Below are 56,096 nucleotides of genomic sequence, written 5' to 3'. Positions count from 1 at the left end.
GCGGGCTCGTGCGCGCGTCCGTCGCGCCAGAAAGACCGCCACGAGTGGAACAGGCCGGAAAACGGTCCCTGCCTGAGCGCGCGCAGCGTCTCAGGAATGTCGAAAGGCACGGTACTCATTGCGTCAGCTAAGCACGTATCCCATGGCCCGCACGGTCTTGAGCAAGGGCTGGGCAAAATCCTTGTCGATCTTGGAGCGCAGCTTCGAGACGTGGACGTCGATCAGGTTGGTCTGCGGATCGAACTGCAGGCCCCACACCTTTTCGAGCAGCATGCCCCGCGGCACGGTCTGGCCGGCGTGTTCGGCCAATGTGCGCAGCAGCAGGAATTCCTTGTCGGTCAGGCTGATGTCTCGGCCCGAGCGCGTCACCTTGCGGCGCAGGAGGTCGATCTGCAGATCCTGGACGCACAGGCGCGCGGTATTGCTGGGCGTGGCGTCATGGCGCTGCACCAGCAGCTCCATGCGGACCAGCAGTTCCAGGAAGTCGAAGGGCTTGCCGATGTGGTCCTGCGCGCCGGCGCGCAGGCCTTCGACGCGGTCCGACGCCTGGTCCACAGCGGACAGGATGATGACGGGCGGGTGCGGACGGCCCTGCAGCCGCCGCAGCACCTCGATGCCGTCGATGCCCGGCAGCATGCGGTCCAGCACGGCGATGTCGAACACCTGCCGGTCCAGCGCTTCGAGGGCCAGCTCGCCGGAATCGACGGGCACGCAATGATGACCGCTAGCCTGGAACTTGCTGGCCAGCCAGTAGCTCACTTTGCTGTCGTCCTCGATTAGCAGTATCCGCATGCATTCCCTCGCTCGCGTGTCACTTCATTCCGCCAGCGTTTGTCGCCGAACCCATCATGTCGCATGCACCAGAAATTCATCCCGAGAAACCGTCTGGATTGCGTCCAGGCCAGGTATTTATGGGATCACGTTTCGTATGGCAACAGCAACGGGCTAAAACTTAACAAGATTTAATCTTATTGTAAATAAGAATGATTGTTATTCTTGTAGAATTCGCTTCGATCTTCAGACCAGAGGGCCAGGCGGCTGCGGCGCGCCCAGCCTCCATTTACCGCCATGTCCTCTTTCCCGTTTCGAAGCGGCCGCTGGTTGGCCGCGGCCTTGCTGCTGCCCTGCGCCACGAGCCTTGCCGCCGATGTCTACGTGTCGTTCGACGACCAGGGCATGGCGCACTTCGCGCCCACGGCGGTCGACGACAGCTACCGGCTGCTGTTTCGCGACATGTCGGCGGGCGGCCGGGGCGCGCGCCGCGCCGCCGAGCCCTCCCCTGAAATACGCAAGGCGCTGGAACAGGCGGCGCAGCGCCACGGGCTGGAATATGGCTTGCTGCACGCCGTCGCCCAGGCGGAGTCGGGCTTCGATACGCAGGCGGTGTCGCCCAAGGGCGCCGTCGGACTGATGCAGCTGATGCCGGCCACGGCAAGCCAATACGGCGTGCCGGGCGCGGACGACACGCTGCAGGCCAACCTCAGGCGGCTGGACCTGAACGTCGATGCGGGCAGCCGCTATCTGCGCGCGCTGCTGAACCGTTACGACGGCAACCTGGAGCTTGCGCTGGCGGCCTACAACGCCGGCGAAGGGGCCGTGCAGCGCGCCGGGAACCGCATTCCCGACTATGAAGAAACGCGCAATTACGTGAGCCGCATCATGGCGGCCTATCAACCTGGAAAAGCGCCGGCGCCGGCGGTGGCCAGCCAGGGCCCCGCAGCGTCGATGTGGACGTTCCAGGGCGATGCCCGGGAAGTCCGGCAATTCGAGCAGGGATTCATGGTGGTGCCGCCCAGGAAGCGCTAAGGCGCAGGCCGCATCTCAACGGCCGGGTTGCGATGCCGCCCGGATGACCTGGCCGAGCCACTGCACGGCCGGATCGTTGTCGCGGCTTTGATGCGTGACCATGGCGACCTGGTTCGCCGCCAGCGCTATCGGATGTTCCAGCACCGCCAGGCCGTGCTCGTTGCGCCACGAGTCGGCCAGCACCTTGGGCACGGTGGCGACCGCCGGCATCGCCTTCAGCACTGGAGGCACGGAGGCGAAGCCGGGCACGGTGCAGACGATCCGCCGCTGCAGGCCGCGCTGCGCCAGTGCCTCATCGACGATGCCGCGGGCGGCGCCGCGGTAAGTGACCATCACATGGGGCAGCGCCACGAATTGCTTCAGGGTCAGTTTCGAGGCCTTGCCGATCACGTCGGGCCGCGCGACGCAGCTGTAGGGCACCGTGGCCAGGGCTTCCGTGCGCTGCCAGGCTGGTCCCGCGGAAAACGGCCCGATCGCAAGATCGATGTCCTCACGCTGCAGCATGTCGGCGACGCGGAAGCGATCCGTCGCCACCACGGCCACGCTGACGTGGGGCGCTTGCGCGGCAAGCCGGGCCAGCAGGCCGGGCAGCAGCCAGGCGTTGACCCAATCCATCACGCCCAGGGTGAATCGCCGTTCGCTGGTCGCCGCGTCGAACAGGGGCCTTTGCAGCACCACCGACTGCATCTCGGTCACCAGCGGCAGCAATTGCGACTGCAGTTCCAGGCCGCGCGGCGTCGGCCGCATGCCGCCGGGGGCGCGGACCAGCAGGTCGTCCCGGAACAGTTCGCGCAGACGGGCCAGCGCGCCGCTGACCGCGGGCTGGCCCAGGTGCAGGCATTCGGCGGCCTTGGAAACGCTGCGTTCCCGCAGCAGCACCAGCAGCGTCACCAGGAGATTCAGGTCGACCCCGCGTAAATCACGTTCCCTGATATTGCCGATCATTTCATTCGATTTGCGTGATGAGACGGCCTATTGAATCATGGGAACCCGTTGAATCAGACCCTCAAGAAGCCCCTCATGAAACTCCGTTCCCTTTCCCGCCAGGCCGCGCTGGCGATCGCGCTGGCTGCCGCCGGCGCCGCGCTTCCCCTGTCCGTCCAGGCGGCCGCGCCGATGGTGAAAACCCAGGCGCCCGGGTTCTACCGCATGATGCTTGGCGCCTACGAAATCACGGCGCTGAGCGACGGCACCGTCGATCTGCCCGCCGAGGCGCTGCTGCATGGGCCGGCCGGCGACGTCGCCCGGCACCTGCGCGCCCATCGCCAGACGAGTCCCGTCGAAACGTCCGTCAATGCCTATCTGGTCAACACCGGAGACAAGCTCGTGCTGATCGACACCGGAACCGGGAGCCTCATGGGTCCCGAGCTGGGCAAGCTGCAAGCCAGCCTGCGTGCCGCGGGCTACCAGCCGGAGCAGGTGGACGAGATCCTGCTGACCCATGCGCATCCCGACCACGTCGGCGGGCTGGCGGCGGGCGGCAAGCGGGCGTTCGCGAACGCCGTCATCCGCGTCGAGGAAGGCGAAGCCAGCTATTGGATGTCGCCGCAGCGGATGGGCAAGGCGCAGGGCATGGCGCGCGAATTCTTCGAAGGGGCCAACGCATCGCTCAAGCCGTACGCGGATGCAGGCAGGATCGCGCCTTTCCGTCCCGGCGCTGAACTGGTTCCCGGCATCAGCGCCGTCACGGCGCATGGCCACACCGTGGGCCATACCGTCTACGCCGTGCAAAGCCAGGGCCAGCGCCTGCTTGTGATCGGCGACATGATCCACGTCGGGGCCGTCCAGCTTGCGAATCCGCAAGTGACGATCGCGTTCGACACCGACGAGAAGGCGGCCGCCGCGACCCGCATCAAGTTTTTCAGCGACGCGGCGCGCAGCGGCGAATTGATCGCGGCCGCGCACCTGTCATTTCCTGGAATAGGCCGCCTGGCCCAGACCGGCAAGTCCTTCCGCTGGGAGCCGGTCAGCTACACCACCCGGTTCCCGTCGCCCGCGCCCTGAGCGGCATTCGGGCCGGGATCGCATGAGGCCGGCAGGCGGGCGCGTCTGGCGTAAATGCGTGAAATACGCGCATCAAGCGTGTATTTCACGCATCTGCAGTCGCGACGTGAGCAGGGGATAAATCTTAAGACATTGATTTCGTTGCGTTTTTTTCGCCGCCCTCAATCTGGCACGGTGTTTGCGTTGATGACAAGGCCACGGTCCGCGTGGCCTTGTTTCACCTCACCAGAGTCAGACAGATGCGCTCCTTGAGAATTATTTGTCCGAATGGACACCTGGGCTTCGCGCCCTTGCGTACCGAGAGTTTCCAGGCCGGCGTGCGCGCGCAGCCCGATTACATCGCCGCCGATTCGGGCAGCGACGACGTGGGCCCCGTGCCGCTGGGTTCCGACACCTCCACCAGCCCCGAAGCCTGGCAACGCCACGACCTGGAGCAGATGCTGCTGGCCGCGCGCGCGCAGGGCGTGCCGATGATCATCGGGTCCGCGGGCGACACCGGCTCGAACAGCCGCGTCGACCTGTATGTCCGCATCATCAAGGAACTGGCCAGGCAGCATGGCCTTGCGCCGTTCAAGATCGGCTACTTCTATTCCGAGGTCGACCCTGCGCTCGTGCGCGGCAGGATGCGCGCGGGCGCCACCATCGCGGGCCTGGACGGCTACGCGGATCTGGTGGAGTCCGAACTGGACGCGACTGACCGCATCGTGGCGGTGGCCGGGGTGCAGCCCTACCTGAAGCTGCTGGAAGCCGGCGCCGACGTGATCATCGGCGGCCGCAGTTCGGACGCGGCGGTCTTCGCCGCGCCGGCGCTGCATCATGGGTTCGCGGCGGACCAGGCCTACTACCTGGGCAAGGTGCTGGAATGCGCGTCGTTCTGCGCCGAGCCCTACGGCGGCAAGGAAACCGTGCTGGGCGAGATCAGCCACGAGGACGTGCAGGTCACGGCCATGCATCCGGACCAGCGCTGCACCATCGCGTCGGTGGCCGGCCACGCCATGTACGAGCGTTCCAACCCCTACGATGAGTTCTTCGCCGGCGGCAGGCTCGATATGCGCGAATGCCATTACGAGCAGCTCAGCGAGAAGACCACGCGCATCACCGGTTCGCGCTTCGTGCCCTCGGAAAAGATCACCGTGAAGCTCGAAGGCTCGGGCAAGGTGGGCGAACGCTACATCGGCCTGTGCGGCATCCGCGACCCCTACACCATCGCCAACGTGGACCGCGTGATCGCCTGGGCGCGCGACAAGGTGCGCGAACGCTTCGGCGATGACGGCTACGAGCTGCATTACAAGGTCTATGGGCGCGATGGCGTCATGGGCGACCTTGAACCGCTGCGGAACCAGCCGGGCCACGAGCTGTGCGTGATGGTGCAGGGCGTGGCGCCCACGGTCGAGATGGCGGAGGAACTGACCCTCACCGGCCTGCGCCAGATGTTCTACGCGCGCCTGCCCGACGTGAAGGGCACGGCCGGTTCGGTGGCGTTCCCGCTGGACGAAGTCGTGCGCGCCAGCGCGGCGTACCGCTGGACCCTGAACCACACCATCGCCGTGGACGACGTGTTCGAACTGTTCCAAACCCACATCACCGAGGCCTGAGAGCATGAGCACCCGCAAACTGAGCGAACTCGCCAAGACCATACGCAGCAAGAACGCCGGCGTGAACAAGATCACGTTCGACATCATCTTCCGCGACCGCGACACCTATGAGGCCGTGCGGCGTTCGCGCGCCCTGACGCGCGGCGCGATGGCCGAGCTGTACGGCATCGGCCAGGAGCGCATTTCGGATTTTGTGGAATACGATCCGGGCCTGGCCATCAAGTTCACGATCTATCGCCTGCGGCCCAGCGGCTCGGCCGGCGACGGCGACATCTTCGGCGCGCAGCAGTATGCGCCGCTGCTGGACCTGCCCGTGACGCTTTGAGCCGACCAGCCGGCCGCCGTCCGCAACGGCGGCCGGCCACCAAGACAAGGGGAATACACATGAAAAAAATGATTCTCGGCGCGGCGATGCTGGCGTGCGTCCTGGCCGGACCGGCCGCCGCGCAGAACGCGGTGCCCAAGCAGATCAAGATCGTGGTGCCGTTTTCCGCCGGCGCCAGCAACGATGCGATCGCGCGCGCCATCGCGCCGCAGCTGGCGGAACGGCTCAAGACCATCGTCATCGTCGAGAACCGCGTGGGCGCGGCGGGCGTGATCGGTTCGGAGTACGTGGCCAAGTCCGCCAAGGACGGCGCCACGCTGCTGCTGACCTCGTCCTCCTTCCTGACGTCGGCCGCGACGCAGCCGCGCATGCCCTACGATCCGGTCAAGAGCTTTGCGCCGGTCGCGATGGTGGGTCAGGGCCCGCTGGTGCTGGCGGTGTCCGGCGCCAAGCCGTACGCGGACCTGCCCGCGCTGCTGGACGCCGCGCGCGCCAGGCCCGACGCGCTGAACTACGGCACGGCGGGCATCGGTTCGCTGGCGCACCTGGCCACGGTGATGATGAACGAATCGGCCAAGGTCGCGATGACGCACGTGCCCTACAAGGGCGCGGCCAACGCGGCATCGGACCTGGCCGGCGGCCAGATTGACCTGATGCTGGCCAACTACAGCTCGCTTGCGCCGCTGGTGCAGGGCGGCAAGGTGAAGCTGGTCGCCACGACCGCGCCGGGCGCCCATGCGGCCTTCCCGCAGCTGCCGCCCGCGGCCAGCGTGCTGCCCGGCTACGCGGTCGAGATCTGGGTAGGCGTGTTTGCGCCGGCCGGCACCCCGCCGGATCTGATCGCGCTGTACAACGACGCCATCAATCGCATCGCGACGTCCAAGGAGACCACGGCGCTGCTGGACATGGACGGGACGGCGCCGGCGGCGCTGAGCAGCGCGGACTTCGGGCGCCGCGTGGCCGACGACCTGGCGCAATGGCGCCAGGTGGCGCAGAGCCATCACATCAGCGTGGAATAGGCGGCTGCCCGCCTTGCGCGGCCGGGCGCTTCAGTCCTGGCCGTCGTCCTGGAGCAGGCCGAGCTTGGCCATCTGGTGCCGCAGCGCGTGGCGCGACAGCCCCAGCGCCTGGGCGGCGCGGCCCGCATTGCCGCCGGCCGCGGCCAGCGCGGTTTCTCTCATGCCGCGCTGGTAGCGGCGGGTGCGCTCGGCATAGCCGCCCGCCTCCGCCGCGGGCGCGCCGCGCCCGATGCGCGCGGGCAGGTGTTCCAGGCCCACCGTGTCGCCGGATTCGAGGATGCAGATGCGCTCGAGCAGGTTGCCCAGTTCGCGCACGTTGCCGGGCCAGGCGTAGCGCCGGAAGGCCTGTTCCACCGCGGGATCGATGCGCGTGAAGCTGCTGGCGTGGGTGCGGTTGAAGCGCGCCAGGAAGCGCTCGGCCAGCACGAAGACATCGTCGCCGCGTTCGCGCAGCGGCGGCAGGTTGATCGAGACCACCTGCAGCCGGTAGTACAGATCGTCGCGGAACCGGCCGGCGTTGACTTCGCCCAGCAGGATCTTGTTGGTGGCGGCGATGAAGCGCACGTCCGTCGACAGCTCGCGCACGGCGCCGATGCGCCGGAAGCGCCGGCTGTCCAGCAGCGTGAGGATCTTGGCCTGCATCATGGGTTCGAGTTCGCGCACCTCGTCCAGGAACACGCTGCCGCCGTGCGCGATCTCGAGCAGCCCTTCCTTGCGCGCGACCGCGCCGGTGAAGGCGCCGCGTTCGTGGCCGAACAGTTCCGATTCCAGCAGGTTGCCGGGGATGGCGGCGCAGTTGATCTCGGTGAAGCCTTTGTCGGCCCGGCTGGAGTGGTCGTGCAGGGCCCGCGCCACCAGCCCCTTGCCGGTGCCGGTTTCGCCGTAGATCAGGACGGAGCTGGCCCGGCTGCGCGCCACGCGCAGCACGAGGTCGCGCAGGGCGACGATGGCGGGATGGTCGCCGACGATGGTTTCGGCTAGCGGGGAGGTCATTTCCGGCATACGTTCAGGCGGCCCGTTCAGTGGGCGCCGGTTTCCTGCAGCAGCAGGCCGTGGATGTATTTGCCGGCCTCGGCGATGTCGTCGCGGATGGCCTGCGCCACGCCGGGGGCGTCGCGCGCCGCCAGCGCCTGGACCGCGGCGGCGTGGTGGTCGGTCGCCTTCAGGTGCGGGACGTATTCGGGCAGCACCATGTTCAACACCGGCCCGCAGCGCAGCCACAGGGTTTCGATGCTGTCCTGGATGACGTCCAGGCCGCTCATGGCGTACAGGTGGAAATGAAAGCGCCGGTGCACGTCCAGGTAGCCCTGGCGCGGCTCCGCGTCGATCAGCTGCGCCATCCTGGCATGCAGCCCGCGCAGGGTCTGCACGTCGGCGTCCGTGGCGTGCGCCACCGCTTCGAAGGCGGCGCGCGATTCGATCTCGGCGCGCATGATCGCCAACTGCTGGAAGACGCTGGCGTCCAGATGCGGCACGGTCGCGCCGCCGCCCTGGCCGCCGGTGCCGCGTTCAAGCACGCGTTCCGCGATCAGGCGGTTCACGGCGTCGCGCACCGGCGTGAGGCTGATGCCCAGTTCGGCCGCCACTTCCCGCAGCACGATCCGGTGCCCGGGCGCGTAGCGTCCGTTCAGCAGTGCTTCCCGCAGCGCAGCATAGGCGCGGTCCCAGAGGGTCTCGCGTTCCAGCGGGCGCAGGATGGCCGGGCGGGCGTCGGAAGGGGCACCGGGCGAACCGGAAAAAACGGGCACAGAACATCCTTTTCAGATAGGTCGGCTGACTGCGCATTCTCGCATTTGCGCGTCGCGGTGTAGGCCAAAAAAGCCATTGTTATTCGTTATAACGAATGATAGAGTACCGCAAAATTTCCTAAAAACGGCCCTGAGAGGCGGTTGTCGAAGCGTCCTCAAGGCGAATTTCGGAGGAGACCGAAATGTCCGTACTGTCCAAGCTCATCCTGGGCGCCGCCGCCCTGGCCTGCAGCATCCCGCTGGCGCATGCCGCGGACAAGACGTACCCCGCCCGGGAAATCCGGTTCATCGTTCCCTGGAACGCGGGCGGCTCCAACGACATCGCCGCGCGGATGCTGCAGCAGCTGATCAGCGAACAGGGCGTGAACGTGGTGGTCGAGAACGCGCCGGGCGCCACCGGCGCCATCGGCATGACGAAGGTCGCCAACGCGGAACGGGACGGCTACGTGGTCGGCATGGGCACCAGTTCGACGCTGGCGCAGATCGCGCAGAACATCACCCCGCTGCGCAACGACCAGTTTTCGCACATTGCGCGCGTGTCGACCGATCCGCTGATGCTGCTGGTTCCCGCCGACGGGCCGGACACGCTGGAGGCCTTTCTGGCCAGCATGAAGAAGAACCCGGGCAAGGTGTCGATCGGCACGCCCGGCAACAACAACCTCAATCACATCTTTGCCGAGATGACCGCGCGCGCCGCGGGAACGGAATACGTCAACGTGCCTTATCCCGGCGGCTCGCGGGTCATCGCCGACCTGTCGGGCAAGCAGATCAGCGCGGGCGTGCTCAAGCCTTCCGAGAGCAAGGCCCAGATCGACGCCAAGTACGTCAAGCCGATTGCCGTCTTCGCCAATGAACGCCTGTCGCTGTACCCCGACGTGCCGACCTTCAAGGAAAAGGGCTATGACGTCTTCCCGTACGGTCCGCTGGTGCAGATGGCCTACGTGGTGGCGCCGGCCGGCATCCCCGACGACGTGCGCAAGCGCCTCATCCAGATTTTCGAAACCGCCATCCGCAGCGACAAGTTCAAGTCGTTCGCGGAGCAGAACGGTTTCCTGGTGGACGACCTGACCGGCCAGGCGCTGGACAAGGAAGTCACGAACGTCCAGGCCACCCTGAACGACGTCGCGAAGAAAGTCTTCGTGACCGCCAAGTAATCCGCATCCAAGGAGCATTACGTTGAGCCAGATAAAGAAAGTCACCTGCCACGTCGTCAGCGCGCCGGTCGAGCGTCCCTTCACCTCATCGCGAGGCTGGCTGTACAAGCAGCGCGGCTCGTGCATCGTCGAAATCGAAACCGCCGACGGCGTGGTGGGCTGGGGCGAATGCTACGGCCCGTCGCAGGTGGCGCGCGCCTATATCGAATCGCAGTACGCGCCGCGCATCGTGGGCCGCGACCCGTTCGACGTGGAGGTCATCTGGGAAGACCTCTACAACCGGATCAAGGACTACGGCAACAAAGGCATGGCCATCTCGGCGCTGAGCGGGATCGACATCGCGCTGTGGGACATCATCGGCAAGACCTGCGGCAAGCCGATACACAAGCTGATCGGGGGCGCCCACCGCACCGAAGTGCAGTCGTACGCCACCGGCCTGTATTTCATCGACATGGACAGGCTGATCGAAGAGGCGGTCGAGGAAGCCCAGGGCTACGTGGCCGAAGGCTTCACCGCGATCAAGATGAAGATCGGCCTGGGCTCGCCGAAGCTGGACCTGGAGCGGGTGCGCGCGGTGCGCGAGGCGGTGGGCGGCGACGTGCGCCTGATGGTGGACGCGAACCACTGCTTCACCGTGCCCGCGGCCATCCGGCTGGGCCGGGAACTCGAAAAGCTGGACGTGGAGTGGTTCGAGGAACCCATTTCGCCGGAAGACCTGGACGGCTACGTCGAGGTGACCCGCGCGCTGGACATGGCGGTGGCGGGCGGCGAAAACGAGTTCACGCGCTGGGGCTTTCGCGACATCGTGGCGCGCAAGGCCATGGATATCGTGCAGCCCGACGTCTGCGCGGCGGGCGGCATCAGCGAGTGCCGCAAGATCGCGACGCTGGCGGCGGCCCACGGCGTGGAGTGCGTGCCGCACGCCTGGGGCTCCGCCATTGGTCTGGCGGCCACCCTGCACTTCCTGGCCGCCCTGCCCGATCAACCGCCCAGCTTCCGGCCCATGCCGCCCCTGCTGGAATTCGAGCAGTGCGAGAACCCCTTCCGTGACCTGCTGACGGTCGAGCCCATCGTGCAGCATCGCGGCGTGGTCCGGATTCCGACGGGCGCGGGGCTGGGCATCGAGATCAAGCGCGACGTGCTCGATCGCTACCGGGTTGCCTGAACCATGCGCTTCGTCACATTCCAGGCCAACGACGGCCAGCTGCGTCCGGGTTTCCTGTCGGCGGATGGCCTCGAAGTCGTGGATGCGCGCCATGCCGACGCGCCCGAGTGGGCCAGGCGCCTTCCCCCGACCTTGCTCGAATGGGTGGGGATGGACCTGCCCGCGATCGCCGAGCGGCTGGCGCGCTGCGATTATCCGCAGGCCGCGCGCATGCCCGTCGACGCGGTCCGCCTTGCCGCGCCGCTGCCGCGGCCCGGCAAGGTGGTGGGAGCGGCCTTCAATTTCCACGATGCGCTGCGTGAACGGAACATGGAGCCGCCGGTCGAGCCGGTGCTGTTCATCAAGTCGGGGCACACCGTCATCGGGCCCGGCGAGGCCGTGCGCCTGCACCCCGAAGCCGGCAACGTCACCTACGAGGCGGAACTGGGCGTGGTGATCGGCCGCACGGCGCTGCGCGTGGCGCGCGAAGACGCCATGCGCCATGTGGCGGGCTACGTCATCGTCAACGACGTGAGCGCCACGGACATGGTGCGGGCCGACAAGGGATTCGTGCGCGGGAAGAACCAGCCCACGTTTTGCCCGCTGGGCCCGTGGCTGGTCACCCCCGATGAGCTGCCGGACCCCCACGCCACGCCGATCACGCTGCATCTGGACGGCGTGCTGCGCCAGCAGGGCACCACCGCCGACCTGGTGTTCGACATTCCGGCCCTGATCGCGCATGCGTCGCGCCAGATGCCGCTGGATCCGGGCGACATCATCGCCACCGGCACCCCGGCGGGCGTGGCCGTCTCGCACGACCCGCCCGCCTGGCTGCGGCCCGGCGCGCGGATGCGCGTGGCGCTGCCCGGCCTGGGAACCCTCGATACCCCCGTGATAAAGGATTGCTGAACGATGTCCGCCCAGCCTGTCGTTGCCCTGACTTCTCCGATCCATCCCGACGCCCATGCCAGACTGGCCGCCGCCTGCGAAGTCCGCGTGGCGCCGGATGCCAGCGCCGACGCCCTGCGCGCGGTGGTGCGCGACGCGCAGGGCCTGATCGTGCGCAACCACCTGCCCGAGGACATCTTCGACGATGCGCCACGGCTGCGGGCCGTGGTGCGCCACGGCGTGGGGCTGGACATGATCCCGGTGGAGCGGGCCACCGAACGCGGCATCGCCGTGGCCAACCTGCCGGGGTCCAACACCACCGCGGTGGTCGAGTATTGCCTGGGCGCCATGCTGCACCTGCGGCGCGGGCTGGCCGACATGGATGCGGCGCTTCGGGCGCGGGGCTGGGCGCCGGCGCGGGCGATGGCGGACGGCGGCACCGAACTGCGCGGCACCACCTGCGGCATCGTGGGCGTGGGCACCATCGGCGCGCGGCTGGCCGGGCTGGCCCAGGCGCTGGGAATGCGCACGCTGGGGCTGACGCGCCGCCCGGAAACGCTGCCCGCCGGCGTGCAGGCGGTGGACAAGGCCGCCCTGATGCGCGAGTCCGACGTGATCGTGCTGTGCTGCCCGCTGACGCCGCAGACCCGCGGCCTGATCGACGCCGACGCGCTCGCCCTGGCCAAGCCCACCGCCATCCTGATCAACGTCGCGCGCGGGCCGGTGGTGGACGCCGCGGCCCTGGCCGATGCGCTGGCGCGCGAGGCGCTGGGCGGCGCGGCGCTGGACGTGCACGACGTCCAGCCGCTGCCCGCCGAGGCCGCCATCCGGCGGGCGCCGCGCGTGCTGCTGACCCCGCACGTCGCCGGCAGCACCGCCACCAGCATGCGCAGGATGAGCGCGGGCGCGGTGGACGACATGCTGCGCATGCTGGGCGGCCAGGCCCCCTCGCATCCCGTCAACACTTTCTGAAATCCTCTTCTGGAGCTGCCATGCAGATCGTAGATATCAAGGCTGTCCCCGTCTCGTTCCCCGTTCCCGAGAACCGGTCGGTGCGGCTGGGCATCGGCCGCAGCGTCAAGCGCGACGCGGTGCTGGTGCGAGTGACCACGGATGAAGGCGTGTCCGGCTGGGGCGAGGCGCATCACGGCCGCTGCCCGGGCGCCATCGCGCGGCTGATCGACACCACGCTGCGCGAACTGGTGGTGGGCATGGACGCGCTGGACAACGTGGGCGTGACGGCGCGCGTGCTCAAGATGCAGTTCGCCAGCCATGGCATGGGCGCCGCGGCCGCGCTGGCCCTGAGCGGCCTGGACCTGGCGCTGTGGGACATCCGCTCGCAGGTGACGCAATGGCCGCTATACCGCCTGCTGGGCGGCGCCAGCAAGCCCATCAAGGCCTATGCGGGCGGCATCGCGCTGGGCTGGCAGCCGCCGGAACAATTGGTGGACGAGGCGCGCGGGCTGGTCGAACAGGGGTTCAAGGCGCTGAAGTTGCGCGTGGGCGACGGGCCGCGCAGGGATATCGCGCGGGTCGAGGCGGTGCGCAAGGCGTTGGGCGACGAGATCGACATCCTGACGGACGCCAACACCGGCTACAGCCTGGATGACGTGCGCCGCGTGATGCCCGCCTTCGAGGCGCTGGGCGTGGGCTGGCTGGAAGAGCCGTTTCCGGCGCACGACCATGACGCCTATGCGCGGGCGGCGCGGCTGGGCCGCGTGCCGCTGGCGGCAGGCGAAAACCACTACACGCGCTATGAGTTCGGGCCGCTGCTGCAGGCCGGAAACGTGACGTTCATACAGCCGGACCTGTCCAAGACGGGCGGGGTGACCGAAGCGATGCGGATCGCGGGCATGGCGGCGGCGCTGAAGCTGAGCATCAATCCGCACACCTCGGCCACCGCCATCAACATGGCGACCAGCATTCATTACCTGTGCGGCATCGACAACCCCGGCTATTTCGAGGCCGACGTCACCGTGCTGAACCCGTTCCGGGATGAACTGGCGGACCGGCTGCCCTACACGCTGGACGCGGACGGCTGCGTGCGCCCGCTGGATGGCGCGGGCATCGGGCTGAAGATCGACGAAAAATTCATCGCCGCCCATCCGCTGATCGAAGGGCCTTGCTACGTCTAGCCGCCCGCTTCCCGCTTGCGGTGCGCAAAGTTCAGCGTCACGATCAGGCCCGCCACCACGGAGAACAGGTGCTTGATCGTATGGCCGCTCAGGTACTCGATGTGCTGGAAGATCTGGTAATCCAGCAATTCAGAGGCCTTGGCCAGCACGTAGCAGCCGATGGCCGCCGCGAAATACAGCCGCTCGCGCAAGGGCGTGCCGTTGCGCCACTGCAGCAGCGGCACCAGCACGAGCGGCATGAACTGCACGAACAGATAGGGGCGCAGGTCGCCCGTGGCGTAGTTGTCGGTGTACCACCACCAGGCCACGCTGGCCACCGCCAGCACGGTCCAGAAGATGTCGACCCAGCGGCCGTCTCCGACCGTTTCCCGCCAGACGGCCGACAGGATGCCGGCGCAGAGCAGCGCGATGGGCAGGCGGTCCCAGATCAGGCGGGCATTGTCGGGCACCAGGTGATACCAGCCTGACCCGAACGCCGTCAGCAGCAGGGCGAAGAAGAACACCGTGTAGCCGGGGCGGATGGCGTCCAGGGCGCGGTTGTGGCGCGAGTGCAGCACCAGCGCCAGGCCGTACCAGCCGACCACCGCGAACCCGGCGTTGGAGAGGACGTCGCCCGCGTTGGGGATGCCCAGCCAGGCGCGTTTGTCCGCGAAGTCGTGGTAATGCTCGAGCTGGGCAATTGGCCCGTACAGCACGAGCCCCAGCGCCACCAACACCATTACCGTCCAGGGCAGCACGCGGCGCGAGCCCGGGCTGGCGGTCTTTTCCGCGGATGAAGAGCTCATGTGGGCACTCCCCGGCATAGGCGGTGCCGGCTAGCAGTGATAGTAAAGGGCGCGCTGCACGGCCTCCACTGCTTTGCCGGGTTTTTCCGGCTTTTTTATGTCCTTGTGTATCCGGCCCGGCGGCGCGTACACGCCGACACCCAGGGCCGGCCGGTTTGCGCCACAGTCCGCTCCAGCAGTCACGTCCCCTTGAACACGACCTTTTGGAGCATCAACATGACGGATCCGGTAAACATCCAGCGCCGCCGCCTGCTGGGAACGACTTCCTCGCTGGCGGGCGCCAGCCTGCTTGGCCTGGCGCTGGGCGGCAACGCCCTTGCTCAGTCCGCGTCCCCGGCCGCCCGGGGAGCGGCACCCACGTTCGGCGACGTGCGGCAGATCCGGGCGGGAACCCTGGATATGGGCTATGTGGATGCCGGTCCCGCCGATGGGCCGGTCGCGATACTGCTGCACGGCTGGCCCTACGATATCCACAGCTTCATCGACGTCGTCCCCCGGCTGACTGCCGCTGGCTATCGCGTGATCGTGCCCCACCTGCGCGGCTACGGTTCCACCCGGTTCGTGTCGGCCGACACGCCGCGCAATGGCCAGCAGGCCGTCGTGGCCGTGGACATGATCGCGCTGATGGACGCGCTGAAGATCGGCAAGGCAGTGATCGCCGGCTTCGACTGGGGCGCGCGCACGGCCTGCATCATGGCTGCCCTGTGGCCCGAGCGCTGCGAGGCGTTGGTGTCTGTCAGCGGGTACCTGATCGGCAGCCAGGAAGGCAACCGCAAACCGCTGCCGCCGCAGGCGGAATTCCAGTGGTGGTATCAGTTCTATTTCGCCACGGAACGCGGCGCGGCGGGGTATGCCGCCAACGTCGACAGCTTCAACAAGCTGATCTGGCAGCTCGCGTCGCCGCAATGGCGCTTCGACGACGCGACCTTCCAGCGCTCGGCGCGCGCTTTCGACAACCCCGATCACGTCGCGGTGGTGGTGCACAACTATCGCTGGCGGCTGGGGCTGGCGCAAGGCGAGGTGCAGTACGACGCGCTCGAGGCGCGGCTGGCGCAGGCGCCCAAGATCGGCATTCCGACCATCACGATGGAGGGCGACGCCAATGGCGCGCCGCACCCGCCCGCCGCGGCCTACGCCGGCCAGTTCACCGGCAAATACCAGCACATCGAGGTCGGTTCCGGCATCGGGCACAACCTGCCGCAGGAGGCGCCCAAGGCCTTCGCCGACGCGGTGATCCGCGTGACCCGGCTGTAGCGCCGGGGGGCGCTGCGCTCAGGCGGCGCCGGACAGCCAGCCCGAGACGGTCTCGAGCACTTTCTCGGGCGATTCGCGATGCGGGACGTGGCCGCAATCGGCAAAGATGACCGGCTGCGCGCCCGCCAGCCGGGCGATCCGCCGGGCATGCTCGGTGGAGCCGTATTCGTCGTTGTCGCCATGCAGCGCGAGGGCCGGGCAGCGCACCTGGGCCAGCTGCGCATCCAGCGTCCAGTCCGCAAATCCCGGCGACAGCCAGGTGTCGATCCACGCGGAAAGCACCCACGCCGCCTTGTCGCCGTGATACTTCTTCAGGCGGTCCAGCTGCCCCGGCTGCGCGAACGACACCTTGGCCTGCCGGATCCCTTCCAGCGTGCGTTCTTCGGCGTACACCTGCGCCGATTCGGTGATCAACGCCTGGCAGGCGTCGTGATGGGCCGCGGCGCAGGCGATGGCCATGCCGCCGCCGACGCTGTGGCCGAAGACCGCGTACCGGTCCAGGCCCAATGCGTCGCGCACGGCGCAAAACCCTTCCTGCGCCTCGCGGGCGACGAAGTCCAGGCCCAGCGTGCCTTCGTGCGGATCCGAGCGGCCGAAACCCAGGCGGTCGTAGGCAATGACGGTGCGCCCGGTGGCGCGGGCGAGCTGCACGGGAAAGTCGCGCCAGAGGTCGACGCATCCCAGCGAGTCATGGAGCAGCACGATGGGCACGCCGGACGTGTCCACGCCGGACGTATCCACGCCGGACGTATCCGGAGTCCAGCGCCTGGCGAAAAGCCGGCCGCTTTCGGTGGGAACGAAAACATCTAGTGACTCGACGGACGACATCGCGGGATCTCACAAAATGGGATGACACGGAACCCAGGGGGCACAGGGCCGGCCCTTTCGGCATGCGGCTCCGGGGACAGACCGGAATAGTAGCGTAGGGGCCGATGCGCCGGCCACGCGTGCGCGCCCTCGCGGTAACCCGCTCGTATCAGACAGGTGACGTTACGAATTCAATTGCTACGGCCGCCGGGCGGACGGACGCGCGCGCACATGATTTGTCGCATTGAGCCGGCCGCCACGCGCGTGTTCCGCCCCGCCGCGCCGCTACGATGGCCGCAGTCATTCACCGCACCAGGAGCAAGTCATGAAAATCCACGTCCGCCTCGTCGCCAGCGCCGCGGCGCTTATCGCCGCGCAGTGTTTCTCGGTAGCCGCGCACGCGCAGCTGCTGGACGCCGTGAAGGGCCAGATGGGCGGCGCGAGCCAGGGCAGTTCTTCGTCCGGCGGCGTCATGCAGAGCCTGGGAGGCAGCCTGCCGCTGTCGTCGCTGAGCCCGGCGTCGGCCGGCAACGCGGCGGGCGTGCTGGAGTTCTGCATGAAGAACAACTACCTCGCCGGCGGCGACGCGCAGGCCATGAAGGACAAGCTGCTGGGCAAGATCGGCGGCGGCTCGACCCAGGAGGCCAAGTCCGACTCGGGATACCCGGCCGGCGTGCAGGGCATGCTCAACGGCAGCGACGGCAAGTCGGTCGACCTGAGCGGCGGCGGGTTGAAGGAAGAGATCACCCGCAAGGCGTGCGATCAGGTGCTGAAACACGCCAAGTCGTTCCTGTAGGGCCGCAGTCCGCGGCCGCCTGCCTGCGCCGGCGGCCGTCTATCCATCCGGGGCGCCTCACACGGGGCGGCCAGCCCCCGCCCGGGGCCGCCGCCGCCCATCCCGCCTCCCTTGCTTCGCCCCGATACGTCCGGGCGCGCGCTGAATTCTCAACATGTGAAACGACGCATGGCCCCGGCCGGCGCAGAACGCCCGTGCGCGCTTATGGTGAATGGGCCTGCAGCGCCCTCGGCGTTTGCAGCCCATCGGCCAGTCGACCCGGGAGAACGCCATCGTGCCCGCCCTGCCAGTTTCCGCCCTGCATACGACCTTTGCGGTGCAGGTTCATGCCGCCATCGCCGACATCGTCGATGATCCGGACGCGATCCGCCAGCTCAAGGACCTGTGGCGACGGTCTCCGGTCATGATCTTTCGCCGCCAGGCGCTCGACGAGGCCGAGCTGGTCCGGTTCACCGAGCATTTCGGCGCCTGCGACGCTTCCTTCCGCAAGGACATCCAGTCCCCGTATCACGAGCAGGTCATCTACTTCAGCACGCTGAAGTACGCGGACGGGCGCCACGTGGGCGGCTTTGCCGGCGGCGAGGACGTGGCCTGGCACTCCGACCAGACCTATCAGGTCCGGCCGGCGACCGGGGCCATGCTTTACGGCGTGGAGGTGCCCATCGAGGGCGGCGATATCTACTGGGCGGACCAGTACGGCGCCTGGGAGCGCCTGCCGCATGAGGTGCGGGCGCTCGTCGACGGGCGCGCCGGCACCTTCCGCTACGCCAAGCGCCATGCCGCCCTGAACACCCTGGAACTGAAGGACGCGGCCAAGGCGAACGCCATGCTCAGCCTGCCCGACGCGCGTCACCCCGTGGTGCTGACCCATCCGAGAACGGGCCGCAAGGCGCTGTATGCGGATCCGACCACGCTGGTGTCCATCGATGGGCTGACACAGGAAGAAAACGCGCGTGTGCTGCCGCTGCTGTTCGATGCGGGCGGGCACGCCAGCCTGACCTACCGCCACCAGGTGCGCAACGGCGACGTGATGCTGTGGGACAACGGCTGCACCATGCATCGCCGCGACCCGATGCGGCTGGACCAGCCGCGCCTCATGAAACGCACCACGTTCCGCCTGGCCGCCGCCGACTACTGTGTACCGCAAGCCTGAAAGGGAGAGGCAACGCTCATGAACCAGTCCAAGGTATTCCTGAAGGTCAATCGCGTCGACGCCGCCATCGTGGCGCGCGCGCAGGGCGTCACGGTGGCCGACGTGCACGAGGCCATGGGCGTGGCCGGCCGCCCGGCCCTGCTCGGCGCCCGCATGCGGCCCCTGCGCGAAGGGCAGCCTGCCATCGCCGGTCCCGCCGTGACCGCGTACTGCTGGCCTGGGGACAACCTGATGATGCATCGGGCGCTGTATCTGGCGCGCCCGGGCGATGTGCTGGTCGTTGTCTGCCAGGCGGAGCTGTCGGGCGCGCAGTGGGGCGACCTGGCCACCCGCTACGCGCTGGAAAAGGGCCTGGCGGGCGTGGTGGTGCAGGGATGCGTGCGCGACGTGGACCAGGTGCGCGCGCTAGGGCTGCCCGTGTGGTCCACGCATATCTGGCCCATGCATCCCGACAAGAACGGCCACGGGGCCGTCAACGCGCCCGTCGTCTGCGAAGGCGTCGAGATCCGGCCCGGGGACCTGATCGTGGCGGACGGCGACGGCGTGGTCCGCGTGCCGCGCGACGAGGCGCCGCGGATCGTCGACGCCGCCATCGCCAAAATGCAGAAGGAAGAAGAGGTGGCCGGTCGCGTGAAGGCGGGCGCGTCCGTATGGGAGCTGAGCGGCGCATCGGCCGCGTATGCGCGATTGCAGATAGAAGAAACAGACGCCGCCTTCGACGACTGATCGCAGGGCGCAACGAGGAGACAGCCATGCAAATGAATCGCCGCAGGATACTGCTGGCGCCGCTGGCGTGCGCGCTGGCAACGGCCCTGCCCGCACGCGTGGGGGCGCAGGCCGCCCCGGCCGCCAGGGCCTATCCGGCGCGTCCGGTCAAGCTGATCGTCGCCGCCGCCGCGGGCAGCAGTCCGGACGCGATGAGCAGGCAGATCGCCAGCGCGCTCGGCGCGGCGTGGCGCCAACCCGTGGTCATCGAGAACGCGGTCGGCCTGGGCGGCGTCATCGGCACGGAACGGGCCGCCAAGCAGGCGCCGGACGGCTACACGCTGCTGGTCAGCACCAGCGGCGCGATGTCGGTGGGCGGAAGCCTGATGCGCCTGCCCTACGACCCGGTCAAGGACTTCCAGCCGCTGACCATGATGATGTACATGCCGAACCTGCTGGTCGTGCATCCCTCGGTTCCCGCCAGGACGCTTGGCGAACTGATTGCGTATGGCAAGCAGAATCCGGGAAAGCTGCGCTACGGCCATCCGGGCGTGGGCACCACGCCGCACCTGTCGGCCGAACTGCTGAAGGACATGACCGGCCTGCGGATGGAGGCCATTCCGTACAAGTCCAGCGCGCAGATGGCGTCGGACCTGCTGGCGGGGCATTACGAGGTGCTCTTCCACAACAGCTCGGTCATGCTGCCCTATGTGCAGGCCGGCGGCGCGCGCGCTTTGGGCGTGACCAGCGCCCAGCGCCTGCCCGCCCTGCCCGACGTGCCCGCGGTGGGCGAGGCCGAGGGGCTCGGCGGCTTCGAGGTGACCGCCTGGTGGGGCATCTACGCGCCGGCAGGCATGTCCGCGGACCTGGCGGAACAGCTCACCGCCGATATCGATGCGGTCCTGAAGCAGGCCGCGCTGGTGGCCTGGATCAAGGACCAGGGCGGTGCGGTCGGCGGCGGATCGCAACAGCAGCTGCGCGACTACCAGGGCGCGGAGACGCGCAAGTGGCGCGAGCTGATCGCAAAGGCCAACATCCGCGCCGAATGATCCGCCGCGCGCTGCGAAGTTTCACACGCTGAACTTTCCCGCCGCGGTGCTGGCGCGCGGCGGGCGTTCGATATCTAGACTGGCCAGTCCCAACAAGCCGAGTAGACGACCACGATGAACCGAGATGCCATGGAAGCGGGCCTGCGGACCCGCAGCGAAGTGCTGGGCGCGACGCATGTCGCCACGGCGATGAACGGCGACGACTTCAGCAGGCCGCTGGAGGAGCTGGTTGCCCAATACTGCTGGAACGAAATCTGGAACCGGCCCGGCCTGGACCGCCGCCTGCGCAGCGCCATCAACGTGGCCATGCTGGCGGCCCTGAACCGGCCGCAGCAGCTCAGGCTGCACATCAAGGGGGCGATCAACAACGGCCTGTCGCGCGGCGAGGTGCAGGAGATCCTGCTGCAGACGGCGGTGTATTGCGGCGTCCCGGCCGGCATGGATGCATTCCGTGTCGCGCGCGACGCCTTCGCCGACCTGCAAACCCCTGCGTCTGAACCATAGCCCGGGAGCACGACATGCCCAGCGCACTTTCCCTGAACACCCGCCGCGCCGTGTCCGATGCCGAATGGCGGACGCGGGTCGACCTGGCAGCGGCCTATCGGCTGATGCCGCTCTTCGGCATGAGCGACCTCGTCTACAACCACATCACGGCCAGCATTCCCGGCGAAAAGGGCAAGCTGCTGATCAACCCGTTCGGCTACATGTATGAGGAGATCACCGCCTCGTCGTTGATCACGATAGACCTCGAAGGCAAGGTCCTGTTCAACCCGAACGAAGACTACGGCGTCAACCAGGCCGGGTACGTGATCCATGGCGCGGTGCATGCGGCGCGGGCCGACGTGCACTGCGTGATCCACACGCATTCGCGGGCGGGCATGGCGGTGTCGGCGCTGAAATGCGGCCTGCTGCCTTTGACGCAGACCGCGATGCGCTTTGCCAGCATCGCGTACCACGACTTCGAGGGGCCGGCCATCGACCTGGCCGAACGCCAGCGCCTGGTCCGCGACCTGGGCGTGGGCGACGCCATGGTGCTGCGCAACCACGGGCTGCTGGTTGCCAGCGCCGATATCGCCCAGGCCTTCAACACCATCTACTGGCTGGAAATGGCGTGCCGCGCGCAAGTGGACGCGATGGCCTGCAACACGGAACTGAATTTCGCGGACCCGGCCGTGGTGGAACGGACCGAACACCTGTACCGGCCCGAGGTGCGGCGGCCGCACGGCGTACTCGAATGGCCGGCCATGCGGCGCTACCTGGACCGGCGCGACCCGTCCTATCAGGAATGAACCCCCAAGGCATCAACGAAAGGAGAGACATCGATATGAACGAACCCATAGGATTCATCGGCCTGGGCAGCATGGGCGCGCCGCTGGCGTCGCGCCTGCTGGACACCGGGCACAGCCTGGTCGTCCACGACGTGCGCCCCGACGCGCTGGCGCGATTCGCCGGCCGCGACGTGACGGTGGCCGGCTCCGTGCGCGAGGTCGCCGATGCGGCGAGCATCGTCCTCGTCAGCCTGCCCACGCCGGACATCGTGCGGGCCGTCGCGACGGGACCGGACGGGCTGATCGGCGGCGACCGCATCAGGCTGTACGTGGACCTGTCGACCACCGGACCGATCGCCGCCAGGGAGATCGGCGGGGCGCTGGCCGCGCGGGGCATCGGCGTGGTCGATGCGCCGGTGTCGGGCGGCGTCGCCGGCGCGGCGGTGGGCAAGCTGGTGCTGATGGCGGCGGGCGCCGGGCCGGACGTGGCGCAGGTCCTGCCGATCCTTGCGAACCTGGGGCAGGTCGAGGTCGTGGGAGAGGCGCCAGGCATGGGGCAGAGCCTGAAACTCATCAACAACGTGCTGTCGGCCACGCACATGGCCATCGTGTCCGAGGCGATGGTGCTTGGCGTGAAGGCCGGCCTGGATCCCGAGGTGATGCTGACGGTGCTCAATAAGGGCTCGGGCCGCAACACCTCGACGGAAGAGCGCTTTCCGAAGTTCGTCCTGCCGCGCACGTTCGACAACGGGTTCTCCAACGCCCTGATGCGCAAGGACCTGAAGCTCTGCATGGAGATGGCGGAGGCGATGCAGGTGCCGATGTGGGTCGGCACCGCGGTGGACCGGTTGTGGATGCAGACCGTCCTGCAGATCGGCCCTAACGAAAACACCACCACCATCGTCAAGACGATCGAGCAGTGGGCCGGCGTCGAGGTGCGGGGCAAGTCGGCGGCGCCGCGCGCCGCGGCGGCGTGAACGGAAAACCGGGAGAGAACATGGAAGACGTGGCAAGCGCGGTCGCCGACGTGGCGGTCGAGGACGTGGAATACCTGCGGGTGGACGGGCTGTCGCTGATGGCGACGGTGTACCGGCCCGAGGGCGCGGGACCTTTCCCGATGGTGCTGGAGATCCACGGCGGCGCGTGGTGCCGTGGAAGCCGGCAGGACGAGCATGCGCTGAACCTGGCGCTGGCCGGGCAAGGCGTGGTGGTGGCGGCCCTGGACTTTCGCATGCCGCCGCAGGGCGCCTACCCGGCGTCGCTGTGCGACATCAACCTGGCGTTGCGGTTCTTCAAGGCGAACGCCGCGCGCTGGCATGCGGACGCCGCGCGGGTCGGCGTGATGGGCGTGTCCAGCGGAGGCCACCAGGCCGTGCTGGCCGCGCTGCGCGCGCACGATCGCCGCTATGGCGTCCATGTCCCGCCGGATGGCGCCGGGCAGGATGCGCGCGCGGCGTTCGTGGTCGCGTGCTGGCCCGTCATCGACCCGATCGGCCGCTACCGGTACGCGAAGGCGATGCGGGATGGCGGCAAGCCCTATCCCGCCGCGCTGGACAGGGTCATTCCCGATCACGAGAAGTTCTGGCTGACCGAGGACGCCATGCAGGAAGGCGCGCCCGCGGCGGCGCTGGAGCGCGGCGAAGTCATGGATCTGCCGCCTGTCCTCTGCATCCAGGGCGATGCCGACATCGTTCATCCCCGCGAGCACCTGGATCGCTTTGTCCAGGCCTATCGGATGGCCGGCGGGCAGGCGGCCCTGCGCCTGTACCGGGACCAGGCCGAAGGGTTCATCACCAAGCAGCCGGACGCGGCCGCCTCCGGAGAGGCGATCCGCGACATCGTGGCGTTCATCAAGCGGTCTGGCGCAGCGTGACAGGGGCGGCGCGCGGCGGCGCGGCGCTGTCCGCCGCCGCCGGCGCCGGCGGGGCCAGCAGATATCCGGCATCCAGCGCCTCGTAGCGCGCGCAGCCAAGCTGCGTCAGGACCATGTTGACCTCGTGGCGCATGATCTGCAGCGCCCGTTCCACGCCCGCCTGCCCTGCCGCCGCGACGCCATACAGCGACGGCCTGCCGAAGATGGCGGAGTCGGCGCCCAGGCAGCGGCAGATCACCAGGTCGGACCCGCGCCGCACGCCGCTGTCCACGATCAGGGTGGCATTCGGGCCCACGGCCTGGCGCATCATGGGCAGGACCTCGATGGGCGACGGCGCGGCGTCGAGCTGGCGGCCGCCGTGGTTCGATACCACGATGCCGTCCACACCCCGTTCGATCGCCAGCCGCGCATCGTCCGGATGCATCAGGCCCTTGATCATCAGCGGGCCGGGCCAGGCCTCGCGGATGCGTTCGACATGGTCCCAGCCGACCATGGGCGCGGGAGTCAGCGTGCCGAACATGTCGGCCACCGCGCCCGCGTCGGCTTGCGGCGGGGCGTAGGGTTGCCAGTTGCGCATCATGGGGACGCCGCCCGTGCGCAGGTAGCGCAGGACCCAGGCCGGATGTCCCAGCGCCTCCAGCACCACGGCCGGCGTCATCCGGAACGGCCGCGAGAAGCCGTTGCGCCGGTTGCGCTCGCGGTTCGCGTTGACCGGCACATCCACCGTCAGGACCAGCACGCGCACGCGCGCGCGGATCGCGCGCTGCACCAGGTCGGCATTGATGTGTTCATCGCGGGTGCAATACATCTGGAACCAGACGTGGTCGGGCGCGATGGCAACGGCTTCTTCCAGCGATGCGTTGCTGGAACTGGACAGCAGGAACGGCACGTTGGCCTGCCGCGCGGCGGCGGCCTGCATGAGGTCGGCGTCGGGGCGCCATAGCCCGGCAAGGCCGGTCGGCGAGATGCCGATCGGGCTGTCGTAGCGGTGCCCGAACAGCGCAACCGACTGGTCCAGCCGGCTCACGTCGCGCAGATAGCGCGGCACCAGGGCATGGCGGCCAAAGGCCTCGCGGTTGCGCGCCATGCCGCGTTCGTCGTCCGCGCCGCCGTCGATGAAGTCGAAGGCGATGCGCGGCAGTTTCCGGCGCGCCATGCGCCGCAGGTCGTCCAGATTGATGGCGGATTGGATCTTCATCGGGATACTCCAAACAGGGACGCCATACCTTAATGGCCGCCCGCCAGGCGGCGTTGGCGGCGCTCCGCGGCAATTTCACATGTTGAATATTCCGGCGTGCGCGCCAATCGTCCAGCGCAAGGTTCAGCATGTGAAACAACGCCCGGCGCGGCGGCCGATGCACGCGGGCCTTGGGGATACCATCAGCCGAACTCGTCCCGGGCACGCAAGCCTTGCGCGATGCGGCGCGTGCCTTTCCATCCCCCGAATCGAGGTGTCGGCTTCATGAAGGTTCTGGCCAGTGGTTTGAGATTTCCCGAGGGTCCGGTCGCGATGCGCGATGGATCGGTGTGCGTGGTGGAGATTGCCGCCGGACGCATCTCCCGCATCAGCCCGGATGGGCGCCTGTCGGTGCTTGCCGAGACCGGGGGCGGTCCGAACGGCATGGCGGCGGGCCCGGACGGCGCCCTGTACGTGTGCAATAACGGCGGGTTCCTGGTGCGCGAGGTGGAAGGCGAAACCCGCGTCATCCACGGCGAGCTGCCGGGCGACTACAAGACCGGCTCCATCCAGCGCGTGGATCCCGCCAGCGGCCGCGTGACGGTGCTGTACACCCACTGCGGCGACACGCCGCTCAGCGCGCCGAACGATCTGGTGTTCGATGCGCAGGGCGGCTTTTACTTCACTGATTTCGGCAAGATCCGCAAGCACAGCCGCGACATCGGCTCGGTCTACTACGCCCTGCCCGACGGCAGCCACATCCGCGAGGTCGCGCATCCGCTGGCCAATCCCAACGGCGTCGGGCTGTCGCCGGACGGACGCACGCTCTATGTCGCCGAAACCGAGACCGCGCGGCTCTGGGCCTATGACGTCCTCGAGCCCGGCAAGCTCAGCCATAGCGGGTTTCCGTCGCCCAACGGCGCGCGGCTGGTCTGCGGATTGCCGGGCTACCAGCGCTTCGACAGCCTGGCGGTGCAGGCCGACGGCAGCATCTGCGTCGGAACGCTGATCACGGCAAAGATCACCGTCATCGCGCCCGACGGCCGCGTGCTGCGCGAGGTCGGCATGCCCGACCGCTACCCGACCAACATCTGCTTCGGCGGCCCGGACATGCGCAAGGCCTACGTGACGCTGTCGCTGACGGGAAAGCTGATCGAACTGGACTGGGATGAACCGGGCCTGCCGTTGAACCACGGGGCCTGACGCCCGCCGACGCCGCAAGGCGCGGCTCAATACATGAAAAACGCGCGGAAAGAAGCGCGGCAGAAAAAGAAACCGGCGGGCCCGCGCCCGGCCGGAAAACAACGACCAAAGGAGACATCATGAGCACAACCACGGAAAAGACCGGGCGGCCCGCCTTGTGGCGCGTGTGCGTCGCCGCAGTGGTGGGATCGGCGATCGAGGGATTCGACTTCCTGGCTTACGGCACGGCTTCGGCATTGGTGTTCGGGACGGTGTTCTTTGCCAATCTCGACCCGACCATCGCCACCATCGCCTCGTTCGGCACCTTCGCCACGGGCCTGCTGGCGCGGCCATTCGGAGGCATCCTCTTCGGTCACTACGGCGACCGCATCGGGCGCAAGACCATGCTGTCGCTGAGCCTGATCCTGATGGGGCTGGCCACCGTGGGCATCGGGCTGGTGCCCAGCTACGCGGCCATCGGCGCATGGGCGCCGGTCCTGCTGGTGCTGCTGCGCATGATGCAGGGCGTGGCGTTCGGCGGCGAGTTCGGCGGGGCCATCCTGATGGCTGTGGAGCACGCGCCGCCGAAATGGAAGGGCATACTCGGCGCGCTGCCGCTCGCCGGCGTGCCGATGGGGCTGGTGCTGTCGTCGGCGTCGTTCGCGCTGGTCACGCAGCTTCCCGAACACAGCTTCCTGGAATGGGGCTGGCGCCTGCCCTTCCTGGCGAGCGTGCTGCTGGTCGTCGGGGGCTATTACATCCGCTCGTCCATCCCGGAGACGCCCGAATTCATCGAAGTGCAGCAGCGCAAGCAGGCGGCGAGCGTGCCTTCGCTGGAACTGGTGCGCGAGCACCGAAAGACCTTGCTGCTGACCATCGGCAACAAGCTGGGCGAAGTGACGCTGTACTACATCGTCACCGTCTTCATGGTGTCTTATGCGATCAAGCTTGGGTTCACCCGCAGCGACACCATACGGGCGCTGATGATCGGCGCGGTCTGCCAGGTGATCGGCATGGTGCTGGCCGGCTGGCTGTGTTCGCGCGTCGACGGGCGCAACGTGGCGCGCGTGGGCGGCATTGCGATGGCGGTGACGATATCGACGTTGTTCGCGCTGGTGGAAAGCCGCAGCCCGCTGAACCTGGACCTGGCGCTCATCGTCGCGCTGGGACTGGTGCATCCGCTGGTGTATGCGCCACAGGCCGCCTTCTACAGCGCGCAGTTTCCCGCGCACCTGCGCTACTCGGGCCTGTCCATCGGCATACAGTTCGGCGCGGCGATCGGCGGCGGTCTCGCGCCGATCCTGGCGACCGCGCTTGCCTCGCGCTACGGCGACCTGACGCCGGTTGCGTATTACGTGGGCGGCGCGGGCATCCTGGCTTCGGTCTGCGCCCACTTCATGCGCCCGACGGACCCCGCCCCAACGCCCGGGCCTGCCATCGCGCCCACCGCGCCCGGCAAGGCGACGACAGGCGGGTAGGTGCGGCCGGCTAGGTGCGGCCGGCCAGGTGCGGCCGGTCAGCCAGGCAAACCCCAATTGCTGGCCCTGAAGCGGGTGAAGTAAGCATATGCTGCGAATGGACAAGAACAGCCAGGAGACAGACTGCCATGAACCTTGCCGACCTTCCCTTTCCCATGACGCCCGGCTCCGCGGCGCCGTCCCGGGCGGGGACGCAGAGCCTTTCCCGCGGCATCAAGCTGCTGCGCATGGTGGCCACGCGTCCGCAAGTGGGCTGGCGGCTGTCCGACCTGGCCGTGGCCTGCGGACAGGACAAGGCGACCGTCCATCGGATGCTGGCCTGCCTGGTCGAGGAACGCCTGCTGGAGCAGCGCAGCAATGACCGGCACTACCTTCCGGGCCCCATGATGTATGAACTGGGCCTGGCGCTGCCCGCCCACGCGCAGTTCCAGCGGTGCGCGGAAGGCATCGTGGACGGCTTCGCGCGGCGCATGGGCGGCATCGCGCTGTTCCAGTTCCGCAGCGGCGGCGAGTTCGTCTGCAGCGTGCGCGCGGGCACGGTCAAGATGACAGGCGCGATGGTCTACCCGGGAACGCGGCGGCCCCTGTTCACGTCGGCCGGCGGCGTGGCGATCCTGCAGACCCTGCCGCCCGACACCGCGCGCGCCGTGCTGGCCGACAATGTCAATCAGGAAATCAAGCGCCACGGCACCACGCGCCTGGACGCGCTGCAGAAAATGCTGGTGAAGTCCGACGAGCACGGCTTCGGCGTCAATCTGGGCTATATCGTGCCCAATTCGTACGCCTACGGCGTGCCGGTGCGCGGGACGGGCGGCGAGGCTTTCGCGGCCCTCTGTCTGATCGGCACGCCGGAAGCCCACGGCGAAGCGCGCCTGGACGAGCTGCACGATCGTCTGCTGGAAACGGCGGCGCAGCTCGAGGCCAGCGCGCTGGAGTGCGGCATCCATTAGCCGGCGCGCCTGGGGCCGAAGATATCCTCCCGCGCCGCCCGGCTCAGCGCCACCACGGCCGGATGCTGCAGCCGCTGGTCGGTGGTGATGGCGTAGAACTGTTCCTTGACGGCGTCGGCGCTGCCGATGGCGCGCACCCGGTACTGCTTGCAGAGGTAGGCGGCGGTGGCGGTCGGCGCCACGAACAGGCCGGTGCCCGTCTGGCCGAACGAGTTCATCAGGGCGCTGTCGTCGAACTCGCCCACGATGCGCGGGCGGATGTCGTGCTCGTCGAACCATTGCAGCAGCCGGGGCCGGATCGCGGCGTCTTCGCCGGGCAGCAGGAAGGGCGCCTGGTCCAGCAGCTCGGGGAACTTGTCCGGCAGGCTGTCCAGCAAGAGCGGCGATCCAAAGAAGGTCAGTCCGCATTCCCCCAGCAGGTGGCTGTATCCCCGCACGTTCAGGTTGTTCGGCATGGGACGGTCCGCGATCACCATGTCGAACCGGTGCACGGCCAGGTCGGCCAGCAGGAAGGGAAGCCGCCCTTCGCGGCAGATCAAGCGCACGTCCTCGTCCAGATGCAGCGCGGGCTCGATCATCCGGTACACCATCGCCTTGGGCATGCCTTCGGCGACGCCCACCTTGAACTCCATGGCCCGCCGGGCGGGGCGGTCGCGCAGGTCGTCGAGCAGTTCGTCGCCCATGGTGAAGATGCGGTCCGCGTACACCAGGGCATGGCGCCCGACGTCGGTCAGTTCCAGCCCCCGGCCGGCGCGCCGGAAGAGTTCGGTGCCGAGCGTGGATTCCAGCTCCTGCAATTGGCCGCTGATGGACTGCGGCGTGCGCTGCAGCTGCTGCGCCGCGCGGGCGATGCTGCCGGCCTTGGCGACCATCCAGAAATAGCGCAGATGCTTGTAGTTGAGAGTGACCATGGCCTGATCAATCCAAAAAATCTGACTATCGGTTCATCATAGGCGAATTGTTGGAGGAATCGGCCTGCTCTAGACTGGCCTCATGCAGTTTCCGTGCATCACTGGCCATCGCGCGGCGGATCGGACGCGATGGCGGGAGGCGCCTGATGAACCGGGTCGAGACCTTTGCCACCCTGCCGATGTGGGTGGGATTCGTGGGCTTCGTGCTGGCCGTGCTGGCGGTGGACCTGTACGCGCTGGGCGGCCGCCGCGCGCACCGCGTTTCGTCGCGCGAGGCCCTTTGCTGGGTGTTTGCGTGGATGACGCTTGCCACGCTGTTCGGTGGCCTGATGTGGGGGTGGCTGGACGCCACGCTGGGCCGGGCGGTGGCGCACCAGAAGGTGATGGAGTTCTACACAGGCTACCTGATCGAACTGTCCCTGTCCGTGGACAACATGTTCGTGTTTTCGCTGATCTTCACTTACTTCGCGGTGCCGCTGGAACTGCAGCGCCGGGTGCTGCTGTACGGCGTGCTGGGCGCCATCGTGATGCGGGTCAGCATGATCCTGGCGGGCGTGTGGCTGCTGTCCAAATTCGCCTGGCTGTTCTACGTGCTGGGCGCTTTCCTGATCTTCACGGGCCTGAAGATGCTGTTCACCGCGGGCCGCCAGCCGGACATCGCGCGCAATCCGCTGGTCCGGTTCCTGCGGTCCACCATGCGGATCACCAAGGACTATCACGGGCAGTCGTTCTTCGTCCGCATCGACGGGCTGCGGTATGCGACGCCCATGTTTGTGGTGCTGCTGGTGATCGAGGCCACCGACGTGGTGTTCGCCGTGGACAGCATCCCGGCCATCTTTGCCGTCACCACCGATCCGTTTATCGTCTTCACATCGAACATTTTCGCCATCATGGGCCTGCGGGCGTTGTATTTCCTGCTGGCCGACATGGTGGCGCGGTTTCACTATCTCAAGTATGGCCTGGCGTCGGTGCTGGTCATCATCGGCGCCAAGATGCTGGCCGAGCAATGGGTCCATGTGCCGGTGCACTGGTCGCTCGGGGTGGTGGGCCTGATTCTGCTGGCGTCGGTCGGCGCCAGCTGGGTATTGCCCGGAAGGGCCGCGGAACACGCCCCGCGATCCAAGGCGGGAAAATCACGAAGCGGAGGTCTGCCATGAACACGATCATTCTTGCCACCGACGGGTCGGAATACAGCGACAAGGCGGCCCGTTACCTGGTGGAAAGCCCCCTGCTGAACCGGGATTTCGTGGTGCACGTGGTGCATTGCGAGCCCGACGTGGGCGGCGACGTGAAGTCCTTCATCGGCAAGGCGGACATCGATGCCTGGCACCACGAAGAAAGCGGCAAGGCGATGAAGTCCGTGGTGGACATCCTGAGCGCGGGCGCGGTGGGGCACGAATGCCACGAACTGGTCGGTTTCACCCCCGAGAAGATCGTCGAGTACGCGAAGCAGTCCGGCGCCGCGGCCATCGTGATCGGCTCGCATCATCACAGCGTGTTGCTGAATGCCATCCGCGGATCGGTCAGCGGGCGGATCATGGCGCATTCTCCGTGTCCGGTGCTGCTGGTCTAGGGCTGGCGCCTTGGGGCGGCGCGGGCGCGGGGATGGTATCTTCTGCGCATCTTTCCGCCCCAACGCATCCTCCATGTCCGACGCCGCCCTTCCCGCCGATACGCCGATTTCCGATGAACCCGCAGGCGTGCGCAGGCCGTTCATCCAGAATTCGGGCAGCCGGCGCACCCTGCATTTCACCCAGCAGGAGATCCAGAGCAGCATGTCGCTGCTCAATCCGGACGCGCTGGAGATCGAATACACCCGGATGATGATGGGCTTCGTGCTGTTCAAGCCGGAACCGGCCCATATCCTCATGGTGGGGCTGGGCGGTGGTTCGCTGCCCAAGTTTTGCCACCGCTACCTGGCGGGGGCCGACATTTCGGTGGTCGAGATCGACCCGGCGGTCATCGGGCTGCGCGACGCCTTCATGGTTCCGCCCGACGGCCCGCGCTTTCGCGTGATCCAGGCGGACGCGGCCGCGCATATGCGCGGCCTGTCCGGGCAGGCCGATGTGATCTTCCTGGACGGCTTCGAGGTGGGCGGCATTCCGGACGCGCTGTGCTCGGCGGATTTCTATGCCGATTGCCACCGCGCCCTGCGCGAGGACGGCATCCTGGTGATCAATTTCCACGTGAACCATCCGATGCACCATGACTACCTGGACCGGGTGCGCGAGTCCTTCGGCTCGTCGATGTTCGAGGTGGTCGACGACGACATGACCAACAGCATCGTGTTTGCCTGCAAGGGCAACCTGCTGGACGATCCGGCGGCGGCGCAGCTGACGCGGCCGGCGTCGATCCCGAAGGACGCGTGGCGCCAGCTCATGCCGACGCTGAAGGTCATCGGGGCGACGCTGGAACTCAGGTAGGCCGGGCCGGGGCTATCCCGGCTGGCTCAGCGCGAGGGCCAGCAGTTCGCGGGTGGCGCGGGACAAGGCGCCCGGCGACTGCGCGGGCACAGCCGCGCCGCCTTTCGCGGCCAGCGCATCGACCAGGGACGACACGGTTTGCGCGACCGCGCTATCCGCCAGCGCTGCCTGCGCGGGTTCCGGCTTGCCCGGCTGGCCGGGCGGCGCCGCAAGCTGCTTTCTGGCCGTCCTGAGCAGTTCCGCCACCGGGTCGGTCTTGGCGCGCGCGTTGACCCGGTCCGTCATCGCCGTCGCCAGGCTTTTGACGCCGCCCCGGGTCTTGAGGCCGCTCTGTTCGCTGGCGGCCTCCCAGACGCCGCGCTGCGCGGCGTACGCGGTAAGCAGGGCGAAGCGGTCGGCGTCGATGAGCAGGGGCGATTCCGCGACCGCGATCAGCAGCGACTGGTAGGCCGCCTGGGCCGCGGCGGCATTGTTGCCGATCAGGGCCGTGGACACGTCTTTCCACAGGTGGTGGAACGGCAGCGCCGTCGCCGCCGCGAACATGTCCGCGCCCAGCGTCGCGCGATGCTCGAACGCCACCACCAGGTAGTCCACGTCGTTCACGGGTTCGAGCTTGCCCGCCGCGCCCTGGCGATGCAGCACGCCATCCACCAGCTGCAGGCCGGCAAGCTTGTCCTGGGAGTCCGCGCCGGCCAGCACGCGGTAGCCGCTGCGGCGCAGCGCGTCGCCGTCGAACACGCCGAAGCGCACGCTGACGCCGTCCGCGCCGAACAGCTTGGCCAGCGGCTTGAGCAGGCTTTCCCCCGTCTTGACGATGGCGCCGCCGGCCGGGCCGCCCAGCATGGTGACGGCCGTCGACACGAAGTCCAGGATGCCGCGGGAAAAGCTGCTGTCGGCAAACCGGCACAGCGCCGCATACATTTCCAGCCCTTCGCTGGCGTAGGGCACGTTGCGGGCCACGTAGACGTCGCGGAACGCCACGCGGCTGGCGCCGGCTTCCGGCGCGGCGGCGCCCAGGGCCTGCTGGATCAGGTCATAGCCGACGATGTACGGAATCTCGCGCTTGGCGCCCGCCACGCCGTAGCGCAGGAAGAAGGTGCACAGCGGCAGGAATTCGCTGAGGTAGTTGCCCGCCTGGCTGAGACGCATCTCCACCACCCGGACGCTGAAGTAGCACTGGCCGGGAACGAACGAGGATCCGTCCAGGCCCGCGGCCAGCGCAGGGCCGCCGCCGGGCGGTGGTTCGATTTCGGCGTAGAAATTGCGGCCGGCGGGCACGGACGGCAGCAGGGCCGCCGCGCCGTCGCCGGTCGTCGCCTTGCCGCCGATGCCGCGCAGCATGCCGATGAGAGAGTCCATGCGTAGCTCCTTGAAAATTGCCCGTCCCGGCCGCGGGGCCGCCGCCGATGCGCTCAGTCGCGCACGATCGCCATGGCCGACGCCCAGGTGGGCAGGTCGCCGGCATCGCCCTGCGCCGCCTTGCAGGCGTAGCGATAGGCTTCGGCCAGCCCTTTGGGCTGGGCGGCGTCCAGGTACACGTCATAGAAGCGCTGGATATAGCGCGCGCACGATTCTTCCTCGACCTGCCAGCGGAACGCCAGCACGCCGGCCGCGCCCGCCCGCATGACCTCCAGCGCGGTGCGCACCGACGCGCCGCTGCACGACGACAGCACCAGCAGCTTGCATTTGCCGGCTTCCATCCACTGGCCGATGAGCCGGATCGACAGCTGCCAGGCTTCGCCGTCCGCGCCGGGCAGCACCAGCATCGTGCTTTCGCCGCTGGACACGGAGTGCCCGGCGAAGTGGAAGATGTCGTAGTTGCCCGTCTTCAGGCGTTCCTCGATGCGACGCTGCAGGTCGGCGCCCACGAGATCCGTTTCGCCCTCTTCGCGCACGTTGTCGATGAGCAGGTGGCCCGGCGCCAGCCTGGCCAGTTCATCCAGGTGCTCGCGCTCTTTCGCGATGGACTGCAGAGGGCCGAACTCCATGGCAGGCAGTGGCGGGCCGCCGTCCTCGCGCCGGAACGACACCGCGCCGAACACCGCGCTGGCGTCCATGAACAGCAGCCGCACCGGCTGCCCAGGCGTGCGGGCGTCCTGCTCCCAGCGCGGCGCGGGCGCGGCGCCGTCCAGGTGCAGGCGCCGGGCCATGGGAAGCTCCAGGCACAGATAGCGGCCGCTGTCGGCGCCGAATTCGCGGCCCATCTCGAAGGGCAGGTTGAACAGGCGCGAGACCTCCTGGCTTGCCAGGTTGAATTCAAAGCGCAGGTCCAGCCCCGCGAAAGCGCCCACGCCCGGCGACACCTCCTCGTCGCGCGCCCGCTGGATCAGCTTGGCGATGGGCGCGCCCAGGCTGTGGGTGACCATGGCGCTGAAGACGTCTTCGCCCACGCCGCTCAGGTCCTTCAGCCACTGCGGCGCCTTGGTTTCGCCGGTATAGGGACTGAAGGTCTCGATGCGCCCCACCAGGGCCGATATCCGGTCGCGCTCCTTGTAGGGCATGTCCTGCGAGGAGTATTCGTGGCGGCCCATCTGGATGCGGTACGTGATCGAGTGTTCGCCCACCCGGATGATCAGCCGCCTGCGCCGCTTGGGCGCCAGGGGCGTCAGGCAGGTCAGGACGGTGGCGACTTCCGCGCCGCCATTGACGGCGCCCTTGGCGTCGCTTGTCCACACGAAGACTTCGGGCCGCTCCAGCACGTAGCGCTGCACGAGCTCCGGCGGGTCCACCGCCAGGACGAGCAGGGGCACGTTCGATCGGCTGTGTATCCATTCGAGCAGTTCGACGGCGGCCGCGCCGGGCTTGCCGCGCTTGTTGGCGGAGCCCAGCCTGGCGTCGATGATGGCGAGCCGGGGTTCGATGCGGGGCGTGGCCTGCTCCCAGATCTCGATCTGCGTCTTGGCGCTTTCCAGGCTGGTGCGGCGGCGCAGCTCGGCGCCGACGAACGGCGCGATCGCGGGGTACTGCTGCACATACCGGTGCAGCTGGGCCAGGTTATTGGCCCAGTCGTCCTCGTGCTCGTCGTTCATGCTGGCCAGCAGGATCACGTTGGCGGCGGCGGGCTGTTCCATGATGATTCCCCAGATCCGGGCGCGCTAGCTGATCCGCAGCGGCAGGATCAGTGTGAACGACCGCCACGGCGGCGTGACCGATTCGTACGACTGCGGCGGCTGCAGCGGCGCGTCCGGCAGCGGCGGGTCGGTGACGAGCGCGCCGCCATGGTCGACCATCGTCTCCTGGATCTGCATGATGGCGATGCTGGCCCCGTCGTGCGCGGCGCGCTCGGCGTTCAGCAGGGCATCGTCCGGAACCGCGTGGACGGGCTGGTCGGTGTCCCAGTCCTGTTCTTCGCTCAAGCCGAAGCGCAGCGTGCAGCCGTCGGGCCCGGCGTCGATGTCGACAGTGACGCTGGCGTCGTCCGCGTTGCGGCGGCGCAAAAGATAGTCGAGCATGGAGCGGAAGGCCGCGCTCAGCGACTGGACGTCGCCCGACACCACCGGCCCGTCGCGCGACGCCGATTGGTTGCGCAGCACGATCCGCCGCTGGTCGCGCGCCGGCAAGGCGGCGATCACCTCGCTGATCCGCGCGCCCAGTTCGACGTCGCCATGCAGGGCGCGGGCGCGCCGCCGCGATTCGCTGGCGCCGGCCAGGCGTTCGAACGTGATGTCGGCCTTGCCGATCTCGGCGACGATGCGCTGGCTGAGGTCCTGGGCCTGGGCGGCGACGACCTCGGGCGGCGTGCCCTGCCGGGCGTCGTCGTGCAGCAGCGCCGCCTGCGACGTCAGGCTGCATGCCATCGACAACGAGGTGCGCGTCTGCCGGGCGACCTCGGCCACGGTTTCGCGCAGGTAGCGCAGGTCGCGCGCCCAGTCCAGGTCCGCGATGTCGGTGAAGAACCAGATCGACATGTCCAGGCTGGGATCCAGGTCGGTCCGGGTGGCCAGCAGCGAGCGCGGCGCGCCGGCGCTGTCCAGCAGTTCGATGCGCTCGCGCTTGACCGTAAAGCCGGACGTGAGCACGCCCAGCGTGGCCTCGTCGCCCGCGATCGCGTAGTCCGTGATCGAGGGCGATCCGGCGCCGTCCCGGGCGTCGTCGTGCACGCGCCGGGGCTCGGTGCCCAGCATGTCCGCGGCCACGCGGTTCATCTCGATGACCGCCCCTTCGCGGCCGACGAACACCACCGCCTGTTCGGTTTCGGCCATCAGGCTCTGCTTGGTCTGGCTGAGCAGGTGCTGGGCCAGGCCCGCTTCCAGCGACGCGATGATCTGGAGCAGGTCGTCGATGTCGGGCCCCTTGAAGGCATGGGACACCGAGGACTCCACGTCGAGCAGCCAGCGCACCCGCCCGTTCAGGCGCACGGGAACCGTCATGGCCGAGCGCAGCGGCCGCTTCGGGCCCGCGTAGCCATGCTGCGCGTAGGCGGGATTGCCGATGTCGTCCACCGCCAGCAGGCGGCCCAGCGAGAGCGTCGCGCCCAGCATGCCCAGGTCGGCGGGCTGCCGGTAATCAGCCGGCAGGGCATAGGCCGGCGCCAGGCTGTGCTGCGTCACCACTTCGAAGCGGTCATCCAGCCGGTTGACGCGGAACAGCGCCACGTGGTCCCACGAGAAATGCTGGGCGAGCTGGACGATGATCTCTTCGGCTGCCTGGCGCAGCGACTCGGCCGTCATCACCTTCTGCCGCAGCGAATCCGCGAACTCGGCGCGCTCGTCGTCGCGCTCCTTCTCGAAGCGCATCAGCACCGGTTCCAGGTCCAGCGCCCGCAGGGTTTCCAGGTCCCGTTCGCCGTACGATCCCGGCTGGCGCGAGCACAGGCTCAGGGCCGAGCTGTAGCCGCCTGCCCGCATGACGGGCAGCGTCACCGAGGCCTGGATGCCCAGGTCCTGGTAGCAGCGCACGACCTCGTTGCCGGGCTCGGGCATGTTTTCCTTGACGAAGGCGCCGATCTCTTCCACCCAGGTCCGGCCCGAATCCAGGAACGACCGGATCGTGGGCGGCAGGTCCATCCAGCGCGCGGGCCACAGTTCCACGCCTTCCGGCCGCACCGCGATGGCGCGGAACAGCGAGACGTCGTTGCCGTAGATGCCGAAGACGGCGTGCTCGAACGGAATCAGGCGCCGGATCTGTTCCAGGATGCGGTCCAGCTTCAGCCGCCAGCCGGGAATCGCCGGATCCAGCGCGATGCGCCGGATCTCGTCGCGCGCGGATTCCAGGGTGCGGGACTGGATGACGGCGATGACGCCCAGCAGTTCCCCGTTGGGCGCCGGGTCGGGCGTCATCACCAGCTCGAACTGGCGGTCGACGTCGTCCGGCACGGGAATGGCGATGGCCGCCGCCACCATCGCGTCGCCTTCCGTGTCGCGCGCGCAGCGCAGGATGGCGCGCTGCAGCCGCGGACCGTCGCCCGGCCGGAAGTGCGCCGCCAGCCGCGTGCCGTATAGGTCATGCCGCGCGATGCCGAGGGTGCGCGCCGCCTCCGGGTTGGCGAACCGGATGACGCCATTCAGGTCGAGCCGGAACACGGCGTAGGGCGTGCGATCGAAGCGGGTCGCCTCGGCCTGGCGAAAGGCCGCCCCGTCGTTCACCAGGACGATGAGTTCCCCGCTGTCCAGCGTGCAGAAGGGAATCAGCTGGGCAGGCGCCCGGGCGCCGTCGGCGGCCGCGTAGACGACGTCGACGGGGCCGTCGCCCATGCGCAAGGGCTGGCGCAGGCCGAATACCTGGCTGGCCTGGCGGCCGGCAATGTCTTCGTGGTCCAGGGGCAGGACGCTGCTGGCGGCGACGATTTCGCCGTCGTCGTCCAGCAGGATGCAGGGGACGCCGACCCCCGACAGGACGCGCGACACCTCGCCGGGATCGCCGAAAAGAGAGAATTCGCGCGGCGGCGCCGAGGGAGCCTTGGGCAAGGACGGCGCCGCCGGCGCCTTGGGCAAAGACGCGGCCGCTGGCACGGGCGCGCGCGGCGCGTCAGCCCTTGCCGGGATGGCTGCCGCAGGCTTGGGCGCCGGTTCCGGGGGCTCGAGATACGGTTCTGGCTGTCGCTCTGTCATGTTCAGGCCCTCCGCGACGCGTCAGCGCTTGATGAAGGCGATGACCTGCTGCTGCGTGCCCTTGTCGTTGTCGAATCCGCCGTGGGTGCTGGACGCCACGGGCGGTATCCGCGATGCGGACGACTGGCTGCCCGCGGGCGAGACGTGGACGGCGTCGCAGGGGATGCCGGCGTCCCGGAAATACCGCTCCATGCCCAGCAGCGGCGTGGTGGTGCCGCCCTCGAACGATTCGCTCACCAGGTACAGCAGCGAACGCCGGTACGGCCCGCAGGTGGGATCGTCTTCTTCCGCGCGGTCGGACAGGTGGAACTGCTGGTACCGCTTCACCCGGCTCTTGAGCTGCGGCACGACCAGGTCCTTGAAGGTCTTCATCGTCACGGCCGGCGCCATCAGGCTCAGCGACTCGAGTTCTCCGCCATCGGCCGCAAGGCGCCGCACGAAATGGCTGGCCACGATGGCGCCCGCGGAATGGCCCACGATGTGCAGGCGCACGCGGCCCCGGGCGACGTGCGCCTTGAAATGCTTGTAGAGCATGATCATGGCGGCTTTGTCGTCGCCATTCCTGGCCGGCTCGCTCATGGCTTCGGCGTTCTGCTTCATCTCGCCCCAGATCACCGTGCCGGGGCGGGCCAGCCAGCGTTCCAGGCGCTGGTTCCACCACCGCTCCAGCCGGTCGCCGATGCCGCCGGTGCTGCGGGGCACCTCGTTCGACGCGTCCTGGATGATGTTCTTGACCGTGGTGATGAAGTCGGTTTCCCACATCAGGAAAACGGGAAATATCTGGCTGTCGTAAAGCAGGGGGATCCATTCGGCGGCTGCCTCGGCGGCGGCCGCTTCGCCCACCAGGCCGCCATGCGCGTAGACGCACACGTCCATCGGCTTGTCCTTCAGGCCCCAGCGCTCGCGCGCCGCAACCATGTGCACGTCGACGATGGCGCGCAGGTCATCGGGCGTGGTGCGGAAGGCGCCGCTGTTGCTGAGTTCGCCGTTGTTGCCGACGTTGACGATGAAGGGCGTCAGTTCGCGGTCGCGCAGCACCTTGCCCGCGGCCAGCGTGACTTTGCGGCCTTCGGTGCGCAGGCTGATGCTGTTGGAGATTCTCTCGTGCTCGTGCGTGACGACGCCCAGCTGCACCACCCAGCAATCCATGGCGTTGCGCAGCCAGTCGTCGTAGGTCAGCACCGCCATGCCGTGCGTGCCCCATTCCTCGCCCCAGGAGTTCTGGATCAGGAAGCCGTCCTGGGTGTAGCCCACGATGACAAAGGCATGTCCCTGGATGGCGGTGTCCTGGCCGGTGGACGGGATGACCCAGAAGGGTTCGGTGATGGGCGTGGCCGCGGCCTCGTGCGGCGTCATGCCGTGGCCGGCGTCCCAGCCGTCGTGGCAGCCGGCGCTGGCGTAGAGGATGCCCACCTCGTTCAGCGCCGCGTGCATTTCGACGATGCTGCGCGTGTCGATGCGGTAGTAGGCGCCCAGCGGCCGCTTCACCGCGTCCAGCCACCAGTCGTCTTCGGTCCGCCTGGCAGCCGGCGGCATGTCGATGGTGGGGAACAGGGCCTGGACGCAGGCGCCGTGGCGGAACCAGCCCTTGAGCGCGCCGCGCAGGCTGGAGCCGCTGTCGTCGACGGACCCGGGAAATTCGTCGTAGCGCCTGGCCATGGAATACAGCATGAAGGGCGAGATGGCGGGCCGCGAATCGCGTTCGGATTTGCGCAGCAGGTATTCGACGACGGTCGACAGCGCAAAGCCCGTGCAGGCCGAGGTCTCGCCCTGGTGCTTCACCGTCAGTCCCATCACCGGGATCATCTCCGCCTTGGGGGTGACGGAGATGTTGGGGCGGAACAGGATGTCGCGCGCGTCGAAGGCGTCGGGCTTGGCGGAGCGCTCGAAGGGATGCGCGGGCGCGGCGTCGTCCTGCGTGCGGCGTTTACGCGCCTTGGGGCGCGGATCTTCCGGCGCGGAGTCGGCGGCGGCCGCCTTCGCCGCCCGCTTGCCCTTTTTCGCGGGGGCGGATTTGGTGGCCGTGCGCACTGCCGCTTTTCGGGTTGCCATGTCGCTCTCCCACTGTCTACGGCCTGCTAGGACGCCAGCTTGAGACTGGCGATGTAGCGGGACGCGTCCGCGCCCAGCTTGGCCTGGACATCGTCACGCAGTTGCCCGTACAGGGCGGAGTTCAGGGTCAGCCGTTGCGCGCAGGCCCAGAAGTTGACCTGGCGTGCCCCCCGCCGGACAAACAGGAAGCGCTTGCGGCTGTCGAGCGCGCGGAAGTAATAGGCGCCCAGCGCCATCGTCAGGACGCCGCTGCGTTCGCGCTGCACCGCGCCAAGCTGGAAGTTGCCGCCCGACTGGGACGAGGCGTGGAAATCGAAGAGCTGCACGGTGGCGTCTTCCTCCGCCAGCTTGCCCAGCGCGGCGACGGCCTGCTGCAGCACGGCGAGCTGATCGCGCCGCGCGACGGCCAGCAGCAGGTCTACGGCCACCTCGTCCATGCGGAACTCGCTCTCGTCCTCGTCGTAATGCGTGAACGACATCTGGCTGCTGGTCCAGCCCAGGTTGTCCAGCACTTCGACATAGGTCTGGTACCAGGACTGCGTGTTCGTGTAGCGGTCGTGGGCGGCGCTGGCGGCGCGCTGCGCGAGCTGCAGGGAATAGAGCACGTCCCCTCTTTCCGTTTCGTTCAGCCCGGCCGCGAACGACATCAGGCTGCCGGCGTTGACGTTGGCCTGCGGCGCGGCGGCCTGCCTGCCCGCGTTGGCCGGCTTGCCGGCGCGCAGCACCGCGCCCTTGGCGGGCGCGCGGCGCCTGGCCACGGGCAGCCCCGGCGGCTCCAGCGTCTGCAGCGGCAGTTCGCCCAGATAGGCGTGGATACCGACCGCGTTGACGCCATGGTCCGGCATGGTGGACAGGGGCGCGGCGGCCTTGGCTGCCCGCTTCGCGGCGGGCCGGGGCGGCGGCGCGGGCGACAGCAGCTCGCCCTCGTCGGAGAAGGTCGCGGCCAGGATGAAATCCGCTTCCGCCGCCGAATAGGCGGGGTCCCAGTGGGTATTTTCGGGGACGTGGCAATGGCCGAAATGCCCGCTGCTCGAATCCCAGGTGGCGGCATCGCGGTTATGTCCGCCAGGGTCCTTGCCGTTCCTGGCCGGCAAGGGCCGGCCCGAGGGCCATTTACGCGCGACGCCGTGCTGCTGTTCTATCCACCGGCACAGGCGCGCCAGGTTGGTGAGCGCGCGGCTGTCCTTGGGCAGGTGCGCGAATCCCACCAGCTCGATCTGCACCGCGGAATCGCGGTTGGTCTGCACGCCGCCGGGGTCGTTGCGCAGGGCCCGGGCGCCTTCCGCGGTATCGATATGCTGGTAGATCGTGCTGGCGTCGACGGTGAAATGCGGGTCGGAGCGGTTCCGGCGGAAGGCGTCCATCGCGCCCTGCGCGGTGCTGCCTTCCGTGGTGTGGTGGACGATCTTGAAGGGACCGCCCAGATGAGGTCCGGACGCGCCGGAAATGGGCCGCCAGGTCGCGAAAGGGCATCGTGCCATCGATTGTCTCCTCGGAACGGGCGGGGATGTTCTTGGCAAGACGACATGACGACGATGATGCGGCGCCCGTTGGAGGGATATATATGCGGACCTCATCCGCCTTGCTAGTAGCCGAAAGTATTAATCCTTGAATCTGCAATGGTGCTTTTGGATCATTACCCGGATTTGGCGGTCGTCCATGCGGATGAGGCGCCGCTTCAGGCCGCCTTTCGTATCCGGACGGGGATGGATTTGTAGGCCGGCGTGCCGCTGGCCTTGTCCTGGTAGTCCAGGGGGCACAGGTTGTTCGCTTCGGGGTAATAGGCGCCGACGGAGCCGGGCGCGATGTCGTAGGCGATGGCCGTCAGGCGCAGCTGGCGATGGGACTGGCCGGGCAGGCTGGTCGCGATGTCGACCACGTCGCCGTGCTCGATGCCGTGGCGTTTCAGGTCGGCGGCGTTCATGAACAGCACGTCGCGGCGCCCGAACACGCCGCGGTAGCGGTCGTCCAAGCCGTAGATGGTGGTGTTGTACTGGTCGTGGCTGCGCAGCGTGGTCAGCTTCAGGATGCCGCCGGCGGCGATGTCCGGATCTTCGCGCAGGCCGTCGAAGGGGATGAATTCCGCCTTGCCGGACGGCGTCTTCCAGACGCGCTCGGTGGGCGGCAGCGGCAGGCGAAAGCCCCCGGGCGTGCGGATGCGCGCGTTGTAGTCGCGGAAGTCCGGGTAGATCTTTTCAATCAGGTCGCGGATGCGGTCGTAGTCCTCGACCAGGTGCCGCCAATCGACGCGGCTGTGCGGCAGCGTCGCCTGCGCCATGCCCGCGATGATGGCGGGTTCCGATCGCAGGTGCGGGGACGCGGGCAACAGCCTGCCGCGCGAGGCATGCACCATCGACATCGAATCCTCGACGGTGATGGACTGTTCGCCGCCAGCCTGGATATCGCTCTCGGTGCGGCCCAGCACGGGCAGAATGATCGACTCCTTGCCGATCAGGAGGTGCGACCGGTTCAGCTTGGTGTTCAGGTGCACGGCCAGGTCGAGCTGGCGCATGCCCCGCTCGCATTGCTCGGTGTCGGACAGCGCCACCGCGAAGTTGCCGCCCAGGCAGATCAGCGCCTTCGACTCGCCCGCGACCATGGCCTGCATGGCGGCCACGGCGTCGTGGCCGTGGCGCTCCGGCGGGCGAAAGCCGAAGGTCTGCTCGACGTGGTCGAACATGGTCTTGTCGATCTTTTCCGTGATGCCGACGCTGCGGTTGCCCTGCACGTTCGAGTGCCCGCGCAGGGGGCAGATGCCGGCGCCGGGCTTGCCGAAGTTGCCTCCCATCAGCAGCAGGGCGGCGATCTGCTGCACGTTGCTTGTGCCTTTCTCGTGCTGGGTGATGCCCATGCCGTAGGTGACGATGGTGGCGTTGGACCTGGCGTAGGCGGCGGCCACCTGTTCCAGGTCCGCGCGCCGCAGGCCGCAAGCCTGTTCGATGTCGGTCCAGGGGGTGCGGTCCAGGTCTTGCACGTACGCGCCGTAGCCCTGCGTGTGCCGGGCGATGAAATCATGGTCCAGCGCGTCCTGCCCGGCCCGGTCCGCGGCGACCAGCGCCTTCATGATGCCCTTGAGCGCCGCCGCGTCGCCGCCCACCTTCACCTGGAAGTATGTGGAGGCGATGGGGGTCGATCTGAGCGACGCCATCTCGATGGGATTCTGCGGATCGGCGAAGCGCTCCAGGGCGCGTTCGCGCAAGGGGTTGAAGACGATGATGGGCACGCCGCGGCGGGCGCACTCGTGCAGCGTGCCCATCATGCGCGGATGGTTGGTGCCGGGGTTGTGCCCCATCGAGATGATCAGCTCGCAGGCGTCGAAGTCTTCCAGCGACACGGTGCCCTTGCCGATGCCGATCGCTTGCGGCAGGCCCACGCTGGTGGCCTCGTGGCACATGTTCGAGCAATCGGGAAAGTTGTTGGTGCCGTATTCGCGCGCATACAGGCTGAAGAGGAACGCCGCCTCGTTGGACGCGCGGCCGGACGTGTAGAACTCGGCCATGTCGGGGTGCGGCAGGCCGGCAAGCGCCTGGCCGATGCGGGCGAAGGCCGCGTCCCATTCAATGGGCCGGTAGGTGTCGCTGGCCGCGTCGTAGGCCATCGGGTGCGTCAGGCGGCCGGCATTCTCCAGGTCGTGGTCGCTCCAGGCCAGCAGCTCGGCGACGGTATGCGCGGCGAAGAATTCCGGCGTGACGCGCTTCTTCGTGGCTTCCCAGGTGACGGCCTTGGCGCCGTTCTCGCAGAACTGGAACGTGGACGTCGGCGACTTGTCGGGCCAGGCGCAGCCCGGGCAGTCGAATCCGTCGGGTTTGTTGGTGCGCAGGAGCAGCACAGGCGCTTCCGGGATGCGCATCTGGTCGGCGACCGCCTTGGCGGTGGCCTTCAGCGCGCCCCAGCCGCCCGCGGGCGCGTCGTAGCGATGGATGCCGGTCGGATTGGCTTTGGTCATGAAGATTTCCGTTTCAGGAGGCGCCGCGCAGGGCGCCGTCGGTGGCGTGGGCGGGATGGCCGCCCCGGGCCGCGCAAAGGCGGCTTGTGATCACGGAGCCCGCCACGGCCACGATGATGGGCACCAGGAAGGCCTGGTCCACGCGGGTGAATTCCAGGATCAGCACGATGGCCGTCAGCGGCATGCGCATGGAAGAGGCCAGGAAGGCCGCGGCGCCCACGATGGCGAACGCGGCGGGCGGCGAGTCCGGCCAGGCCAGGCTCCACAGTCCGCCCAGCACGACCGCCAGCGACGCGCCGATGGCGATGGCGGGCGTCAGCAGGCCGCCTTCCGCGCCCGCGCGCAGCGTCGCGGCCACCACCGCCACCTTCAGCACCGCGAGCGTTGCGGCCATCGCGATGGTCAGTTCGTTGCTGAAGCCGAGCTGGGCCGGCCCCTTGCCATTGCCCAGCAGCGCGGGCAGATAGATTGCCAGCAGGCCGACGAGGGTGAAGTTCAGCAGGCAGGCCACGGGCAGGCGCCAGCCGCGCGCCGCGTTGCGCCGCGCGGCGGTGGTCAGCCGCTGGAAACCGTGGGCGGCGCACCCGAACACCGGGCCGGCGATCAGGGCCCAGACCACCAGGCTGACGTTGATCTGCATGGCAGGGACGGCGTACTGGACGACATTGCCCAGTCCGGCCCAGGCGACGACGGCGCCGATGCAGCAGGTGGCCAGCGCGATGACGACAGCCGGCCAGGAGAACGTGCCCCACAGGACCTCCAGCACGAAGAGCGCGGCGCCCAGCGGCACGTTGTAGACGGCGGCCAGGCCGGCGCCGGCGCCGCAGGCCACGATCAGGCGGCGTTGTTCGGGGGCCAGGCCCAGCAGCCCGGACAGCCGGCCGCCGGCCAGCGCGCCGACTTCCCGCGGCGCGACTTCGCGTCCCAGCGGCGAGCCCAGCGCGACGGTCACGATCTGCAGGATGGCGTGCGCCAGTGTCGTGGCGGGCGGCATGGCGGTGTCGGGGGCGTCCACCGCCTTTTTGACGCCGACCAGGGGCCGGCCATAGCGGTAGAGGACCCACCAGCCGCCGCCGGCCACCAGTCCGCAAAGCACGAGCGCCAGCACGCGGCGCGATCCGCTGGCCGCCTGGACGCCTTGCAGGAAGGATTCGTGGCTGACCAGCGGCCCCGAGCCGTAGCCATAGGCCAGGTGCTGGACGGCGTGCAGCAGCATGCCCAGCAGCATGCCGCCCAGCCCGGCGACGACGCCGGTCAGGAGGGCGGCGGCCAGCAGCCTGGGACGCAGCCAGGACTGGTCATCGGGCGATATGTCGTTCATGCCGGGCTCCGTCGGATGCGCGCCGGAAATCGTCCGAACGCGCTGCGTTGACGCAGTGTAGGTGCCCCAAGGCCCGCGCCGGGCGCGGCAAGCCCGAAAACCATACCTATTGGTTAGGCGCTCATCCGTGAATTCCTTGTGAAGCGTCAAAGTAGTGATGAATCCGGCTCTATTTCAAATAGTATCCAAGTAATTCAGTCTATATAATCGCGTTTCAAATTAATGGCGACAGATGCTGCCCCCGCGCATTGGCGACCGGGGTCGGCTGGAGAAGATGATGTTGAACAAGGTCGTGAAGATCGGAGCGTTGGCATTCCTGTCGACGGTGATTGCGGGATGCGCCACCGAGCGTTCCCAGGCGCTGGCCGTGCCGGCCGTGGCGGCCGCCAGCAAGCCGTATGCGGGGGTGCGCAGCCCCATTTCGGTCGGCAAATTCGACAACCGCACCAATTACCTGCGTGGCGTGTTCTCCGACGGCGTCGACCGTCTGGGCGGCCAGGCCAAGACGATCCTGATGAGCCATCTGCAGCGCAGCGGCCGCTTCCAGGTGATGGACCGCGACAACCTGTCCGAGATCGCCCAGGAAGCCGCCTTCAACAAGAAGGCCGCCCAGATCAAGGGCGCGCGCTACGTGGTCACGGGCGACGTGACGGCCTTCGGCCGCAAGGTCACGGGCGACCAGCAGCTGTTCGGCATTCTGGGCCGCGGCAAGGAACAGGTGGCCTACGCCAAGGTGGACCTGAACGTGGTGGACGCCACCACGTCCGAAGTGGTCTATTCCGCCTCCGGCGCCGGCGAGTACAGCCTGTCCAACCGCGAAGTGATCGGTTTTGGCGGCACCGCCGGCTACGACTCCACGCTCAACGGCAAGGTCCTGGACCTGGCGATCCGCGAAGCGGTCGATCGCCTGGTCGACGGCATCGAGCAGGGCGCCTGGCAACCCGCGAAGAATTGATAGGGGAACTTCATGTCGAATCAGACCAGAAGCACCCGTCCGGCCGCGCTGGCGCGCGTGGGCCGCGGACTGGCGATCGCCGCGCTGGCCGGCCTGCTGTCGGCCTGCGTGCAGCAGCCCAAGTCCATGTATAGCTGGCAGTCCTACCAGGGCTCGGTGTATGCCTACCTCAAGGACGACGGCGCGGACTACGCGACGCAGACCCAGGCCCTGGAAAAGAACATCGAGACCGCCCGCGCCTCCAACACCGAGCTGCCGCCGGGGTTCCGCGCGCACCTGGGCATGCTGTACATGAAGATGGGCGACGGCGACAAGGGCGCCGAACAGATGCTGGGCGAAAAGGCGGCATTCCCCGAATCCGCCCCGTTCATGGACTTCCTGCTGCGCAACGCCGGCAAGCCGCAGGCGCAGCAAGCCGCGGCAGCTGCGTCGGGCGTCGCTGCGTCGGGCGTCGCCACGCCGGCCGTGGAACAAGCGGCGCCCGCGCAGGCCGCCGAATCGAAGAAGGGATCGTGATGCTGAACAAACTCTTGCGCGCCGGCCTCTTGGCCGCCGCCGCGCTGCTTGCCGGTTGCGTGGCTCCCCCGCAAAAGAACGTGGACTACACGGCCTTCCGCGAAAGCAAGCCGGCGTCGATCCTGGTGCTGCCGCCCCTGAACACCTCGGTGGACGTGGCCGCGTCCGCGGCGGTGCTGGCGCAGGCCACCCTGCCGCTGGCGGAATCGGGCTACTACGTGATTCCGGTGGGCGTCATGGACGAAACCTTCAAGCAGAACGGCCTGACCTCGCCCGACGACATCCATGAGCTTCCCGCCGTGAAGCTGCGCGAGATCTTCGGGGCGGACGCCGCGCTGTACATGACGGTCAAGCAATACGGCTCCAGCTACAACGTGGTGTCCAGCACGGTCACGGTATCGATCGACGCCGAACTGCTGGACCTGCGCAACGGCGCCAAGCTGTGGAGCGGCACCAAGCAGGTGGTGCACGCCAACAACAACAGCAACGGCGGCCTGCTGGGCATGCTGATTCAGGCTGTCGTCGACCAGGTTGTGAACAACCTGTCGGACCGCAGCTACAGCGTGGCGGGCATGACGAACAACATGCTGCTGAGCGCCGGCACGGCGGGCGGCATCCTGTACGGCCCGCGTTCGCCGCGCTACGAAGCGCAGTAAGCCAGTCCGGCCCCGCGCCGGCGCTTCCGCCCGCGCGCCACCCCGACCACCCCAATCCCGCGGTGGACGCCTTTGTGGCGATCATGCGGGAAATCAAGCAGCAGCCGGGGTGAACGGGCGTTTGCGTCAGGCGCGGTCCGGAACCGCCCGATAGGCGGGATAGTCCGTAAGCCCCTGCGCCCCGCCGCCAAACAGGGTGTTGCGGTCGTGCTCGGCCAGCGGCTCGTCGTTGCGCAGCCGTTGCGGCAGATCGGGGTTGGCCACGAAGGGCCGGCCGAAGGCGATCAGGTCGGCCCAGCCGGCGCGCAGTGCGTCGCGGGCGCGTTCGGCGGTGTACTTGCCGGCATAGATGAGCACGCCCGGGTAGACGCGCCGCAGCGCTTCCTTGAACGCCAGCGGCATGTCCGGCGCATCGTCCCAGTCGGCCTCGGCGATGTGGACGTAGCCGACGCCGATCTCGCCCAGGCGCTTGGCCGCGGCGGTGTAGGTGGCCACCGGATCCGCATCCACGCAGCCATTGAGCGTGGTCAGCGGGGCCAGGCGGATGCCGACGCGGGACGCGTCGCCCAGGGTCTCGACCAGCGCGCGGGCCACCTCGTCCAGGAAGCGCAGGCGGTTGTCCAGCGAGCCGCCGTATTCGTCGGTGCGGGCATTGGCCTGCGAGTCCAGGAACTGGTTGACCAGGTAGCCGTTGGCCGCATGCAGCTCCACGCCGTCAAAGCCCGCCGCGATGGCGTTGCGCGCCGCCTGGCGGTATTCCTCGACGATGGCGCGGATCTCGCTTGTCGACAGCGCGCGGGGCGCAGACGCCTGCACGAAGTTGGGGCTGCCGTCCTCGTTCTCGATGAAAACATTGACGCCTTCGGCCTGGATGGCCGACGACGACACGGGCGCCTGCCCGCCCAGCAGGCTGGTGTGGCTCAGGCGGCCCACATGCCACAGCTGCGCGTAGATGCGGCCGCCGGCGGCGTGCACGGCGTCCGTGACGCCGCGCCAGCCGGCCACCTGCGCCGGCGTGCAGAGGCCGGGCGTGCCGGCGTAGCCCTTGCCCATGGGCGAGATGTACGTGCCTTCGCTCACGATCAGGCCGGCGCCGGCGCGCTGCGCGTAGTAGCGCGCCATCAGCGCGTTGGCGCAATCGCCGGGCTGGGTGGCGCGCGAGCGCGTCATCGGCGGCATGACGATGCGGTTGGGCAGCGTGAGGCTGCCGAGGGCCAGCGGTTCAAACAGGGGATCGGGTGTGTTCATGGCGCCGTCCTCAGTCCCACTCCGCGGCCAGGCCCTGCGGACTGACTTCGCGGCCGTTGCGCTCCAGCGCGGCGATTTGCGCCATGTCTTCGGCGGTCAGGCGCAGCGCCTGGGCAAGCAGGTTGCTGGCCAGGTTCTCGCGCTTGGTCGACGAGGGAATCACGGCATAGCCGAGCTGCAGCGCCCAGGCCAGCGCGACCTGCGCGGGCGTGGCCTCGTGGCGCCGGGCGATCTGGCCGATGACCGGATCCTTCAGCACCTTGCCATAGGCCAGCGTCATGTACGAGGTGACGTGGATGCCCTGTTCCTTCAGGAAGGCGACGAGCTTGTGGTTCTGCAGGTAGGGGCTGAGTTCGATCTGGTTGGTGGCGATCTGCTCGCGGCCCACGGCGGCGATGGCGGCGCGCGTCTGCGCGATGGGGAAATTCGAGATGCCGATCCGGCGGGTCAGGCCCTGTTCCTTCGCGTCGGCCAGCGCGGTCATGAACTCGTCGACGGAAACGCCGTTGTCCGGCGCGGGCCAGTGGATCAGGGTCAGGTCCACGTAGTCGGTGCGCAACTTGGCCAGGCTGTCCTTCAGGCTGGGCGCCAGCTTGTCCTGCGCGTAGTTCGGCACCCAGATCTTGGTGGTCAGGAACAGGTCTTCGCGCGCCACGCCCGATTCGGCGATGGCCTGGCCGACGTCGGCCTCGTTTTCGTAGATCTGGGCGGTATCGATGGCGCGGTAGCCGACGTCCAGCGCGTTGCGCACCGAATCGATGGCGGCCTGGCCCTGCAGGCGGAAGGTGCCGACGCCAAAGGCGGGAATGCTCATGTAAAACTCCTGGGGATGTGCGGGGCCAGACGGAGAATGTCTGGGATGGACGTAGTGTGCCTGCCGGATACTTGAGGAAAAAGCCGGGTATGGGCGAAATACTTTTGATATAACTTCAAATATGAAAACCACCCTGGACGAAATGCAGGTCTTCATCGCCATCGTGGACAGCGGGTCGATCACCGCCGCCGCCGATGTGCTGGGACAGACCATCTCCGCCACCAGCCGGACCATGAGCCGTCTGGAAGAAAAGCTGCAGACCACGCTGATGCGGCGCACGACGCGGCGTCTGGAGCTGACCGAAGAGGGCAAGGCCTACCTGGAACAGGCGCGGCGCATCATTGCCTCGGTGGAGGAAGCCGAAGAACTCATGAACCTGCGGCGCAACCAGCCCGCCGGACTGCTGCGGGTGGACGCGGCGTCGCCGTTCATGCTGCACGTGATCGCGCCCCTGGTGCCCGGCTACCGCAAGCGCTATCCGCAGGTGGAGCTGGAACTGAACAGCAACGAAGGCAACATCGATCTGCTGGAGCGCCGCACCGACCTGGCCATCCGCATCGGGCGCCTGAAGGACTCGTCGCTGCACGCCGTGCCGCTGGGAACCAGCCGGGTGCGGGTGCTGGCCAGTCCCGGTTATCTGGCGCAGTACGGCACGCCCAAGCGCGTCGCCGATCTGGCTTCGCACGTGCTGCTGGGATTCAGCCAGCTGGAAGCGCTGAACGAATGGCCGCTGCTCGACGCGGACGGCCAGCCGCTGCACATCAAGCCGCGGGTCCGGTCGTACAGCGGCGAAACCTTGCGGCAACTGGCGCTGAACGACGGGGGCATCGTCTGCCTGTCGGATTTCATGACGCGCGAAGACCGCAAGGCCGGCGCGCTGCAGCCGCTCTTCGTGAAGCAGACGCTTGAAGTCAGGCAGCCGATCAACGCGGTCTATTACCGCAACACGGCGATCTCATCGCGCATCAAGTCCTTCATCGACTACGTGGTCGAGACGGTGGGGCCGGACGGCTTCGCCGAATAGGCCCTGGCCTGAAGGTGTGTCAAAAGAAGACTGGAGCGGGCGCGCAGCGGGAGGGGACTCTATACTGTCCCCGTTTTATTTCATACCCCGGACACCCATGAGCATCTTTTCCCGTTTCTTTGGCCGCAAGGAAGAACCCACTGACGCGGCGGCCTTGGCGGCCAACCCCGATATCGACGAAGCGCTGAGCCTGCAGGTCCTGTTCCCCGGCCCGCTGGCGATCACCGAAGCGGCGCTCACCGCCGCGCTGCGCGCCTATCACCCGTCGATGGGCCAGGCGCGCGCCGAGATCGCGCCCGACCTGCCCGAGTTCCTGGGCCTGGCCGGCTGGGACAAGCATGTCGTGCGGCTGGTGGGCTTCGATGCGCCCTACCCGAAGGATGCGCTGGAAACCTGCGTGGCGCCGGCCCACTATCCCGGCCCCGTAAAGGACGAGATCCGCGGCCACGCCAGCCATCTCATCCTGTACTACGCGGGCCATGAAACGGATCCGCTCGAGCAGTACGTCGCGCTGGCCGCGGTGGCCGGCGCGCTGACGGGCTTCAAGGCGATGGCGGTGCTGAACGAGCATGCGCATGCATCGCTGCCCGCCGGGGTGTTCGCGGCGGACTCGCTGGGCGAGGAAAGCATGGACCTGTTGCGCACGCTGCCGCTGAACATGCTGTATTGCGGCTTCGTGAAGTATGACGTCGAGGGCGTGCAGGGCGTCTGGATGCGCACCTACGGCGCGGATGCCTTCGGGCTGCCGGACTTCGCGGCGCTGGCCAGCGGCCATGACCAGGGCGAGTACTACTCGAACATGTTCAACAACATCATGAGCTACATGCTGGACAGCGGCGCCGAACTGGCGGCGGGCCACACCATGCAGATCGGCGAAGACGCCTACATGAAGCTGCGCGAACCGGCCAAGGAAGAGTATTACCTGGACGGGCCCGGGCGGGTGCTGGTGGCGGAGATCATCACCGCGGACCAGATCAACGCGCAGGAATAAACCCGTCGCGGCGCGTCCGGGCGCGCAAGGCCGGTTCGCGCCAGACCAGTTCGCGCCAGACCGGGCCGCGCCAGACTGGGTCGCTTCACAGCAGGCCCGCATGGCGGGCCCGCGCCACGGCCTGCGTGCGGCTGTCGGCGCCGAGCTTGACGTTCAGGTGGCGCAGGTGCGTGCGCACCGTGCTTTCGGAGACGAAGAGCTGCCGGGCGATGGCGCTGTTGGAGTGGCCTTCGGCCAGGAGGCGCAGCACACGTAGTTCCTTGGGCGTCAGCCCGTCGGCGCAGGCTGCCGCGACGGTGGGCGCGGGCTGCGGCGCCTGGGGGGCGATCCCGGCCTGTTCCGTGAAGCGCCGCCACCATGCCTGCGCCGCTTCGTCCGCCAGCCAGGCGCTGCCGGCCTCGCCGGACGCATGGCGCTGGATCAGGCCCGCCAGGGACGCGCCCTCGTCGACCAGCACGCGGCACAGGCCTTCGGACTGCGCCGTCCGCAATAACGGGTCTATCTGCGCGAACGCGCCGGCATCGTCGCCCGCGCGCGCAAGCGCGACGGCGCGCAACAGCTGCAGCTTGTAGGCGCGCCGCACGCGCCGCGCCGCCAGGGCCTGCGCGATGTCCCTGTCCAGGTCGCGCAGCGCGGCGCCGGGATCGCCGTCGTAGGCCAGGCAGCGCAGCCGTCCCAGCCGCGGATACAGCAGATCGTTGGCGGGCAGGCGCAAGGCTTCCACGCGCCGCCACAGGTCGGCGTCGTCCGCACGGCCCAGCTCGTCGCGCGCGGCCTGCGGATGGCCCTGCATGAGCAGCACGCGCGCGCGCTCGACGCGGGCGCTGGCCGCGATGCGCGGCAGGCGGCGCTGATGGCCCAGGTATTCCAGTTCGCCCAGGAGATAGAACGTCTGCTCGGCATCGCCCTCGTAGAAGGCGACGCGCGCGAGCATCAGGTAGCCCAGGATCAGGTGGTCCGGCAGGCCCACGTCGCGGCCAAGCGGCACGTACACATGCAGCAGCCGGGCGGCCTGCGCCAGGTCTCCGGTCTCGTAGACCCACGCGGCGTACAGCACGCCGGCCCAGGCGTTGCCGTTGGCCTGCCCGTAGGCGCCCTTGCGCGTGGCGCGCACCGCCATGCGAAAGCGCGCCCCGGCCTGGCGCATGCGCCCTTCCTGCAGATCGATGATGCCTTCGACCGCCTCGGAATACATCAGGTTGAAACTGCTGGCGCTGCGGCTCTGCGCGCGCCGCGCGGTATCGAGCAGCGCGCGCGCCTCGTGGTAGCGGCCCAGCACGGCGCTGATGTTGGCCATGGCGTTGGCCAGCGCCGTGTCGGTGAACGACAGCGCGTCGTCCAGCGCCGCGACGCTGGACATACCGGCCGCGTAGGCATCTTCCTGCCGGTCCATCATCGACAGCAGCAGGGGCTGCAGCGCCCGCACATGGTCCAGCACGGCGGGATCGCGGCTGTCGGCGAGCTTCAGGTCGGCCAAGAGCAGGGATGCTTCGCTGGGGCCGCGCGTGAAACAGGTGGCCCAGATCTGCATCGCCTGCAGCAAGGGGCGCGTGGCCAGCACGGCGGCGGGAAGCTGTCCCAGCCAACGCGAAAGCAGCCGCATGCGCCCTTCGGCCAGCAGCGACTCCGCATGGGTCTGCAGCAGCGCCAGCGCGCGGCCGAAGTCGCCGCCGTCGATGGCGTGGTCGATCGCCGGCACCGGCCTGCCTTGGTCTTCGTACCAGCGCGAGGCGGCCAGGTGCAGATCGGCGACGTCGCTGGGCGCCTGTGCGTGCAACTGCGATTGCAGGTAGCTGGAAAACAGGCTGTGGTAGCGATAGTGATGCCCGTCTGCCGCGGTGCGCGTGAGCAGCACGTGGCCGTTTTCAAGCTGGCGCAGCAGGTCCGCGCAATCCATGCCGGGCAGCAGGGCCTGGCACAACGGCGCGCTGAGCTGCTTGAGGATGCTGGTGCGCAGCAGGAACTGGCGCAGCGCCGGCGTCTGGCTGGCCAGCACGTCTTCGGCCAGGTAGTCGGCGACGGACTGGTCGCTGCCGGAGAAGCGTTCGATGAACGCGGCGGCCGAGGGTTGCCGCGCGAGCGACGCGGACGCCAGGCACAGCGCGGCGATCCAGCCCTCGGTCTTGCGATGCAGCAGTTCCACTTCGGCCGGCATCAGCGCGGGCTGGCGGCGCGCGAAGAACCGGTTGGCCTCGTCCAGCGAGAAGCACAGCTGCGCGGCGTCGATCTCAAGCAGTTGGTTTGCCGTGCGCAGCCGGCCCAACGCCAGCCCCGGCGTGTGCCGCGAGCCGATCAGCAGCCGCGCATGCGCGGGCAGGCGCCCGATCAGGTCCTGCACCAGATCCAGCACCGCGGGGGCGGTGATGGCTTCGAATTCATCGAGCACCAGCGCGAAGGGCGCGCCTTGCGATGCCACCGCCTCGACGAGCGCCAGCGCCAGCGTGTCTTCGGAATCGTGCGCGGCGGCAGTGCCGGCGGGTTCCGCCTGCACGCCCAGCGCGGCCGTCAGGCAGCGCAGGAAGCGCGGCAGGTCGTTGTCGGCGCGGTCCAGCGTCAGCCACGCGGTGCGCAGGGAACGGGCCTGCAGGCGGGCCTGGCATTGCGCCAGCAGCGTGGTCTTGCCGTAGCCGGCGGGGCCGCGCGCCACCACCACTTTGGGGCCGTCGGGATGGCAGATCCGTTCGCACAGGTCCTGCCGGGCGATGTGATCGCCATGCGCGGCGGGCGCGTGGAGCTTGCCGCTGGCCAGCGCGTGTTCCATCGAGAACGAATGACGCATGGGCTGCCTGTGCAGGGGTTGCGGTTCTGCGCGCATCGGTCCGGGTAAACCCGCGCGGCGCTGGAAAATCGTCGCTTTGGACGACGGCGAAAACGCGTGCCTACGATACAAAAGGACGCTCCCCGGAGCAATACGCACACCGCCGCAAAGACGGCGTAAACCGACAACGGAGACAAGTCCATGGCAATCCCCAAACTGACGCTCGCGGTGGCGGGCGCGATCCTGGCCGCAGGCGGGGCGCACGCCCAGAACGCGGCGGGTCCCGTGAAGATAGGCATCATGGCCGACATGAGCTCGGCGTATTCCGACATCGGCGGCAAGGGCCTGGTCGAGGCCGCGCGCATGGCGGTGCAGGACTTCGGCGGGTCGGTGCTGGGCAAGCCTGTCGAGCTGGTCTTCACCGACGGCCAGAACAAGGTCGACGTGGCCAGCGCCGCCGCGCGCCGCTGGTTCGACCAGGACGGCGTGGACATGATCACGGACCTGCCAACGTCGGCGCTGGCGCTGGCCATCAGCGAGCTGGGCCGGGAGAAGAAAAAGATCGTCATGGTGACCAGCGCGTCGACCTCGGAGCTCACCGGCAAGGCGTGTTCGCCCTACACGGTCCACTGGACCTACGACACTTATGCGCTGGCCAACGGCACCGGCGCCGCCGTCACCGAACAGGGCGGCAAGAACTGGTTCTTCATGACCGCGGACTATTCCTTCGGCTATGCGCTGCAGGGCGACGCATCGGCGGTCATCGAGCGCAATGGCGGCAAGGTGCTGGGGGCGGTGCGTTCGCCGCTGAACACCCCCGATTTCAGCTCCTACCTGCTGCAGGCGCAAAGCTCCAAGGCCGGCATTATCGGGCTGGCGCTGGGCGGCAACGATGTCATCAGCGCGATCAAGCAGGCGGCGGACTTCGGCATCGGGCGTCCCGGCAGTTCGCAGCGGCTGGTGGCGCTGCTGGCTTTCCTGTCCGATGTGAAATCGATCGGCCTGCAGCTGGGGCAGGGGCTGCTGCTGACCGAAGCCTTCTATTGGGACCAGAACGACGCCACGCGCGCCTGGTCGCAGCGCTTCCAGGACAAGGTCGGCCGCAAGCCCACCATGACGCAGGCCGGCACCTACGGCGCCGTCATGCACTACCTGAACGCCGTGAAGGCCGCCGGCACCAAGGACGCCGACGCCGTCATGGCCAAAATGCGCGACGTGCCCATCAACGACTTCATGACCAAGGACGGCAAGCTGCGCGTGGACGGGCGGGTGGTGCGCGACATGTACCTGTTCGAAGTGAAGAAGCCCGCGGACTCCAAGGGCGAGTGGGACCTGTACAAGCAGGTGGCGGTGATTCCCGGCAACGTGGCGTTCCGTCCGCTGGACAAGGGCGGCTGCGCGCTGGCCAAGTCGGGGGGCGCCGAATGATCAGCTACCAGGTGACCGCCTTCGGCGAGCCGCTGGCGCGCGCCGAACGCCCCACGCCCGCGCCCGCCGGCGGCCAGGTGCTGCTGCGGGTGCTGGCGGCGGGCGTGTGCCACACCGACATCCACACCTGGGAGGGGGGCTACGACCTGGGCGGGGGCAAGCGGCTGAGCATGGCGCAGCGCGGCGTCAGCCTGCCGCTGACGCTGGGCCACGAGACCGTGGGCGAGGTCGTCGCGGCAGGCCCGGATGCGCCGCCCGATATCCGTCCGGGACAGCGCCGCCTGGTGTATCCGTGGATCGGCTGCGGCGACTGCAAGGTGTGCCGCCGGGGCCGCGAGAACCTGTGCGCGTCGCCGCGCTTCCTGGGCATCTTCCGGCCGGGCGGCTACAGCGACCACATCATGGTCCCCGACGCGCGCTATCTGGTGGACATCGGCGACCTGCGGCCCGAACAGGCGGCGCCGTATGCGTGCTCGGGCCTGACCACCTACAGCGCCATCCGCAAGATCCCGCCCGAGGTGCTGGCCGAGGAAGCCGTGGTGGTGATCGGCGCGGGCGGCCTGGGCCTGATGTGCGTGACGCTGCTCAAGGCGCTGGGCTGCCCGACCGTCGTGGTGCTGGAATCCGACGGCGTGCGCCGCGGCGCGGCCCTGGCGGCGGGCGCGCACGCCGCCATCGACGCCACCGCGGCGGACGCCGCCGCGCAGG

Annotated in this window: 51 protein-coding genes (1 of these 51 running past the window's edge); 32 read left to right on the top strand and 19 right to left on the bottom strand. The window is 68.4% G+C overall.

The features are described 5' to 3' along the window. Together ABE485_RS20380 and ABE485_RS20375 are read right to left on the bottom strand one after the other, a co-directional pair. Positions 1 to 119 carry the beginning of a HAMP domain-containing sensor histidine kinase gene (locus ABE485_RS20380; protein WP_346517088.1) on the bottom strand. The gene continues 1,435 nt to the left of window position 1, outside the view, so only the first 119 of its 1,554 coding nucleotides appear in the window; the start codon lies at positions 117 to 119; the stop codon falls past the left edge of the window. Positions 120 to 123: 4 nt separating this feature from the next. Next, positions 124 to 792 carry a response regulator transcription factor gene (locus ABE485_RS20375; RefSeq protein WP_346517087.1) on the bottom strand — a complete coding sequence of 223 codons (669 nt, stop codon included), beginning with the start codon at positions 790 to 792 and terminating at the stop codon, positions 124 to 126. A gap of 276 nt (positions 793 to 1,068) precedes the next feature. Here ABE485_RS20375 and ABE485_RS20370 point away from each other — a divergent pair, with 276 nt between their 5' ends. Next, positions 1,069 to 1,806 carry a lytic transglycosylase domain-containing protein gene (locus ABE485_RS20370; protein ID WP_346517086.1) on the top strand — a complete coding sequence of 246 codons (738 nt, stop codon included), beginning with the start codon at positions 1,069 to 1,071 and terminating at the stop codon, positions 1,804 to 1,806. Positions 1,807 to 1,821: 15 nt separating this feature from the next. On the opposite strand, the gene ABE485_RS20365 is transcribed toward ABE485_RS20370, so the two are convergent. Then, entirely contained in the window at positions 1,822 to 2,751 is a 930-nt protein-coding gene (locus tag ABE485_RS20365; RefSeq protein WP_346517085.1) for a LysR family transcriptional regulator, read from the bottom strand. A gap of 75 nt (positions 2,752 to 2,826) precedes the next feature. Here ABE485_RS20365 and ABE485_RS20360 point away from each other — a divergent pair, with 75 nt between their 5' ends. The 4 genes from ABE485_RS20360 to ABE485_RS20345 all read left to right on the top strand — a co-directional run bounded on the left by ABE485_RS20360 (position 2,827) and on the right by ABE485_RS20345 (position 6,749). Next, entirely contained in the window at positions 2,827 to 3,810 is a 984-nt protein-coding gene (locus tag ABE485_RS20360) for an MBL fold metallo-hydrolase (RefSeq protein WP_346517084.1), read from the top strand. 239 nt (positions 3,811 to 4,049) lie between these two features. Then, positions 4,050 to 5,405 carry an acyclic terpene utilization AtuA family protein gene (locus ABE485_RS20355; protein ID WP_346517083.1) on the top strand — a complete coding sequence of 452 codons (1,356 nt, stop codon included), beginning with the start codon at positions 4,050 to 4,052 and terminating at the stop codon, positions 5,403 to 5,405. Positions 5,406 to 5,409: 4 nt separating this feature from the next. After that, a complete protein-coding gene (locus tag ABE485_RS20350) occupies positions 5,410 to 5,730 on the top strand; it encodes a DUF4387 domain-containing protein (RefSeq protein WP_346517082.1) in 321 nt (106 codons plus the stop codon). A 59-nt stretch (positions 5,731 to 5,789) separates the two neighbouring features. After that, positions 5,790 to 6,749, top strand: coding sequence for a tripartite tricarboxylate transporter substrate-binding protein (locus ABE485_RS20345; protein WP_346517081.1), 960 nt, complete (start codon positions 5,790 to 5,792; stop codon positions 6,747 to 6,749). 30 nt (positions 6,750 to 6,779) lie between these two features. Here the strand turns inward: ABE485_RS20345 and ABE485_RS20340 are convergent, their stop codons facing one another. After that, the gene (locus ABE485_RS20340; RefSeq protein ID WP_346517080.1) at positions 6,780 to 7,742 is read right to left on the bottom strand and encodes a sigma-54 dependent transcriptional regulator; all 963 of its coding nucleotides are present in this window, start codon (positions 7,740 to 7,742) and stop codon (positions 6,780 to 6,782) included. A gap of 26 nt (positions 7,743 to 7,768) precedes the next feature. Further along, a complete protein-coding gene (locus ABE485_RS20335) occupies positions 7,769 to 8,497 on the bottom strand; it encodes a GntR family transcriptional regulator (RefSeq protein ID WP_346517079.1) in 729 nt (242 codons plus the stop codon). Between the two features lie 182 nt (positions 8,498 to 8,679). Here ABE485_RS20335 and ABE485_RS20330 point away from each other — a divergent pair, with 182 nt between their 5' ends. Genes ABE485_RS20330 through ABE485_RS20310 form a run of 5 tightly spaced genes read left to right on the top strand, consistent with a single transcriptional unit; the run spans position 8,680 to position 13,818 of the window. After that, positions 8,680 to 9,651, top strand: coding sequence for a Bug family tripartite tricarboxylate transporter substrate binding protein (locus ABE485_RS20330; RefSeq protein WP_346517078.1), 972 nt, complete (start codon positions 8,680 to 8,682; stop codon positions 9,649 to 9,651). 22 nt (positions 9,652 to 9,673) lie between these two features. After that, positions 9,674 to 10,816 carry a mandelate racemase/muconate lactonizing enzyme family protein gene (locus tag ABE485_RS20325; RefSeq protein ID WP_346517077.1) on the top strand — a complete coding sequence of 381 codons (1,143 nt, stop codon included), beginning with the start codon at positions 9,674 to 9,676 and terminating at the stop codon, positions 10,814 to 10,816. A 3-nt stretch (positions 10,817 to 10,819) separates the two neighbouring features. After that, positions 10,820 to 11,704, top strand: a complete 885-nt coding sequence (locus ABE485_RS20320; protein WP_346517076.1) for a fumarylacetoacetate hydrolase family protein — start codon at positions 10,820 to 10,822, stop codon at positions 11,702 to 11,704. Positions 11,705 to 11,707: 3 nt separating this feature from the next. After that, positions 11,708 to 12,655, top strand: a complete 948-nt coding sequence (locus ABE485_RS20315) for an NAD(P)-dependent oxidoreductase (RefSeq protein WP_346517075.1) — start codon at positions 11,708 to 11,710, stop codon at positions 12,653 to 12,655. Between the two features lie 20 nt (positions 12,656 to 12,675). Beyond that, positions 12,676 to 13,818, top strand: coding sequence for a mandelate racemase/muconate lactonizing enzyme family protein (locus ABE485_RS20310; protein ID WP_346517074.1), 1,143 nt, complete (start codon positions 12,676 to 12,678; stop codon positions 13,816 to 13,818). Here the strand turns inward: ABE485_RS20310 and ABE485_RS20305 are convergent. Beyond that, entirely contained in the window at positions 13,815 to 14,603 is a 789-nt protein-coding gene (locus ABE485_RS20305; RefSeq protein WP_346517073.1) for a hypothetical protein, read from the bottom strand. The genes ABE485_RS20310 and ABE485_RS20305 overlap by 4 nt on opposite strands. A 216-nt stretch (positions 14,604 to 14,819) precedes the next feature. On the opposite strand from ABE485_RS20305, the gene ABE485_RS20300 reads away from it, so the two are divergent. Next, entirely contained in the window at positions 14,820 to 15,857 is a 1,038-nt protein-coding gene (locus ABE485_RS20300) for an alpha/beta fold hydrolase (protein WP_346517072.1), read from the top strand. Positions 15,858 to 15,875: 18 nt separating this feature from the next. Here the strand turns inward: ABE485_RS20300 and ABE485_RS20295 are convergent, their stop codons facing one another. Beyond that, on the bottom strand, positions 15,876 to 16,685 hold the full coding sequence (locus ABE485_RS20295) for an alpha/beta fold hydrolase (protein WP_346517071.1): 810 nt from the start codon (positions 16,683 to 16,685) through the stop codon (positions 15,876 to 15,878). Between the two features lie 304 nt (positions 16,686 to 16,989). Here ABE485_RS20295 and ABE485_RS20290 point away from each other — a divergent pair, with 304 nt between their 5' ends. The 8 genes from ABE485_RS20290 to ABE485_RS20255 all read left to right on the top strand — a co-directional run bounded on the left by ABE485_RS20290 (position 16,990) and on the right by ABE485_RS20255 (position 23,508). Beyond that, complete coding sequence (locus ABE485_RS20290) at positions 16,990 to 17,460, top strand: DUF2501 domain-containing protein (protein WP_346517070.1); 471 nt, start codon at positions 16,990 to 16,992, stop codon at positions 17,458 to 17,460. 211 nt (positions 17,461 to 17,671) lie between these two features. Further along, positions 17,672 to 18,613, top strand: a complete 942-nt coding sequence (locus tag ABE485_RS20285) for a TauD/TfdA dioxygenase family protein (protein ID WP_346517069.1) — start codon at positions 17,672 to 17,674, stop codon at positions 18,611 to 18,613. Between the two features lie 18 nt (positions 18,614 to 18,631). Continuing rightward, entirely contained in the window at positions 18,632 to 19,339 is a 708-nt protein-coding gene (locus ABE485_RS20280) for an RraA family protein (protein ID WP_346517068.1), read from the top strand. A gap of 26 nt (positions 19,340 to 19,365) precedes the next feature. Continuing rightward, positions 19,366 to 20,367, top strand: coding sequence for a Bug family tripartite tricarboxylate transporter substrate binding protein (locus tag ABE485_RS20275; RefSeq protein WP_346517067.1), 1,002 nt, complete (start codon positions 19,366 to 19,368; stop codon positions 20,365 to 20,367). A 114-nt stretch (positions 20,368 to 20,481) separates the two neighbouring features. Further along, positions 20,482 to 20,871, top strand: a complete 390-nt coding sequence (locus ABE485_RS20270; protein WP_346517066.1) for a carboxymuconolactone decarboxylase family protein — start codon at positions 20,482 to 20,484, stop codon at positions 20,869 to 20,871. Between the two features lie 14 nt (positions 20,872 to 20,885). Next, positions 20,886 to 21,656: a class II aldolase/adducin family protein gene (locus tag ABE485_RS20265; RefSeq protein WP_346517065.1), complete on the top strand. Its 771-nt coding sequence runs from the start codon at positions 20,886 to 20,888 to the stop codon at positions 21,654 to 21,656. Between the two features lie 35 nt (positions 21,657 to 21,691). Continuing rightward, on the top strand, positions 21,692 to 22,612 hold the full coding sequence (locus ABE485_RS20260; protein ID WP_346517064.1) for an NAD(P)-dependent oxidoreductase: 921 nt from the start codon (positions 21,692 to 21,694) through the stop codon (positions 22,610 to 22,612). Between the two features lie 20 nt (positions 22,613 to 22,632). After that, positions 22,633 to 23,508 carry an alpha/beta hydrolase gene (locus ABE485_RS20255; RefSeq protein WP_346517063.1) on the top strand — a complete coding sequence of 292 codons (876 nt, stop codon included), beginning with the start codon at positions 22,633 to 22,635 and terminating at the stop codon, positions 23,506 to 23,508. Here ABE485_RS20255 and ABE485_RS20250 read toward each other — a convergent pair. Further along, positions 23,486 to 24,706, bottom strand: a complete 1,221-nt coding sequence (locus ABE485_RS20250; protein WP_346517062.1) for an alpha-hydroxy acid oxidase — start codon at positions 24,704 to 24,706, stop codon at positions 23,486 to 23,488. The two genes, ABE485_RS20255 and ABE485_RS20250, sit on opposite strands and share 23 nt — an antisense overlap. Before the next feature lie 264 nt (positions 24,707 to 24,970). Between ABE485_RS20250 and ABE485_RS20245 the strand changes: the two genes are divergently transcribed. The 3 genes from ABE485_RS20245 (at position 24,971) to ABE485_RS20235 (ending at position 28,295) form a co-directional block, all read left to right on the top strand. Continuing rightward, on the top strand, positions 24,971 to 25,888 hold the full coding sequence (locus tag ABE485_RS20245; RefSeq protein ID WP_346517061.1) for an SMP-30/gluconolactonase/LRE family protein: 918 nt from the start codon (positions 24,971 to 24,973) through the stop codon (positions 25,886 to 25,888). 119 nt (positions 25,889 to 26,007) lie between these two features. Next, positions 26,008 to 27,345 carry an MFS transporter gene (locus ABE485_RS20240; RefSeq protein ID WP_346517060.1) on the top strand — a complete coding sequence of 446 codons (1,338 nt, stop codon included), beginning with the start codon at positions 26,008 to 26,010 and terminating at the stop codon, positions 27,343 to 27,345. Positions 27,346 to 27,473: 128 nt separating this feature from the next. Then, the gene (locus tag ABE485_RS20235; RefSeq protein ID WP_346517059.1) at positions 27,474 to 28,295 is read left to right on the top strand and encodes an IclR family transcriptional regulator; all 822 of its coding nucleotides are present in this window, start codon (positions 27,474 to 27,476) and stop codon (positions 28,293 to 28,295) included. Here the strand turns inward: ABE485_RS20235 and nhaR are convergent. After that, positions 28,292 to 29,206 carry a transcriptional activator NhaR gene (nhaR, locus tag ABE485_RS20230; protein WP_346517058.1) on the bottom strand — a complete coding sequence of 305 codons (915 nt, stop codon included), beginning with the start codon at positions 29,204 to 29,206 and terminating at the stop codon, positions 28,292 to 28,294. The genes ABE485_RS20235 and nhaR overlap by 4 nt on opposite strands. Positions 29,207 to 29,352: 146 nt before the next feature. On the opposite strand from nhaR, the gene ABE485_RS20225 reads away from it, so the two are divergent. The 3 genes from ABE485_RS20225 (at position 29,353) to ABE485_RS20215 (ending at position 31,629) form a co-directional block, all read left to right on the top strand. Next, positions 29,353 to 30,363: a TerC family protein gene (locus ABE485_RS20225; RefSeq protein ID WP_346517057.1), complete on the top strand. Its 1,011-nt coding sequence runs from the start codon at positions 29,353 to 29,355 to the stop codon at positions 30,361 to 30,363. Further along, a complete protein-coding gene (locus tag ABE485_RS20220) occupies positions 30,360 to 30,779 on the top strand; it encodes a universal stress protein (protein ID WP_346517056.1) in 420 nt (139 codons plus the stop codon). The genes ABE485_RS20225 and ABE485_RS20220 overlap by 4 nt, the downstream gene beginning before the upstream one ends. A gap of 73 nt (positions 30,780 to 30,852) precedes the next feature. Further along, entirely contained in the window at positions 30,853 to 31,629 is a 777-nt protein-coding gene (locus ABE485_RS20215) for a fused MFS/spermidine synthase (RefSeq protein ID WP_346517055.1), read from the top strand. A 12-nt stretch (positions 31,630 to 31,641) separates the two neighbouring features. Here ABE485_RS20215 and ABE485_RS20210 read toward each other — a convergent pair whose 3' ends face one another. The 7 genes from ABE485_RS20210 to ABE485_RS20180 all read right to left on the bottom strand — a co-directional run bounded on the left by ABE485_RS20210 (position 31,642) and on the right by ABE485_RS20180 (position 44,998). Then, positions 31,642 to 32,988 carry a hypothetical protein gene (locus tag ABE485_RS20210; RefSeq protein ID WP_346517054.1) on the bottom strand — a complete coding sequence of 449 codons (1,347 nt, stop codon included), beginning with the start codon at positions 32,986 to 32,988 and terminating at the stop codon, positions 31,642 to 31,644. 53 nt (positions 32,989 to 33,041) lie between these two features. After that, on the bottom strand, positions 33,042 to 34,700 hold the full coding sequence (locus tag ABE485_RS20205) for a CHAT domain-containing protein (protein ID WP_346517053.1): 1,659 nt from the start codon (positions 34,698 to 34,700) through the stop codon (positions 33,042 to 33,044). 24 nt (positions 34,701 to 34,724) lie between these two features. After that, positions 34,725 to 37,535: a PAS domain-containing protein gene (locus ABE485_RS20200; protein ID WP_346517052.1), complete on the bottom strand. Its 2,811-nt coding sequence runs from the start codon at positions 37,533 to 37,535 to the stop codon at positions 34,725 to 34,727. A 165-nt stretch (positions 37,536 to 37,700) separates the two neighbouring features. Next, positions 37,701 to 39,731 carry a C1 family peptidase gene (locus ABE485_RS20195; RefSeq protein ID WP_346517051.1) on the bottom strand — a complete coding sequence of 677 codons (2,031 nt, stop codon included), beginning with the start codon at positions 39,729 to 39,731 and terminating at the stop codon, positions 37,701 to 37,703. A gap of 26 nt (positions 39,732 to 39,757) precedes the next feature. After that, positions 39,758 to 41,212, bottom strand: coding sequence for an N-acetylmuramoyl-L-alanine amidase (locus ABE485_RS20190; protein ID WP_346517050.1), 1,455 nt, complete (start codon positions 41,210 to 41,212; stop codon positions 39,758 to 39,760). Positions 41,213 to 41,409: 197 nt separating this feature from the next. Beyond that, a complete protein-coding gene (locus ABE485_RS20185; protein ID WP_346517049.1) occupies positions 41,410 to 43,677 on the bottom strand; it encodes an FdhF/YdeP family oxidoreductase in 2,268 nt (755 codons plus the stop codon). A gap of 13 nt (positions 43,678 to 43,690) precedes the next feature. Continuing rightward, a complete protein-coding gene (locus ABE485_RS20180) occupies positions 43,691 to 44,998 on the bottom strand; it encodes a chloride channel protein (protein WP_346517048.1) in 1,308 nt (435 codons plus the stop codon). A 277-nt stretch (positions 44,999 to 45,275) separates the two neighbouring features. Between ABE485_RS20180 and ABE485_RS20175 the strand changes: the two genes are divergently transcribed. From ABE485_RS20175 to ABE485_RS20165, 3 genes are read left to right on the top strand one after another with little or no spacing between them, the layout of a single operon-like run. Then, a complete protein-coding gene (locus ABE485_RS20175; protein WP_346517094.1) occupies positions 45,276 to 45,953 on the top strand; it encodes a CsgG/HfaB family protein in 678 nt (225 codons plus the stop codon). Positions 45,954 to 45,965: 12 nt separating this feature from the next. After that, positions 45,966 to 46,469: a DUF4810 domain-containing protein gene (locus ABE485_RS20170; protein ID WP_346517047.1), complete on the top strand. Its 504-nt coding sequence runs from the start codon at positions 45,966 to 45,968 to the stop codon at positions 46,467 to 46,469. Beyond that, positions 46,469 to 47,125 carry a DUF799 domain-containing protein gene (locus tag ABE485_RS20165; RefSeq protein ID WP_346517046.1) on the top strand — a complete coding sequence of 219 codons (657 nt, stop codon included), beginning with the start codon at positions 46,469 to 46,471 and terminating at the stop codon, positions 47,123 to 47,125. Before ABE485_RS20170 ends, ABE485_RS20165 begins: the two co-directional genes overlap by 1 nt. A 126-nt stretch (positions 47,126 to 47,251) precedes the next feature. Here the strand turns inward: ABE485_RS20165 and ABE485_RS20160 are convergent, their stop codons facing one another. Continuing rightward, the gene (locus ABE485_RS20160) at positions 47,252 to 48,373 is read right to left on the bottom strand and encodes an alkene reductase (RefSeq protein WP_346517045.1); all 1,122 of its coding nucleotides are present in this window, start codon (positions 48,371 to 48,373) and stop codon (positions 47,252 to 47,254) included. A gap of 10 nt (positions 48,374 to 48,383) precedes the next feature. Then, positions 48,384 to 49,187 (bottom strand): 2,5-didehydrogluconate reductase DkgB, encoded by an 804-nt coding sequence (gene dkgB, locus ABE485_RS20155; RefSeq protein WP_346517044.1) that lies wholly within the window; start codon positions 49,185 to 49,187, stop codon positions 48,384 to 48,386. Positions 49,188 to 49,308: 121 nt separating this feature from the next. On the opposite strand from dkgB, the gene ABE485_RS20150 reads away from it, so the two are divergent. Together ABE485_RS20150 and ABE485_RS20145 are read left to right on the top strand one after the other, a co-directional pair. Continuing rightward, positions 49,309 to 50,211, top strand: coding sequence for a LysR substrate-binding domain-containing protein (locus ABE485_RS20150; protein WP_346517043.1), 903 nt, complete (start codon positions 49,309 to 49,311; stop codon positions 50,209 to 50,211). Between the two features lie 97 nt (positions 50,212 to 50,308). Further along, positions 50,309 to 51,202 (top strand): DUF4261 domain-containing protein, encoded by an 894-nt coding sequence (locus ABE485_RS20145; protein WP_346517042.1) that lies wholly within the window; start codon positions 50,309 to 50,311, stop codon positions 51,200 to 51,202. An 85-nt stretch (positions 51,203 to 51,287) separates the two neighbouring features. Here the strand turns inward: ABE485_RS20145 and ABE485_RS20140 are convergent, their stop codons facing one another. Next, a complete protein-coding gene (locus tag ABE485_RS20140; RefSeq protein WP_346517041.1) occupies positions 51,288 to 53,981 on the bottom strand; it encodes a LuxR C-terminal-related transcriptional regulator in 2,694 nt (897 codons plus the stop codon). Between the two features lie 180 nt (positions 53,982 to 54,161). On the opposite strand from ABE485_RS20140, the gene ABE485_RS20135 reads away from it, so the two are divergent. Beyond that, a complete protein-coding gene (locus ABE485_RS20135; RefSeq protein ID WP_346517040.1) occupies positions 54,162 to 55,388 on the top strand; it encodes an ABC transporter substrate-binding protein in 1,227 nt (408 codons plus the stop codon). After that, positions 55,385 to 56,096: alcohol dehydrogenase catalytic domain-containing protein (locus ABE485_RS20130; RefSeq protein ID WP_346517039.1), on the top strand; the 712-nt coding region annotated here is incomplete at its 3' end. The genes ABE485_RS20135 and ABE485_RS20130, both read left to right, overlap by 4 nt.

This window comes from Achromobacter spanius, assembly GCF_039673305.1.
GTDB lineage: Bacteria > Pseudomonadota > Gammaproteobacteria > Burkholderiales > Burkholderiaceae_B > Achromobacter > Achromobacter spanius_F.
This window is presented reverse-complemented; position numbering and strand designations above follow the sequence as displayed.

Bases quoted from the DNA above. Each gene is read 5' to 3' on its own strand.
- ABE485_RS20205 (WP_346517053.1), bottom strand. From the start codon at position 34,700: ATGGAACAGCCCGCCGCCGCCAACGTGATCCTGCTGGCCAGCATGAAC.
- ABE485_RS20250 (WP_346517062.1), bottom strand. From the start codon at position 24,706: ATGAAGATCCAATCCGCCATCAATCTGGACGACCTGCGGCGCATGGCG.
- ABE485_RS20295 (WP_346517071.1), bottom strand. From the start codon at position 16,685: ATGTCGTCCGTCGAGTCACTAGATGTTTTCGTTCCCACCGAAAGCGGC.
- ABE485_RS20160 (WP_346517045.1), bottom strand. From the start codon at position 48,373: ATGAACACACCCGATCCCCTGTTTGAACCGCTGGCCCTCGGCAGCCTC.
- ABE485_RS20270 (WP_346517066.1), top strand. From the start codon at position 20,482: ATGAACCGAGATGCCATGGAAGCGGGCCTGCGGACCCGCAGCGAAGTG.
- ABE485_RS20180 (WP_346517048.1), bottom strand. From the start codon at position 44,998: ATGAACGACATATCGCCCGATGACCAGTCCTGGCTGCGTCCCAGGCTG.
- ABE485_RS20355 (WP_346517083.1), top strand. From the start codon at position 4,050: ATGCGCTCCTTGAGAATTATTTGTCCGAATGGACACCTGGGCTTCGCG.
- ABE485_RS20170 (WP_346517047.1), top strand. From the start codon at position 45,966: ATGTCGAATCAGACCAGAAGCACCCGTCCGGCCGCGCTGGCGCGCGTG.
- ABE485_RS20350 (WP_346517082.1), top strand. From the start codon at position 5,410: ATGAGCACCCGCAAACTGAGCGAACTCGCCAAGACCATACGCAGCAAG.
- ABE485_RS20175 (WP_346517094.1), top strand. From the start codon at position 45,276: ATGTTGAACAAGGTCGTGAAGATCGGAGCGTTGGCATTCCTGTCGACG.
- ABE485_RS20345 (WP_346517081.1), top strand. From the start codon at position 5,790: ATGAAAAAAATGATTCTCGGCGCGGCGATGCTGGCGTGCGTCCTGGCC.
- ABE485_RS20265 (WP_346517065.1), top strand. From the start codon at position 20,886: ATGCCCAGCGCACTTTCCCTGAACACCCGCCGCGCCGTGTCCGATGCC.
- ABE485_RS20300 (WP_346517072.1), top strand. From the start codon at position 14,820: ATGACGGATCCGGTAAACATCCAGCGCCGCCGCCTGCTGGGAACGACT.
- ABE485_RS20340 (WP_346517080.1), bottom strand. From the start codon at position 7,742: ATGACCTCCCCGCTAGCCGAAACCATCGTCGGCGACCATCCCGCCATC.
- ABE485_RS20165 (WP_346517046.1), top strand. From the start codon at position 46,469: ATGCTGAACAAACTCTTGCGCGCCGGCCTCTTGGCCGCCGCCGCGCTG.
- ABE485_RS20240 (WP_346517060.1), top strand. From the start codon at position 26,008: ATGAGCACAACCACGGAAAAGACCGGGCGGCCCGCCTTGTGGCGCGTG.
- ABE485_RS20280 (WP_346517068.1), top strand. From the start codon at position 18,632: ATGAACCAGTCCAAGGTATTCCTGAAGGTCAATCGCGTCGACGCCGCC.
- ABE485_RS20145 (WP_346517042.1), top strand. From the start codon at position 50,309: ATGAGCATCTTTTCCCGTTTCTTTGGCCGCAAGGAAGAACCCACTGAC.
- ABE485_RS20305 (WP_346517073.1), bottom strand. From the start codon at position 14,603: ATGAGCTCTTCATCCGCGGAAAAGACCGCCAGCCCGGGCTCGCGCCGC.
- ABE485_RS20190 (WP_346517050.1), bottom strand. From the start codon at position 41,212: ATGGCACGATGCCCTTTCGCGACCTGGCGGCCCATTTCCGGCGCGTCC.
- ABE485_RS20215 (WP_346517055.1), top strand. From the start codon at position 30,853: ATGTCCGACGCCGCCCTTCCCGCCGATACGCCGATTTCCGATGAACCC.
- ABE485_RS20375 (WP_346517087.1), bottom strand. From the start codon at position 792: ATGCGGATACTGCTAATCGAGGACGACAGCAAAGTGAGCTACTGGCTG.
- ABE485_RS20315 (WP_346517075.1), top strand. From the start codon at position 11,708: ATGTCCGCCCAGCCTGTCGTTGCCCTGACTTCTCCGATCCATCCCGAC.
- ABE485_RS20370 (WP_346517086.1), top strand. From the start codon at position 1,069: ATGTCCTCTTTCCCGTTTCGAAGCGGCCGCTGGTTGGCCGCGGCCTTG.
- ABE485_RS20360 (WP_346517084.1), top strand. From the start codon at position 2,827: ATGAAACTCCGTTCCCTTTCCCGCCAGGCCGCGCTGGCGATCGCGCTG.
- dkgB (WP_346517044.1), bottom strand. From the start codon at position 49,187: ATGAGCATTCCCGCCTTTGGCGTCGGCACCTTCCGCCTGCAGGGCCAG.
- ABE485_RS20255 (WP_346517063.1), top strand. From the start codon at position 22,633: ATGGAAGACGTGGCAAGCGCGGTCGCCGACGTGGCGGTCGAGGACGTG.
- ABE485_RS20210 (WP_346517054.1), bottom strand. From the start codon at position 32,988: ATGGACTCTCTCATCGGCATGCTGCGCGGCATCGGCGGCAAGGCGACG.
- ABE485_RS20260 (WP_346517064.1), top strand. From the start codon at position 21,692: ATGAACGAACCCATAGGATTCATCGGCCTGGGCAGCATGGGCGCGCCG.
- ABE485_RS20290 (WP_346517070.1), top strand. From the start codon at position 16,990: ATGAAAATCCACGTCCGCCTCGTCGCCAGCGCCGCGGCGCTTATCGCC.
- ABE485_RS20235 (WP_346517059.1), top strand. From the start codon at position 27,474: ATGAACCTTGCCGACCTTCCCTTTCCCATGACGCCCGGCTCCGCGGCG.
- ABE485_RS20185 (WP_346517049.1), bottom strand. From the start codon at position 43,677: ATGACCAAAGCCAATCCGACCGGCATCCATCGCTACGACGCGCCCGCG.
- ABE485_RS20320 (WP_346517076.1), top strand. From the start codon at position 10,820: ATGCGCTTCGTCACATTCCAGGCCAACGACGGCCAGCTGCGTCCGGGT.
- ABE485_RS20220 (WP_346517056.1), top strand. From the start codon at position 30,360: ATGAACACGATCATTCTTGCCACCGACGGGTCGGAATACAGCGACAAG.
- ABE485_RS20330 (WP_346517078.1), top strand. From the start codon at position 8,680: ATGTCCGTACTGTCCAAGCTCATCCTGGGCGCCGCCGCCCTGGCCTGC.
- nhaR (WP_346517058.1), bottom strand. From the start codon at position 29,206: ATGGTCACTCTCAACTACAAGCATCTGCGCTATTTCTGGATGGTCGCC.
- ABE485_RS20365 (WP_346517085.1), bottom strand. From the start codon at position 2,751: ATGATCGGCAATATCAGGGAACGTGATTTACGCGGGGTCGACCTGAAT.
- ABE485_RS20225 (WP_346517057.1), top strand. From the start codon at position 29,353: ATGAACCGGGTCGAGACCTTTGCCACCCTGCCGATGTGGGTGGGATTC.
- ABE485_RS20195 (WP_346517051.1), bottom strand. From the start codon at position 39,731: ATGGCAACCCGAAAAGCGGCAGTGCGCACGGCCACCAAATCCGCCCCC.
- ABE485_RS20275 (WP_346517067.1), top strand. From the start codon at position 19,366: ATGCAAATGAATCGCCGCAGGATACTGCTGGCGCCGCTGGCGTGCGCG.
- ABE485_RS20310 (WP_346517074.1), top strand. From the start codon at position 12,676: ATGCAGATCGTAGATATCAAGGCTGTCCCCGTCTCGTTCCCCGTTCCC.
- ABE485_RS20140 (WP_346517041.1), bottom strand. From the start codon at position 53,981: ATGCGTCATTCGTTCTCGATGGAACACGCGCTGGCCAGCGGCAAGCTC.
- ABE485_RS20135 (WP_346517040.1), top strand. From the start codon at position 54,162: ATGGCAATCCCCAAACTGACGCTCGCGGTGGCGGGCGCGATCCTGGCC.
- ABE485_RS20285 (WP_346517069.1), top strand. From the start codon at position 17,672: ATGGGCCTGCAGCGCCCTCGGCGTTTGCAGCCCATCGGCCAGTCGACC.
- ABE485_RS20150 (WP_346517043.1), top strand. From the start codon at position 49,309: ATGAAAACCACCCTGGACGAAATGCAGGTCTTCATCGCCATCGTGGAC.
- ABE485_RS20245 (WP_346517061.1), top strand. From the start codon at position 24,971: ATGAAGGTTCTGGCCAGTGGTTTGAGATTTCCCGAGGGTCCGGTCGCG.